Source organism: Pedobacter folensis (genome assembly GCF_056490665.1).
In genome coordinates this window covers 749730-807400 of sequence record NZ_JBWJIF010000002.1, presented here as the reverse complement: position 1 = coordinate 807400, position 57671 = coordinate 749730, and the positions used below count along the sequence as shown (strand labels likewise).

The following is a 57671-nucleotide window of genomic DNA, read 5'->3' as shown; positions in this document are numbered from 1 at the left end:
AGCCTGCCTCAACGCGGGATGTGGGGTTATGCAAAAGCCACCTGGCATGCCTTGTGGAACCACAGCAGAATGGAAGTGCAATTGAAGCTCAAAGATGAAAGCGTTACTTCTAAAGCAGCCATGGTGGCCATAGCCAATGCAACCATGTATGGTTCTGGCTTAAAAATAAACCCTGATGGAAAGTTAGACGATAATCTGTTTGAAGTGGTTTTGGTAAAAGATTACTCTTACCTCGAAATATTAAAAATATGGATCACCAAACTGCCTTTCAATCCTAAAAAAATAGAGGTTTTTCAAACTGCTGAAGTCAAAATTTCTTCGAAACACAAAGCACACTTCCAGGTTGATGGAGAATACATTGGCAGGGTGAATACGGTTGAAGCAGAAATTCTTCCTGCTGCCATAACCGTGGTTTTACCTGAGGTATCAGACCCGATAGCCACCAGGTAATGAACGGTGAATTCTAATGGTAAAATACAGCCTGAAGAATTCGGCAATAAAACAGATACGGAACAAAATATCAAACCAACGTTCACCGAGGTTTAATATTTCCGGCAGATAAGTAATAAAGCCGATAGAAAATACCCATACCACCAAACGGAATGGAAACTGAATGTAATAGGTGATAAAGCCGAATTTTTTAAACAAGATTAAACCTGTTGCTGATACGAAAAGTGATACAAATAAGGGCAGCAATAAAACAACCTTGGCCTGCGAAAGTATCTGATCGGGGATTTCGTTCAGGTGTGTTAAAATCTGCCAAAACTGTTTAGCCAATAATACGATGCTGAGCATATCCAATAAGGCAAAAAATCTGCTGGTGTTTTTCATTTACTTACAATACTTTGCTAAATAATCATCAGCCATTTTACTCCCCATATATTTAACAAATAAGAAATCCTCGCAGGCTCCTTGTTTATCGCCCTGTTTTATTTTTTTCAGACCCATTTTTATCCGGTCGTCCAGATAATCATCATCAATGCCCAGCTGGTTTTTAATGGCAATAATTTGAGCCTCTTGCCCGGGTTTTGCCTGATCGATATTTTTATAAAAATTAATGACAGAATTGGTCAAACCTTCTTCAGCCAGATAGGTACGGATGGCTTCTTGAATGTCTTCACTCGATTTTCCTTCGCAATTGTAGCCCGAAAGTTTAAAATTAACCGGAGCAACAATCGAAACTGTAGTATCGTAACCAGCCGGAACCTGCCATTTACCGCTGCTTAAACGCACCAATCGCAAGGCTTCTTCATCCAGCTCAGACAAAATTCCTTTACTAATTTTCGAAAAGTAAACCTTACCCTGGCCATCGAGCTTAAAACTCACATTTACTGTTCCCTGGATACAATTATCTTTCGAAAACTGGGGATAAATCGTATTCTCTCTTAAAAAGTTTGTAAAACCACTTTTACCTGATTTAAACTGAACCTGGCCCATGGCCAGCGAGCAGCAGAAAAGCAAACAAAGGGTGAACAGATTTTTCATCATACTAATTTACGGTTTATTCAGGTTTAACCGCAAAGAACACAAAGTTTTTCGCAGAGGAAGAAGGAGTTTTTTTGCCACGGAACTAATGCGGTCGTCATGCTGAATTTATTTCAGCATCTTTCCTGCTGCAAGCCCCTCAGATGAATCGAAAGGGACGACGCAAGGATTAAATATTTTAAGGATATTTCTCAAAGAGATATTATTAATTGAACTCTTATAATAAGTTCGTATCCTTTGCGGTTAAAAAAACGTAGCCTCCAAAATCAAATTCGGGTCGGGGCAGTTTGCCAGGTATTTTTCCCTTTCGCTAAATTTACAAACACCCGGGTAATCCCCTTTTAATCCTTCCATATTTTTGATCAATTGGAAATGAAGGTGTGGCGGCCAGTAACCATTCTCTTCTTTTGGGCCTAACGTTGCAATTTTAGCCCCGGCAGGAATAAATTCACCTTCTTTAAGTCCATTTAACGAAGCCAGGCTTAAATGCCCGTATAACGCATTAAACTTAAATCCATCTATTTCATAAACCAGGATAATGGTTGCGCCGTAATCGCCAAAGTTATCGTTATTGGCAAAGCTTTGAACGGTGGCGTCGTAAAAATTGTAGACTGGTGTTCCAACCGGACCCCAAATATCTATTCCTAAATGCAATCTCCGGGGCTCTTCGGCGGCATCAAAATGAGCACTTCGCGAATATATGGTACGGTGTTCATCATAGCCACCAATTCCGTAACGGGCATTATTATCAGCCAATTTTTCATTTACCCAGGCCGAAAACAAATCGGTATTATCCAAAATTTCATCCGTTAACTCGGTATTGGTTGCTGTAAAATCTAAAGCTAAAAGCTGATCACGTTTTACATCAAAATCAACCACCTTGTGGATCGACGAAGCATTTGACCGGATAAGCTGCTCGAAAGTTTGCATTAGTCACCTATTTAAATATATAAACGAGATTATAAATATAGTGAGATAAGGCTCCTCCGATTACAAACAAGTGCCAAAGCTCATGACTGTGCATCCACCTGAACAGCTGTTTATCCTTTGCGTAGTAATAAGTTCCGGCAATGTAAAAAATACCACCAAACAGCAACCAGAAAATTGCACCAACAGGTAGTGAACCGAGCATTTTTTGTAGCAAAGGCACAATCAAACAGCCCATTAAAATATAAATAGATAAAGAAATAGCGGTGCTCTTTAATCGGTTAAAGATTTTAAGCAGACAACCTACCATAGCGATAATCCATACGATAGCAAACAAACTCCACCTTAGCCAGCCATCAAAAACCAGCAAGGCTGTTGGCGTATACGATCCTGAGATCATTAAATAAATGCAGCAATGATCGAATTTTTGCCAAAAGCGTACACCATAATCAGTAGCCGGATAGCCATGATACATCGCACTTACGCCAAACAGGATAAAAGTGCCAATGCTATAAATCCAGGCAGCCGTATATTCAATAGGAGTATTGCATTTTTGAAGCAATATATAGCCTGCCGGAATTGCAATTAATGCCGGTATAAAATGAGTGAAGAAATTTACGGGTTCCCTTAGCTTCCTCACAAAGATTATTCGCTGTCTTCGTCTTTTTGTCGGGGTTCTTTTGCAATCTTATCGAATAGATGGTCCATACGCTCTACATATTCGTTGGTGTCATCTACGAAGAAAGTAAGTTCTGGCACAACCCTAACCTGGTGGCGGATTCTGCTGCCCAGTTTATATCTGATCTCGCCCGAATGCGCATTAACCGTATTGATAGAAAGTGTGGTGTTATTGGTATTAAAAAAGCTCAGGTAAACTTTAGCCACTGCCAAATCCGGCGAAACCCGAACACGGGTAATGGTTACCAATGTATTAGGCAAAAATGCAGCACCTTCACGCTGAAAAACCTGTGCTAACTCCTCTTGTAATACTCCTGCAAATTTCTGCTGACGTTTACTTTCCATAATGTATTTATCTATTGCCTTTATGATGAAACCTTCTAGGGCTTAAAAACCTTTAAGGTTTATTTGCGCATCGCAAAGACGGAATTTAATCTAATATAACAAATTACTATCATACGGATATCTTGCTACATGTGCAGCTTTAACCTTATCGTACAATAATGTTTTAAACTCTTCTAGGTTTTCTTTTTCTGTAGCCGATATAAACAATACAGGTACTTTATCATGGCTCATCCAGCTTTTCTTAAAGTCTTCTAAAGTCAGCTTGCCATCATCCTCTTCATCATCAACTTCTGGCGAAACATAAGCGTCAATTTTATTAAAAACTAAAATCATGTCCTTATCAATTGCGCCAATATCTTTCAACGTCTCGTTAACCGTATTAATCTGATCTTCGAAGTTAGGATGCGAAACATCAACCACATGGATCAGTAAATCGGCTTCACGCACTTCATCTAAGGTAGATTTAAAACATTCTACCAAATGGTGAGGCAATTTGCGGATAAACCCTACCGTATCAGAAAGCAAAAAAGGCAAATTTTCAATCACCACCTTACGCACCGTCGTATCCAGAGTTGCAAACAATTTATTTTCTGCAAACACTTCCGATTTCGATAGCATATTCATGATGGTCGATTTACCCACGTTGGTGTAGCCTACCAAAGCTACGCGAATCAACTGGCCACGGTTTTTACGCTGCGTTTCGTTCTGCCGGTCTATATTTCTTAAACGCTCTTTTAGCAAAGAGATTTTATTTAAAATAATACGCCTGTCACTTTCTATCTGCGTTTCACCCGGACCACGCATCCCGATACCACCTTTCTGGCGTTCCAAGTGCGTCCACATACCCGTTAAGCGGGGTAAAACATATTGCAATTGTGCCAGTTCTACCTGTGTTTTTGCCTGTGCAGTTTGGGCCCTGTTGGCAAAAATATCGAGGATCAGATTGCTTCGATCTAAAACTTTAACGCCAAGCTCACGATCGATGTTACGCAGTTGCGATGGCGACAATTCATCATCGAAAACCACCACATCAATTTCTTCCGATTTCACATAAGCTTTTATCTCTTCCAGTTTTCCGGTACCCACAAATGTAGCACGCTCTGGTTTCAGCATTTTCTGTGTAAAAACCTTCTCTACCTTCCCCCCAGCTGTATCTACCAAAAAGGCCAGCTCATCTAAATATTCTTTTGTTTGGGCTTCTTTTTCGCCGGGTGTAACCACTCCAACTAAAATTGCCCGCTCCTGCACAATGGCAGTATCATAAAATTTTTGTTTTCCCATGTAATTAAGGCAAATATACGAATTTGCCAACGTGTAAATCCATTAACAAACCATGTGGATGCAATAAAAGTTTTTATCGAATTTTCTAGAATAGGATGATCGTCATTGCGAGGCACGAAGCAATCTCACAGCAATCGCTAACTAATTCAGCGCATTGAGATTGCTTCGTCGTTCCTCCTCGCAATGACGACTAATCGAAGATACGAGCCTATATCTGCGCTACAAATTCCTTTATTGCAACACCGGGATCATCAGTCTTCATAAAATTCTCGCCAATTAAAAACCCGTTAAAACCTGCTGCCTTTAGATCTTTAATCGTTTGTGTATTGCTAATCGCACTTTCCGAAATCTTTAAAAATTCATTTGGGATTTTATTCACCAGGTCAAAGGAGGTCTGAATATCTACCGTAAAATCGCCCAGGTTTCTGTTGTTCACACCAATAGCATCCAAATTTGGGCAGATGCTTCGCTCCAGCTCTTCCAGGTTATGCACTTCTAACAGCACATTTAATCCTAAATCTTTTGCAAACTTCCCGAAATCATTAATCTGTTGAGGGGTTAATATGGAAGCAATCAACAGAATGATATCAGCACCCCAGGCTTTCGCTTCCAGGATTTGATACGTGTCAATCATAAAATCCTTTCTTAAGATTGGAATATGGTTGGCAGCCCTGGCCGCCAGAATATCGTCGGTTTTACCCCCAAAAAAATCCACATCGGTTAAAACCGAAAGCGCAGATGCACCCGCTGCGTTATAAGCCTGTGTTACCTCGGCAACATCAGCAACACCATTAATTAAACCTTTGGATGGTGAGCGGCGCTTAAACTCGGCAATAATCCCGGTGCGGTCTGCTGCCAATAAAAATTCTTTAAAAGAATATGGCGTTCTTTTAAAATGCACTGAATTTTCTAAATCCTGAACAGAAACCAAAGCTTTAGCAGCTGCAACTTCTTCCTTTTTACGTAATACGATTTTATCTAATATGTTCATTTTACTAATCCGTCATGCTGAACTTGTTTCAGCATCTAATCATTAACTAATCCCAGTAAGATCCTGAATCAAGTTCAGGATGACGACCGGATGAATTTATTTTATACAGTTGTACTACTACTTAACCAGTTTTCCATCATCTGCTTTCCGTACTCCGTTAATACACTTTCAGGGTGAAACTGTACACCACGAACATCTAAAGTTTCGTGTCTTAATGCCATAATTTCACTTTTATGATCTCTTGCTGTAATTTTTAAACACGATGGGAAGTTATCCTTACTCACCACCCAACTGTGATAGCGGCCAACATTTATGGTTTGCGGACATTCCCAGAACAAAGGTTCATCACCATCTACAACAGTTACTGGTGTCGCAATGCCGTGCATGGGCCTGCCTAAGTTTAATAAAGTACCGCCAAAAACTTCAGCAATGGCCTGCTGGCCTAAGCATACCCCAAAAATGCTCTTCGTTGGTGCATATGTTCTGATTACATCCAATAACAATCCGGCCTCTTCCGGAATACCCGGACCTGGAGAAAGTAAAATTTTATCATACTTTTCTACATCAGCCAGGTCGAATTTATCGTTTCTCCAAACTTCCGCTTCGTAGCCTACCTCGTTAATTAAATGCACCAAATTATAGGTAAAACTATCGTAGTTATCAATTACCAGGACAGTTTTCTTATTTATATCTTCCATTATATCTTTATTTACATTTTCCATCTCACATCATCCATTTTATACCTCACCTAAATCCCCTCTGCCATTTGCACCGCTTTACGCAACGCTGCAATTTTATTGTTCACCTCTTGCATTTCGGTTTCAGGAACAGAATCGGCCACAATACCCGCACCTGCACGATAATGCAGTTCGTTATTCTTGCTCATAAAAGTCCTGATCATAATGGCATGGTTAAAATCTTCGTTGAAACCCATAAAACCAATTGCACCGGCATAAAAATTCCTGCCCAGTTTTTCGTTTTCATCAATCAGCTGCATGGCCTTGTATTTTGGCGCACCACTTAGGGTACCTGCCGGATAAGTATCGGCAACAACTTTAAAAGCACTTACGTTTTCCTGCAAATGACCGCTCACTTTACTTACCAGGTGGATTAGGTGCGAATAGTATTGTACCTCTTTAAAAGACTTTACCTCTACGCGGTTACAGTGTCTGCTTAAATCGTTTCTGGCCAAATCAACCAGCATAACGTGTTCAGCACTTTCTTTAGGATCTTGTTCTAATTTACGGGCCTGTTCTGCATCTTCAATGTCGTTTCCGCTGCGTTTAAAGGTTCCAGCAATTGGGAAAATATTGGCTGAATTATTTTTGATGGTAATTTGCGCTTCGGGTGAAGAACCGAACAGTTTAAAATTGCCATAATCAAAATAAAAGAGATAAGGTGATGGGTTTATCGAACGCAGGCAACGGTAAACATTAAATTCATCACCAGAAAAGGCTTGCTTAAATGCTCTGGAAGGTACAATCTGAAAAACATCACCCCGGTAAATATGCTTTTGCAGTTTCTCTACCAAATCCATAAAACCCTGATCGGTTAGGTTCGAACTTTCCTCCCCACGCAGTTGAAACTTATATTCAGGGTAATTTTTATTCTGGATCAGGTATTCCATTTTTTCCAGGCCTCCCTCTTCTTCTCCTTCGAAAGTATTTTTGAAAAGCGTAATTTCATTCTTGAAGTGATCGATGGCAATAATATAACGATACAGGTGGTACTGCATTTCCGGAATTTCTTCACCTTCGGGCGTTTCGGAAGTAAATTTGATATCTTCAAAATGCTGTACAGCATTCCAGGTAAAATAGCCAAACAGACCACTCGAAATAAATTTGATCTCCGGCAATTCCGTTTCGCTGAATTTATCTTTAAAATCGGCAATTTCTTCAATCAGGTTTTTACTTTCAGTAATCTCTACAGCGCCATCGGGGAAATAAGTCTCCAGTCGCGATCCTTTTAAAATAATTCCGGCAACAGGATCGGCACAAACAAAACTCATTGAGTTTTCTCTACTGTGGTAATCAGAACTTTCTAACAGGATGCTGTTAGGATACACATCACGTAAGCGTAAATAAATGCTCACTGGCGTTGTGGTATCGGCAAGCATTTTTTTGTAAGTCGTATTAATTTTATACATGATAAAGGTAAATGGTGTAAGCTACAAGGCTTAAGGTTTTCATTTCGTATTTTTTAACAATAAAAAGCCCGGCGTGTGGTTCTACGCCGGGCTTTAATGGTTCTTTAATAAGGTTTAGGTTGATAAACTATATTTTGTTCATACGCAGCCAGCGCAATTCATTCGAATTACTTTGCCAAAGCCATGTATGTATATTGTTGATCATGAGCAACAAAAATATAAAGAATTTTGAAAAATGGAAATAATAATGAAAATAAATTCAGTCGGAATTCGCTAATCGGCAGTTCAAAGTCGATTATCGCATAAAATTATCCTCATTTACTACACTTTTGCGCCATACCCCTGGCGCTCTGCCTATGATACCCCAAAAAACGATCTTCCCGGCACAGCTTTAACCATCAACAGAATGGCAACAATGATCAGGATCAACGCCAATCCAAAGAAAACGGCAATGGTGCGGTGCTTTGCAACAGCATCAGCCACTTTTTTCGATTTAGCATTACCAACCGTAATTAAAATAATTGCAATAATCATCATAGCGGTATGTTCAGCCTTAAAGTAGCGACCAATAGCATCGCTCATTGGCAATTTGGTTAAGGGGCTCAAGAAATACAATACCAGACCAATCAACAACTGAATGTGTGCACTGATCAGTGTAAATACATTCAGCTTGCGGTTACCTTCCGTGTAAGTTTTATTACCAAACCAGCCCGACAAAGCATTGATTACAGCAATAACCAGTAGAATTAATACGATGTAGCGCCATCCGGAGTGCGCAGATTTTAAGATGTTGTACATTTTTATCAAATATGTTTAGTCAAAAATAGACATTAATTGTAAAAAATAGGATATTCAGCAGAATGAACGCTTATTTATATTAGTTTTAAACAAATTAAACACTAAACTTATTATGAAGAAAATTTTACTCGCCATTGGGCTGGTATTTTCTACTACATTTCTGTTTGCACAGCAAACCTCCTTTCCTGTTAACGGTTCTTTTGATACCAGACCCGGAATGTTTGCTTTTACCAATGCAACCATAGTAGTTAATGCCAACCAAACCCTTACAAATGCCACACTCTTAATCAAAGGACAAACCATTCAAGGTGTTGGTGCTGGTTTAGCCGTACCTAAAGGCTATGTTGTAATCGATCTTAAAGGAAAATTTGTTTACCCATCTTTAATTGATGCCTTTAGCAGTTATGGCCTTAGCGAAGTGCCTGCACAACAGCGTGGTTTCGGAGGTCAGCGACAATCTATTTTCGTATCGACCAAAAAAGGCGCTTATGGATGGAACGAATCTATCCGGCCAGAAACTTATGTAAAAAACATTTTTTCTACCGACAGTAAAAAAGCAGATGAACTACGTAAGGTAGGCTTCGGTAGTGTAAACGTAATTAACCGCGATGGTATAGCGCGTGGTGTTTCGGCAGCTGTAACTTTAAATGAAGGCGCAGATAACAGCGTATTTTTAAAGGACCAGACCGCAGCAAATTATTCGTTCAATAAAGGAACATCGTCAAACGATTACCCGACTTCGTTAATGGGTTCGATTGCTTTATTACGCCAAACCTATTATGATGCACAATGGTATGGCAAACAAAAAGACGAGTATAATATCTCGTTAGATGAATTTGGCAAGCAACAAACCATTCCACAAATTTTCGAAGTAGATGGATGGCAGAATATCCTCCGTGCGGATAAAATCGGTAAAGAATTTGGCAAGAAATACATCATTAAATCGACCGGCGATGAATACCAGCGGATAAATGAGGTTAAAGCCACAGGTGCAAGTTTAATTATTCCTTTAACTTTCCCTAAGGCATATGATGTGGAAGATCCTGCAGAAGCCAGAAACGTAAGTTTATCGCAAATGAAGGGCTGGGAACTGGCACCAACCAATCCGGCAAGTTTAGAAAAGGCAGGAATCAAATTTGCCCTAACGGCATTTGGCTTAGAAAACAGCCGCGATTTTTGGGCAAATATCCGCACAGCGATAGAAAATGGCCTGACCGAAAAACAAGCTTTACAATCGGTTACCGAAATCCCTGCCTCACTTTTGGGCATTGGCGATAAGGTAGGCTCATTGGAAAAAGGAAAAGTAGCCAACTTTTTAATCTCTTCTGATAACCTGTTCAAAAACGGAAACATTATTTTCGAAAACTGGGTACAGGGCAAACGTTTCATTGTAAACAAAATGGATGTGGGTGATATACGTGGCACCTACAACCTAAATATTGATGGTGTTGGCGCCTTGACCCTAAAAATTACGGGTACAGGTGGCGGTTCGACCGCTGCAATTGAAAGAACTGGTGTAGATAGTGTAAAAACTACGGCGACTTTTACCAGAAACGGCGATTGGGTAAGTATTAATTTCAATTTAAAGAAGAACCCAAAAGGTGATGTTCGTTTAAGTGGTTACATCACTTCGGCAAACCCGGTTACGATTAAAGGCGAATCGGCGCTGGCCGATGGTACTAGCGGAAAGTTTACCGCAACCTATAAAGAAGCAGCGAAAGAAACACCTAAAAAAGAAGAACCAAAAACTACTTTGGCTTTAGGCCCCGTGATTTATCCTTTCTCAGCCTTCGGAAGCACGGAACTTCCAAAGCAAGAAACGGTTTTAATCAAAAACGGCACCGTTTGGACGAATGAAAAAGATGGAATACTCCAAAATGCGGATGTACTTTTAGAAAATGGAAAAATTAAAGCGGTTGGTAAAAACCTGTCGGCAAGCGGCGCAAAAGTGATCGATGCTACCGGCAAACATGTAACCGCTGGTATTATTGATGAGCACTCGCACATTGCAGGTGCTGGTGGTATTAATGAGGGTGCACAATCGGTTTCTGCTGAAGTACGCGTTGCTGATATCCTCAACTCCGAAGATGTAAACATTTACCGCCAGCTTGCTGGTGGTGTAACCACTTCACAAATTTTGCACGGCTCGGCCAATCCGATTGGTGGTCAATCGCAATTGATTAAACTGCGCTGGGGGAAATCGCCGGAGGAATTGAAATTTGCAGGCGCTGACGGCTTCATTAAATTTGCCCTGGGTGAAAACGTGAAACAAAGTAATTTCGGTACAGGTGCCCGTTTCCCGGTTACCCGTATGGGTGTTGAGCAAACTTTTGTAGATGAATTTACCCGCGCAAAAGAATACCAAAAAGCTTTATCGGTAAAAGGGAACAGTGTACGTAAAGATTTAGAATTGGATGCCATTGTGGAGATTCTGAACAACAAACGTTTCATTACCTGCCACTCTTATGTACAGAGCGAAATTAACATGTTAATCCATGTAGCCGATAGCTTAGGCTTCAAGATTAATACCTTTACGCACATTTTAGAAGGGTACAAAGTAGCCGATAAAATGAAAGCACACGGCATTGCGGGCTCAACCTTCTCTGATTGGTGGGCATATAAAAACGAAGTGGCCGAGGCGATTCCTTACAATGGAAAAATCATGCATAACGTTGGCGTAACTACCGCTTTCAACTCTGATGATGCAGAAATGGCCCGTCACTTAAACCAGGAAGCAGGTAAATCGGTATTATATGGTAATGTTCCTGAAGAAGATGCCTTTAAGTTTGTAACCTTAAATCCGGCAAAAATGCTGCACATCGACGATAAAGTGGGCAGTTTAAAAGCAGGAAAAGATGCCGATGTAGTGATCTGGACCGCTAATCCACTTTCTATTTATGCCAGGGCAGAGAAAACTTTTGTAGATGGTATTGCTTACTGGGATATCGAAAAAGATGCACAGGTAATTAAAACACAGCAGGCAGAAAAAGCACGTCTGATCCAAAAGATGTTAGAGAGTAAAAGCAAAGGTAGCCGTACACAACGCCCAATGGGTGATGCCCCACGCCTGTACAATTGCGAAACTTTAGAAAACTATTCAGCAGAATTAACCGAGAAAGAACATGCACACTAAACAATATTTATTCAGTCTGGCTTTATCGGCAACAAGCCTGATGTGTTTTGCGCAGGCAAACATTTCGCCAGCTAAAAAGCAAAGTAAAACCATCGCCATTACGGGTGCAACCGTACACGTAGGCAACGGAACTGTGATCGAAAACGGCACCATCCTTTTTGGGAACGGGAAAATTATTTCGGTTACCGCCAACGGACAGGTACCACAAGATGATGTTATGCGCATTGTAGCTACAGGTAAACACATTTACCCAGGCTTTATTGCTGCAACCACCAATCTGGGTTTAACAGAAATTGAAGCCGTTAAAGCAACTTTGGATTTTCAGGAAATCGGCGATTTTAATTCGCACATCCGTTCTATAGTCGCTTACAATACCGATTCGAAAGTTCCGGCAACATTACGCAGCAATGGCGTATTAATGGCACAACCAACCCCTCAGGGTGGCACAGTGTCGGGCAGCTCATCAGTGGTGCAGCTTGATGCCTGGAACTGGGAAGATGCAGCGCTTAAAACCGACGATGCCATGCACATGACCTGGCCGGTTACCCCACGTTTTAGGGGTGGCTTTGGTGGTTTCGGCCGTCCACAGCAATCGCCGGAAAGCTTAGCCGAAAGAACACAGGCAGCCATTGCACAGCTAACCTCCTTCTTTACCGAAGCCAATGCCTATTCGGAAATGGGTAAACCAGAAGTAATTAATACCCGTTTCGAAGCAATGAAAAAAGTATTCGCGGGTAACGAAAAATTGTTCATCGCGGCGGAGAGCCAGAAGGATATCGTTGCGGCAGTTAATTTTGCCAGGAAGTTTGGCATCACACCAGTAATCACCGGTGCAGATGAAGCTTATCTGATTATCGATTTCTTAAAAGAAAACAATATTACGCTGGTGGTGAAACAGCCTCATGCTTTACCCAATAACAATGACGATGATGTTAATATGCCTTACAAAAACGCGGCAGTATTAGCCAACGCTGGTTTAAATGTGGTATTGAGTATTGATGGTTACTGGCAACAGCGCAACCTGCCTTTTATGGCGGGTACGGTTACCGCCTGGGGCTTAGATAAAGAAAAAGCCTTATCAACCATTACCTTAAATGCGGCCAAAGCCATGGGTGTAGATAAAACCACAGGTAGTATTGAGACGGGCAAAGACGCCACTTTCTTTATTTCTGCTGGTGATGCTTTAGATATGCGCACCAACAAGGTGGAGCAGGCTTTTATTCAGGGGAGAGATATCAACCTGGATAATTTACATAAACAACTGGATAAAAAATTCAGCGATAAATATATCGCGGAGAAGAAATAAGTTAACACCAGTTTAACGCAAACGGCCAATATTAATTTATTGGCCGTTTTTTATTTTAACATCAGGCCTAAAAACCACCAAGGGCTAAACCTATTATTAATATTAAATCAGAATTCAGTTAACAGCACATTAACATCTTTGTCATCATAAAAAATCAGAAAACTATTCACGATGAAACCTGCCAGGGCATACAAAAAACCTCAGGCAAGCTTCATCATTCCTAAAAAACAAATGATGATGAAAAATTTACTTATTGTAGTATTGTTGCTCTTTTGCTTTGCCAACAATTCGGCAATGGCACAAACAACCCAGGCATCCATTTCGGGTGTAATTACCGATCAGCAAAAGAAACCCATCCCCGGGGTTTCGGTTCAAATCAGAAACAACTCAACAGGTTTCACCACTAAAACATCTACCAACGCCCAGGGCGAGTATACTTTTAAAGAGCTTCCATTGGGTGGCCCTTATTCGGTTAAAGCCCTTTATGTAGGCTTTGGCGAGCAAACCAGGAATGGTTATATGTTAAACCTTGGCGATGTGGTTAAGGTGGGTATCACCATGCAGGAAGCTTCGCAGGATTTAGACGCGGTACAGGTTGTGGCTTCAGGTTTGAGGAACAAAGTTCAAAACTTTGGTGCTTCTACAGAAATTTCGGCCAAAACCATGAACCAATTACCTGTAAACGGGCGTAATTTTTCTAACTTAATGGATTTATCTCCTTTAAGCCGTGGCGGAAATATTTCGGGGCAGTTAGGTTCATCAACCAATTATACCATTGATGGAATGAATGCTAAAAACCCAACATCAGCTGGTAGTACCACGAGTCGCAGTGGTGCGCCATATTCAATTTCTATTGAGGCTGTCCGCGAGTTTAAGGTCGTAACCAATCAATATGATGTTACTTTAGGCAGAGCCGGAGGCGGTACAGTAACCGCTGTAACTAAATCTGGTACAAACACAGTAAGCGGAAGCGCTTTTGGTTATGGCCGTGCAGATTGGTTAGCCAGCCGTTATGATATTAGAGGCGTAAAACGTGATAATGATTTCTCTACTTATCAATACGGTTTTACTTTAGGTGGGCCAATTATTAAAGATAAATTACATTATTTCGTTGGTTTAGATCATCAGAAAGATGCCCGCCCATTAATTATTGCCGATGTTAACGGCCCCGCTGATGAAGCACGTTTCAGAATCACCAATAGTACTTTAGCGCAGTTTTTGGATGTTGCCCGTACTAAATATGGAGTAGCAAATACCCCTCAATATGGTTCATTCGATAAAAAGCGTGGTTCGGATGCTGCATTTGCCCGTATAGATTGGCAAATTAATGACAGAAATTTATTAACCATTCGCGATAATTACACAAACGATAGAAACCCGCTAGGTTTAGCAGATAACACCACGATAAATTTCTACGAAAGTTACGGTAACGATAAAAATGTCGACAATAATTTATTGGCAACTTTACGTTCAACCATCAGCAGCAAAATCACTAACGAATTAAAAATACAACATTTATATACTTTCCAGGCGAGTACGCAAAATGATGAATTAACAGGTGCCATTCCAAGAGCAATTGTAGGAAATATAAAGTCTGACCTTGCCGATGGCACCAAGGGTATCTCTACGGCAATACAAATTGGTGGTCACCGTTTCGGACAAGAAGGTTTTACCAATAATGTCTTTCAATTGGTAGATAATTTTTATTATAATACGGATAAAGTTAAATATACATTTGGTGTTGATGTGATGTATACCAATGCAAAATCTCTTTATGGTAGTGAAGTTAATGGCCGTTTCGAATACTCAACTTCTCAGATTCAAGATCCTGCTTTTCCAAATGACCCTACAAAAAAGATCGAAGTTCCGGCGATTACAAACTTTAATAACCTTGCTCCAAACAGATTTTATCGTGAAGTACCTTTGGTTGCAGACCCAACTGTTAAAGCCGGTATATGGAACGCTGCTGTTTACGGCCAAATGCAAACTAAATTAGCAAGAGGTTTAGATTTTATAGGTGGTTTACGTATTGATTATAGCACTTATCCAAAATCGCCCCTTAATCAGCAACTATTTGATGCTATTGGTGTGCGAACAGACCATGAATTAAAACAATTTTTAATTCAACCAAGAATTCAATTTAACTGGGATATTAATGAAAACCGAACAGACTTTGTTCGTTTCGGAGCAGGTATTTTCGGCTCGGACGTGAACAACTATGTAACCATTAACAACTTAACCTTTGATGGTAAACATTTAGCAACAGTTGATGTTTTTGGTGCTGATGTACCAAAACCAAACTTTATTGGTTACCGAAACGGAAGCGAGCAAACGCCTTCTTTACCATTGTTACAAGTACCAACCATTAATACTTACGCAGAAGATGCCAAGATTCCGGTAGTTTACAAAGCCAACTTATCTTACAGTAAATTGATTACCGATAAGTTAAAGGTAGGAATAACCGGTTATGCTACCCTGGGTCGTAATAACTACATGTATGTAGATAGAAACATGGCTGCCAACCCATATTTTACACTACCTAATGAAGGTAACCGTGGTGTTTTCGTACCAATTGCAAGTGTTGCTCCAGGTAATGGTGTTGCCGATTGGAAAGGCGGCCGTTTAACCAATCAATTCGGTCGTGTGTTGGAATTAAATAGCAAAGGTAAAGTAAATCAATTCGCTGTAGTTTTAGATGCAACCTGGAACTACTTTAAAGATGGAGAGATCTCTGCAAGTTATACTTATAACGACACAAAAGATAATACATCATATAATGGCAACGTGGCAAACTCTGCTACTTTATCTCTACCTGTTAAAGATGATCCAAGAGATTTAAGCAAGATGTCGTATTCAGATAATCAATTCCGTAATAAGGTTGTTATTTATGGCACGTCGCCAAGTTTTTATGGCTTTAGATTAGGTGTTCGTTACTCTGGTATTGGTGGAACAAGATATAGCTTATTGGCTGGCGGTAATATTAATGGAGATTTTGTGGCAACAAATGATTTAGCTTTTGTATTCGATAGAAACAATCAAAATATTCCTGCAAACGTTCGTACAGGCTTACAGGCATTATTGGATAATCCGGACGCCAGCCAAAGTTTAAAAGATTATATTAACAAATATTCTGGTCAGATAGCTGAGCGAAATGGCGGCGTGAATGACTTTTTTGGCATTGTTGATTTAAAGTTAAGCTATCAACTACAATTGAATAAAAAGCATAGTATTGAATTCTCCGGAGATGTATTTAATTTTGCAAACCTACTTAACAAAAAATGGGGTGTAAATGAAACTTTGGGCAACCAGGCTTTATATGCGGTTAGCGCATTTGATGCGACAAACAAAGCTTATACTTACCGTGTAAATAACACTGGCATCGTTACTCCATCGGGTAACCCTTGGCAAATACAAATCGGTTTACGTTACGGATTTTAAACAAGATTTAGCTATTTTCTTAGCTTAAAGTCATAAAAGAGGGGAATGGATTTTTATCCGTTCCCTTTTTTTATGTTTGCATTAACAAACAGCAAAACTTAATGGGATTATTACTTAATTACCTGAAACACCACAAGTGGATTGTGGCCCTAGCGCTATTGCTGGCAGGCATAAATATTGGTTTTTCACTTTTAGATCCATATATCACCGGTCGCATTTTAGACCGCTTTATCAATAAAAAAGATTCGTTAACCTACAACCAGTACCTTTGGGGTTCTCTTGGTTTAATCGGGCTGGCTATTGGCGCAGCCATGGTTTCGCGTATTGCTAAAAACTTTCAAGATTATTTCACCAGTGTGATTGTTCAGAAAGTAGGTGCGAAAATGTATGCCGATGGCTTGCAGCATTCTTTAAAACTGCCTTATCAGGTTTTCGAAGATCAACGTAGTGGTGAAACCCTGGGTATTTTACAGAAAGTACGGTTAGATTCGGAAAAGTTTATTACCTCTTTTATTAGTATTCTTTTTGTCAGTTTAATCGGGATGATTTTCGTTATCGTGTATTCGGTTTCGGTAAGCTACAAAGTTACTTTAGTTTATTTTTCGGCTATCCCGATTATCAGTTTCGTAAGCTGGTTTTTAAGTCGTAAAATTAAAACCATCCAGCGCTCTATTGTTGGCGAAACCACAGCTTTGGCGGGCTCAACAACTGAATCTTTAAGAAACATTGAACTGGTTAAGAGTTTAGGTTTGGCCGATCAGGAAATTGACCGCTTGAACAAAACCACTTACAAAATTCTGGGCTTAGAACTTAAAAAAGTGAAATATGTGCGCAGTATGAGTTTTGTTCAGGGCACTACCGTTAACCTGGTTCGAAGTACAATGGTGCTGGTGCTGCTTTTGCTTATTTTCGACAATACGATTTCGGCCGGACAGTATTTTTCCTTCCTTTTTTACTCGTTTTTCCTTTTCGGACCGCTACAGGAGCTGGGCAATGTAATTTTAACCTGGCGCGAAGCAGAAGTTTCGTTGGGTAACTTTAAAAAGATTTTAAGTACGCCGGTTGATAAGAAGCCAGAGAATCCGACTTCAATTGCAAAAATTAAAGACCTCACCTTTAACAGTGTTGGTTTCAAACACCTAACCGCCAATAGAAATGCTTTAGATAATATTTCGTTTAAAACCCATCATGGGCAAACCATCGCTTTTGTTGGCCCATCGGGTTCTGGAAAAAGTACACTGGTAAAACTATTGGTTGGTTTATATCCGGCAAAAGATGGTGAGATTTTATATAATGGCATCCCAAGCAACGATATCGATTTGGATGCCTTACGCGAGAAAATTGGTTTCGTAACGCAAGACACCCAGTTATTTTCAGGTACGATAAGAGAAAACCTGTTGTTCGTTAACCCGAATGCTACGGATGAAGAATGTTATAAAGTGCTCAATCAAGCTGCCTGTCAGACACTTTTAGCCAGAGCTGATAAAGGTTTAGATTCGTTAATTGGCGAAGGTGGCGTTAAAGTTTCTGGTGGCGAAAAACAACGTTTATCAATTGCCAGGGCATTACTCCGTCAGCCAGATATTTTGGTTTTTGATGAGGCTACTTCATCGCTGGATTCGATTACGGAAGAAGAAATTACCAAAACCATCCGTTCGGTATCAGATTTAACCGATCACATTACCATTTTGATTGCCCACCGTTTATCGACCATAAAACATGCTGATAAAATTTATGTTCTGGAAAAAGGTAACATCATTGAAGAAGGAAGGCATGAAGAATTAATTGCACAAAACGGGTTGTACCAGGCCATGTGGCGCCAACAAATTGGCGAAAGAGTTGTTGAAGCTTAAGGAACAATATCTTTATTATGTTACTAGCACAAGCAGAAAGCAACCAGATCGCAATGATCATTATTATAGCAGCCATACTTTGGCTGGCGCTAATATTAGCCGCATTGTACCATATATCGAGAAACAGCAGCATGGGTTTCTCGGTAAAGGTGCTTTGGTTTATCATAATCCTTTTCGCTCCATTTCTAGGCTCGATTATCTATTTGATCTGGGGTAAGAATAAGAAGTTTTAATTTTCGCCATGGTCCGTGTCTCGCGGACCATTTTATTTCAAAAAAGCTAAAATGCTCTTAGCTGAATATTTTTTTTTGGAAAGCAAGACCAATAGTTCTTCGGTTTGGTTCCGTCCCGCTGTTCCTCCTGCCGATAATTGTTAATGAAAAGAATAATAATCTTTTATCGGCATCCGTGCCATCGGGTTTAGATGGCAAAGGAATTGATTTTGAGCGCCATGCTCTTTTCAATCATTAACAACAGCAGCGGCTCGATTAAACTAAACCTGACTGAACGAAAATCCTTTTTGTTACAGCTAATCAACAGGTACCTCAAACCATTAACAAAAAGATTGAAGGAAAGGCAGGGCTACCGAAAAACCTTGCACACCATTGCTTTTCTGTTCATGAAGAAGATTATAACATTTGCATTTTTTAGATTAACGACCCTAAACTATGCAACCTTAGTGGTCTGCTCATTAATATCCTGCAAACTCAACTTGGTTAAAGATTTCGTTTTTAACCAGGTGATGCCAGCAATGACCAATGTCATGCTTCCTCCAAATACCACTGATGGGATGGTACGCATTAACTTTGCGGTAAGGCCCGACTCAAAAGCGCCAATTTCATTTGACGATCCAATAAACATACTGTTTACAGCCGATACACGCCCACGCATTTCATCTGGTGTTAGCAATTGCATAATGGTTGATCTGATGATTACACTTACACTATCAAAAGAGCCTTCTAAAAAGAGGAAGAAGAGTGTTAAATAGAAATTTTTAGATAAACTCCAGCAGATGATGCTTAAGCCAAAACCAGTTACCGCAATCAATAAATTTCGCCAAGGTTTGTTCATTGGAGAAAAACGAGTCATCGCAAGCATGGTAAAAACAGATCCTGCAGAAACAGCGGCTCGCATAAAGCCTAAGCCCTCGGGCCCAACTTTTAGTATATCATTGGCAAACACGGGTAATATGGCTACCGCGCCGCCAAAAAATACAGAAAACAAATCTAGACTCATCGCCCAAACCATCATTTTGGTTTTAAACACAAAATTTATTCCTTTAAGCAAGCTCTCTTTAATATTTTCTTTAGGCACAAACTGTGGAGGATGAGCTTTTAAAAAGAAAATACAAATGAGGGCTATAAATACAAAAGAAATAATTACAATATATGTTACTGTAATACCGAAGAAACCGTAAGTCATCCCGCCTATTGCCGGCCCTAAAATAGAGGCCATCTGCCAGCTCGAACTGCTCCAGGTACTTGCATTTGGGTAAAGGTTTTTTGGCAAGATCTGAGCCATTAAAGAGAATGTGGCTGGTCCGAAAAACCCTCTTGATATACCCATTCCAAACACGAGTACATACATAATCAATGCGATCAAGTTAACCTTAAAATTAAACAGGGTAAAAATGATATCGATCTGCCGAAGGTTGAACTGCGGCAATGTTACCAGCAGCATAATGAGGGTACAAAGAAATACGCCTCCAAATATTTTGAGTAATAAACCTCTTTTTTCACTCTTATCTGCAACATAACCTCCATACAACGCAATTCCTATTGCAGGAATAGCCTCGCACAGGCCTACAAATCCTAAAGCCAATGGATCTTTGGTTACATGATAAATATAAATTCCAAGCACTACCGCCTGCATTTGATAGGCAAAAGTGAAGAAAAAACGCATGCCTAGGTAAGAGCGGAACTCCCTAAAGCGCAATGCGGCGTAAGGATCTGGTTTTGAAATAACCGAATTGGGGTCTGAATCTGCCACAGGAAAAAAATTATATGCAAAACTAAGCTTTGAAAATTAAATACAGGAATAGACAAAGGTTTAAGATTGCTTATTTCTCTATTAAAAAGTAAAAATATGTTATTGCATAAAAAACCCGATGAATATGATTGTACATATCCATCGGGTTATTAAGCGCATTTTTTAGTAACCCGGGTTTTGCTCGAGCAAATTATTCTTGTTTACTTCATCGCGGCTAAATGGCCTGAAATAAAGTTTATTGTCCCAGCTTCTGTTTTCCTGTGCATTTTCTACAACCGGACTATAAGTATAATCGTATACAGTAGGGTCATAATGGTAAGGCGCAGACATGGTTTTACCCGGCTTAAATTTACCGGTAACTTTAATATAGGTAACCTTTCTGCCTAATGTTTCGCCCGCAATTAACCACCTGCGTGTATCGTGATAACGTTGTTCCTCATAGGCCATTTCGATGCGGCGCTCGTGGCGGTAAACCTCCCGAAGTCCGGCCTGGTCGGTTGCGGTAACCGCTGGCATACCTGCTCTGAAACGGATTTTATTTAACCAGTTGGTCGCATTACCCAATTCGCCAAGCTCAATACTGGCTTCGATGTAATTGAATACCGCTTCTGTATACCTAAAGAAAGGCCAGGGCACATTTTGCGACATAGAGGCATCAACAATAGTTGGATCCGGATCAATAAATTTATGGTAGTAATAACCTGTCCAGCTACCGTTCCAATTCTCAATCGAACTTGCACGTGTATCTAAGCCTCTAAAGTCAATCCTCGTATTGTTATCCATTAAATCATATACGCCAGTTTGGATTTGACTGGCAGGATCAACATTACCTGATGCTTTATCGCGGGGTTTCCAACCGGCACCATCGTATAAAATTGTAGCGTAAAACCGTGGGTCTCTGTTTACATAAGGGTTTGCCTTTTGTACCGGATCATTCCAGCTAAACTTTGTCCCGTCCGCCATTTCGTAATCATCAACCAATAAACCTATTGGTGTATTACCTGCCCAGTTGTGGTAACCGTTCGGACCATTTTGCTGTGCATGTTTGATATTACTTTGAATGATAAAATAGCGGGCAAAAATAAGTTCAGCTGCAGCTGATGCATCTATATTTGGTGCTTTACTCGCTCCACCCATAGCTATACTCTTAAAATTTAACTGGCCATCTGTTACCGAAGCGGGAGCAGAAAGATTTAATTTGTAGCCTGTACCCAAATCCATAACGGCTTTAGCAGCAGTTTGTGCTAACTTATAACGGTCAGCCTGATTTCCACTCGCATAACTCAGGAAATCTAATTTTTGAGCAGCTATTCCTGGAATTTTAGCATTAAGCTTCGCTCTATCATGCAAATCGCTTGCAGCATAAATCAGTACCCTGGATTTTAGCGCCAAAGCAGCAAGTGCCGTAGTGCGACCTTTATCGAGTGTTTTACCTGTTAACAGCTTATTGGCTTCATCACAATCTTTAATAATGAAATTCACGCATTCTTCGTAAGTATTACGTTTTATTTTAAAATCATCAGTTAAAGCATATGTCTTAGTGATGATGGGTACGGCTCCATAATAACGCAACAACTGCTGATAAAAATAAGCACGTAAAAAATAGGCTTCACCAAGTAACTGATCTTTTAAAGATTGACTGGAGAGTGTATTATCGCCGCCAACAATTCTTTCAACAGTGGTATTGCAGGCTCTGATTCGATTATACATCTGTTTATAAGCCCAGGTATCGTTCACCCAACCCAATGTAGATGGATTAATGGTAGCGTTATTAACTAAATCGATCCCCCTTGTGGGGTGGGTAAACATAGCTTCATCTGAAACAGAAGCCAGCATTTCCTCAGAAAAACCACCATTTCCCAAACCATTATAGATATCATTTACGAAGGCCTGTGCAAGCGCAGGGTCTTTCCAAACCAGCTCCGAAGATATTTTATCGGGCGGGTTTACATCCATAAAATCTTTCTTACAAGAAGCTGCAAGAAAAGTTATAAAAACCAATAGATACAGATTTATATTTTTGTTTGTTGCTTTCATATTTTTCATCCTTTTAAATTTATTTTCAACTGCAATGAAGCCCCGCCTTTAGCAGGCAGCTATGATAATAATCTATATACCATGATGGTTTCATTATCGTTGATAAACTGTTATACATTTAAAAAACGGCCTTAATTCCCATATTAATTACCCTGGCCTGAGGATAGTACTGACCACTTGTATTGGTAGATTCAGGATCCCATATCTTGATTTTATCAAGTGTAGCGAGGTTGAGTCCGTTTGCATAAACCCTTACACTATTTAATCCGATTTTTTCAACCAGGGTGGTTGGCAAGGTATAACCCAATTCGACATTTTTTAGTCTGATGTAATTATTGCTGCGTAACCAATAGGTATTATTTAATGCATTATTACTATCGGTATAATATGTAGCCCCTCTATTGGATAAGCGCGGATTTACGGAACTTGGATTTTCAATACTCCAACGGTTCTGGTACGACCATTCCAGGAAATTGCCGATATCTCCAGATTCGGTTATCCCCACAATTTGCATCCCTCCTGTTGCCCCCTGAATAAGCACAGAAAGGTCAAATCCTTTATATTGTAAATTCAAGTTTAGCCCTCCTGTGAAGGTTGGCGTACCGTTTTTATCTAAACGAACTTTATCATCCGCGTTAATTTTACCATCACCATTAATATCTTTAAATTTCATGTCACCAGGACGAAGGTTACCGGTAAGTGCACTATAATTAAGCGTATTGGCATTAACCTCTGCCTGATCTTTAAAAACACCATCATAATCGTACACCAGCCACGAGCTGGTTACCCTACCGGTAGAACGTTGCCATTCTGGGGCACCTGGTGTTTCATCCCAAAATATGATTTTGTTTTTGGCGTAACCACCGTTAACACTCACACCATAATTCCAATCACCTACATGGTCATTATAACTTAATTTAAATTCGAAACCTTTGTTATTTACCTTACCCAGGTTAACAGGTGGCAAGCGATCTGTTATACCTGAACTTTCCGGAACAGAACTGCCCCTGCTGATCAGGATATTTGTACGTTTATTGTAGAAATAATCAAACTCAAGAGAGAGCTTGTTTTTCAAAAAGGATGCATCCAAACCAATGTTGGTATTGTTAGCAACTTCCCATCCGAAATCTAAATTGGGTACCTTGCCTTCGGTTAATGACTTTGTAATTAAATCATTAAAAACATAGGTACCAAAGTTCATCAAACTGAGGTACTGGTACTCCTGTAAGGCATCGCCAAAGTACGCTTCAGCACCCATTTGGCCCCACGAAGCTCTCAGTTTTAGATTATCTACGAACCTAACATTGTCTTTAAAAAAGGGTTCTTCAGATAAACGCCATCCTACCGATACGCCAGGGAAGAAACCAAAACGTCTGGCTGTTGGAAAGATATAGGAACCATCTACCCGCCAAAGAAATTCGGCCAGGTATTTTTCTTTATAATTATAACCTGCCCTTCCGAAATAACTTAAACGTGCGCGGTTAAATAAATTATTAGGGTCGCCAGGGTTATTCCCTAACGATTGCTCTTTCTCATCACCTGCCAATAATTGCTCAATTGCTGATGACAAGAAATATCTTCTGAACGCCGTAAAACCATCGTTGGTGATTTTTTCACGGGTTACACCCGCCATTAAACCGATGGTATGATCACCAATCTTTTTATCATAATTGATCATACCCGTTAAATTTAAGGCCAATTGACCGCCAGCAGTTTCTCTAAGCCGTGGGTCAGTATATTGAGATCTTATGGTACCCGTTAATACAGGCGTTACCCCATCTGCCTGAAAGGTCTTCTTGTCCCAATCGTAAAGCGTCCATGGTAATTGCCAGTTTTTCTGCCTTCCGGAATATTTATCGATAGCGGCAGTTCCCGTTACTTTTAAACCGTCTACACCTGGAATTTTAATCTCCACCTTACCTGTGGTTTGAAAGTAATCCCTAACATCTTTATTATAGCCTGTTAAGTCTGTAGTAGAAACCACCGGATTGTAACCATATTCAATATCCCTGCCCGGCAAACCATTAGGCCATATGGCTATTTCATTAGGCCGTCCCCTCATCAAAAACCTAAATATATCACCTGCACTAACGGTAGGAAAATTACGATTCTCCTCTCGTGCGGTTACTCCTAATGTGGTGGTAATATACTTACTCACTTTTGCTTCCACGTTAAAACGCATGTCGTACTGCTGATAACCCGTAGCAGAATTTTTATAATATGCATCCTGATCGAGATAACCTAGCGAGACCAGGTACTTCACATTTTCGCTGCCCCCATTAATCTGAACATTATGTCTTTGCTGAGGTGACCAGGTTTGAAAAACAGTTTTAAACCAATCCGTATTAGGATACCTTAAAGGATCTGAGCCATCACCAAATTTCCTGATTTCGTCTGGTTTATAGGCTGCATTAATCGTTTTACCCCCGGTAGATAAATAAGTACCTGTAGTTTTGAAGCTATTCCAGGCTGCCGACCATTCATTCGGATTAAGATCAGAACCGAAAATATTCAACTCATTCAAAATCTCAGCATATTGCACCGAATTTGACATTTTTGGTGTCCTTGTAGGTTGCTGCAAACCATAACTAAAATCGTAAGAAAATTGAGGTTTGCCCGATTTACCCAATTTAGTGGTAATGAGGATTACCCCATTCGCCGCTTGCGAACCGTAAATGGCCGCAGAAGCATCTTTTAAAACGGATACACTTTCGATATCGTTCGGATTTAACCTTTCAATTCCACCGGCACGGTTAGGAATTCCATCAATTACGATTAAAGCATTGTTATTTCCGAGTGAGTTTATACCCCTGATCCGAATGGTAGAACCATCGTAACCAGGCTCGCCACTTCCCTGTAATGCAGTTACGCCTGGTAGACGGCCGGCTAACGAATTGGTTAAGTTCACAGAAGAAGATTTGGCCAGCTCCGAGCCTTTAACCGCGGCAACCGCACCAGATACAACCGCTTTCTTTTGCGTTCCATAACCTACTACAACTACTTCAGTAAGGTTTTGGTTGTTTTCTACTAAACGTACATTAATGCTCGTTTGGTTTTTTACCTGAATCTCCTGATCAACGTAGCCTACATAAGTAAATACCAGAGTTGCATCTTCAGGTACCTTGATACTAAATTTACCTGAACCATCTGTTACTGTCGTTGCAGCCCCTCCTTTTAACTTCACACTTACGCCCGGAATAGGTCCCTTGGCGTCAGTAACCTGTCCTTTCACAATGATGTCCTGAAGTGGAGGTCTGTAAAAATCAAAAGGTTCTTTTTCATGCAATGATGCTTTGGCAGACATGCTGAAAGGTGGAGAAAAAACGAGACAACCACCGCAAACAAGAAACATGCTACTTCTGGCAAAAGTCCTCAATAGATTTTTTTTCATAGTTTTTCAATTTATTTTGGTTAGATAATAGTTGTATGATAATTTAATACACTTCAGTAATATTGAATTGTCTTTAAACAAATCATTTAAACATGACTTATTGATATAATCATTTACACCACATTAACATCAAAAAAATTAAGGCCCTTTCCGATTATATCAACAAATCATCATTAACCATATGAAATCCCTCATAGCTACTTAAAAACAATTTTCAGGGAATGAAAATCACTGCGTACGACATACCCAGTTTTGGACTTGCCGGCTCAACATTTCATATTTGGTTACACGCAAGATAGGAATATTAGAAAATTAAAAAAGGGGGTAGAATAATAATTATAAGGGGCTGAATCGTAAAAAAACAATTACACAACTACGCAAAGTAGTACAAATAATACACTACTAAATGTTATTGCAAATAAGGAGAAAATTTGTGGATTGGTGCTTTAACTGATCTTGTCGAAAGAAATACCTCTTTCTAATTTTTGCAGGTAGGCTTTTAAGATTGCGTTTTCGGGTTTTGCCAGCTGCGGATCGTCTTCAAAAAGTTCAATTACGGTGTTCCGTGCTTCGGATAAAATAATCTGGTCTTTGGCCAGGTCGGCAAGCTTCAGATCTAAAACACCGCTTTGTTGTGTTCCGGTAATATCGCCAGGACCACGGAGCTGTAAATCTATTTCTGATATTTCGAAACCATTGTTGGTCCTTACCATTGTTTCTAAGCGGATCTTGCCTTCTTTACTCAGTTTATTCCCACTCATTAATATACAGAAAGACTGTTCTGCCCCACGGCCTACTCTACCGCGCAGCTGATGGAGCTGTGAAAGTCCAAAACGCTCTGCATTTTCAATGACCATAACCGAAGCATTAGGCACATTTACGCCCACTTCTATTACGGTTGTAGCCACCATAATCTGGCTTTTACCATCAATAAACTGCTGCATTTCGAACTGTTTATCCGCATTGGGCATTTGTCCATGCACAATACTCATTTGGTAATCCGGTCTAGGAAACTGATAGCTCAGCTGCTCAATGCCAGCCTCGAGATGTAAAAGATCTAATTTCTCGCTTTCTTTAATTAAAGGATAAACAATATAAACCTGCCTTCCTTTGGCAATTTCCTGTTTCATAAAACCAAACATCCTGAGGCGTTGGCCTTCAAAAAGGTGTTTGGTTTCTATGGGTTTTCTACCCGCAGGTAATTCGTCGATGATCGAAACATCGAGATCACCATATAAGGTCATGGCCAAAGTACGCGGAATGGGTGTAGCGGTCATCACGAGAATATGTGGCGGAATGATATTTTTCCGCCAAAGTTTAGCGCGTTGCTCCACACCAAAACGGTGTTGTTCATCAATCACAACCAGCCCCAGATTCTTAAACTGAACCTTATCCTCAATCAGGGCATGTGTTCCGATCAGAATATCGATTTCTCCGCTCTCCAATTGCTCATGCAAAATCGTGCGCTCCTTCTTTTTAGTGTTTCCTGTAAGGATGGCAACACGCACCAGGTCGTCAGTTACCAGCGATGTGATAGATGCATAGTGCTGACGGGCTAAAATCTCCGTAGGCGCCATCATACAAGCCTGATAGCCGTTGTCATTTGCTAAAAGCATACTCATCAGTGCAACAGCAGTTTTGCCACTCCCTACATCGCCTTGAACAAGCCGGTTCATTTGTACGCCTCGTTGGGTATCAATTCTGATTTCCTTAACTACCCGTTTTTGGGCATTTGTTAATTCGAAAGGCAAAAACTCGTTATAAAAACGGTTTACTTTTTCGCCAACTTTTTCAAAAGTTACGCCTTTAAACTTTAACTGGCGCAAATGCTTATTATGTAAAAGCTGTAATTGGATGAAGAACAATTCCTCAAATTTAAGGCGTCTTTCCGCAGCGCTTAAATCCTGCTGATTTTTAGGAAAATGAATATTCAGCAAGGCCAGTCTTTTATCTGGCAGCTGATACTTATCAATGATGTATGGCGGTAAATTTTCTGGAACCTGGGGAATAATCTGATCCAACAGGCCGGCAATTAAACGTTGTAAGCCTTTTGAATCGAGATTAAACTTTTTAAGCTTCTCTGTTGAGTTATAAACCGGCTGCAAGGTTAAATTACCTCTTCCCACCTGTTTGCGCTGATACAGCTCCATTTCAGGATGTGAGATGCTGAATGTTCCGTTGAAGATGCTAGGTTTACCAAAAGCTACATAAGCAGTGCCAACGGTGATATTATCATCAACCCATTTTAAACTCTGGAACCAAACCAGCTCCATGATTCCGGTCTCATCTTTAAAAACAGCGATAATGCGCTTTGCTCTTTTATCGCCGATTACTTTTTTACTGATTACCCGCCCGATAATCTGGATATACTGCGAATCAGGATTGATCTGGTTAATTTTGAAATATTTTGTACGGTCGATATACCTGAACGGATAATGTGCCAGCATATCCTGATAAGTGAACAGGCCGAGATCCTTTTTTAAAACATCGGCACGACTTGGCCCAACGCCTTTCAAAAACTCAACAGGTGTATCTAATACCGAATTAAACAAAATATTTTACTGTTTCTTGTAAACAACACTCTTTAGCAAAGCCGCATTAAAAATAACGATCGATAACAGCAAAAGCAAATAGGCGAAAAGTTGGTGCAGATCTATTTTTTCCTTAAAGTAAAAAAATGCTACTGTAAAAGCAACTATAGGATTGAGATAAATTAAAATACCCAGGGCCGAGGAAGGCATACCCAACAGGGCATAAGAATTTAAGAAGAGCGGGATAATGGTAAATACAATGGCAATCAAAAATATATGTGCCCAAAAAAAGGTTTCAGTAGGAAAAGGTGCAGCGTTAAAAAAATACAAAGGCAGCATCATGAACCCTGATAAAATTAACTGAATGCCTAAAAAGTTAAACTTATCTACGTCTTTAATTACTTTTAGCACAATAACATATACCGCATAAAAAGAGGCGATGACAATGGCCCACATGACTTCATGTAAAGAGCCTGTTGCCAATAGGATGATGCTTATAAATGCAATAATCAGGGCAATAATTTTAGCCTTGGTTAATTGTTCTTTTAAAATGATAAATCCACAGAGTGCAGTTAATAGTGGGCATACCATATAAGCAAAGGCTGCGGCCTTTAAACTCACACTATTTACCGCATAAATGTAGGTGAACCAGTTTCCGGTTATCAGAAATGATGACACGATGGTTAGCAGCAATAGCCTGGTTTTCTTCCGGGTGTTTAATGATTTTAAGAAATTCAAATCATTTTTTAAGGCTTCCCTTCTGAATAAAAGAATGGTAGCCCAAACGACGATAATGGAAATAAATATCCTGTAGTATAAAATTTCGTGTGGCGGAAAACCTTTTATGTTACGCAAAGGTACAGACATTGTTCCCCAGATAATGTAAGGAACAATGCCCGCTATAAAATATTTGCTTTTACTTTCCGTCAAAATTAGCCTACAATGGCAATTACCGAGATTTCTACATTAACATTTTTAGGCAATACCGAAACCTGAACCGTTTCGCGGGCTGGAAAATCAGCTGTAAAGTATTGTCCGTAAACTTCGTTTACCTGCGCAAAGGTACCCATATCGCTTAAGAAGATGGTAGACTTTACCACGTTATCGAAAGTTAAGCCTGCCTCAAGCAAAACGGCTTTAAGGTTACGCATGACCTGATGTGTTTCTTCTTCAATATTACCAATGTTTAATTCTCCGCTTTCGGGATTAATGGCCACCTGGCCTGATACGAATAAAAAGTTTCCAGCTTGTACAGCCTGGCTATATGGTCCAATTGGAGCTGGAGCATTAGTTGTTTTAATAATTTGTTTCATACAATTTGGGTTATTTGGCAAGCCACTGAATAAGCTTATAGATGATACCTGCAAGAAAAATTAAGATAGCCAATGCATTAATAAAATGCATGATTCTCAGATTGATATTATTTGGCCTGTTAGGATCCTTTTTTCTAAAGAAGTACATCATGCAAACTTAGCTAAAAAGCTTAACACAGAAAATTAAAAGGCATAAAAAAAGTCCCGATTTTCATCGGGACTTTTCTAAATCTTATATTGAAATACTAGTTTCTAGCAGTTTCAACACGACGGTTTTGGATACGACCTTCTTCAGTATCGTTAGAAGCAATTGGATTAGCTTCACCATTACCTTTAGTAGCAACTTGACTAGCGTTAACGCCAGAGTTTACTAAGTAAGTTTTAACAGAGTTAGCTCTGTCTTTAGATAATTTCAAGTTATATGCAGCAGTACCTTCGCTTGAAGCGTAACCGTTTACAGTTACTTTACCACCGTTTTCACGTAACACTGAAGATAATTTATCTAAAGTAGGGTAAGACTCAGTTTTTAAAACTGAAGAGTTGAAATCGAAACCGATTTTTTCGAAACCAGTTACATTGCTTGTAGCAGCAGTAGGCTCTGGTGCTTTTGGAAGCGGACAACCTGAACCATCAACAGCAGTACCAGCAGGAGTTCCTGGGCATTTATCGAATTGATCAGCAACACCGTCACCGTCAGTATCTTTTTTCAAATCTTCAACAGATTTCTCAACAGCAGAAACACGGTTTTTCAATGCTTCAACTTCTTGACGTAAAGTTGGATCTTTTAACTCATCGTACATAGTAGCTAATGGGTTAGTCCACTCTAAACTTGGTTTAGCAGAAGAACCTAAAGAGAATTCTAAACCAGCATAACCGTAAGAGAATTTATCTTTAGTTTGACCTTTTGCATAAACTCCATCTAAGTTATCAGCGTCAACAAAGTTCATGGTGTAACCTAAGTTAAAGTTAACACGCTCAGAAACTTTGAATTTAACACCAGCACCAACTGGAATGTAGAAACCTTTTACGTAATCTTTAGCATCGTGTCTGTCATCAGCAGGACCTACAGCTTTACCTTTCCAGTCATATACTGTACCATTTGATAAAGTAACTTTTGGAGCATAAGCCAACATACCAGCACCAGCTGTTAAGAAGAAACCTACTGAATTCTCACGACGTAAGAAATCGATAGAACCTACGTTTACAACACCACGTAAATCTACAGCATATTGTAATTCAGTTTCGAAATCTTTTACACCTGAAGTGATTCCTTCATTAGTACCTGAAAGTTTACCACGAGTTCCGTTTAATTCTAAACCGAAAGAGTGACCTAATTGTTTACGGATGTTTAAACCGTAACCTAAGTTAGCATCCCATTTGTTGAAGTCGTTTGAACCACCGATAGCAACAACTGGCATTAAAACACCACCATGTACACCGATAGACCAAGTTCTGTACTGTCCTCTACCACCAAATACCTTGGTAGCAGAAGTTGTTGCAGGTGCATCCTGAGCGACAGCAAGAGAAGCAACTCCTGTTAATGCCACTAAAGAAAGCGCAACACTTTTCTTTAAAGTAGAATAATTCATAATCTTTTTCTTTTTTAAGGGTTAAACAATTTAATTGATTAATTTTTTAGTAATCGCAAAATTAAACAAAATTTTAAATTTTCAAACTTTTATACAAACTCCGTTCCAAACTTCACAGTAATTAATCATTTTATTACATTTGGCCATTACCCATATAAAAATACCATTTTCATGAAATATCCTACCATCAATCAGTCATTATTTATTTTAAATCGAAATAATTTCACTAAACATCTAAAAAACAACTCATTAGCCATATTCAATTCAAGTGATGAATTCCCTAGAAGTGGCGATCAGAACTTTATTTTTAAGCAAAATCCTGATTTATTTTATTTATCCGGAATTGATCAGGAACAAACAATTTTGCTATTATTCCCCGATTGTCCTAATCCATTGTACAGAGAAGTCCTGTTTTTAAGACAGACTAACGATTACATTAAAGTTTGGGAAGGATACAAGTATACCAAAGAGCAAGCAAAAGCAGCATCAGGTATTCAAGCGGTATACTGGTTAGAAGATTTTGACAACATACTCCATAGTATTGTAAACTATGCTGAACATATTTATTTAAATACGAATGAAAATGACCGGTATGCTCACGAAGTTCCTTATCGTGACATTCGTTTCATTGAGAAAATGAGGGCAAAATATCCCTTACATCATTATGAACGTTCGGCACCTATCATGCGCAACTTACGTGCAGTTAAATCAGAGGTTGAAATCGAATTAACAAAAAAGGCTTCGGCAATAACCCGTGATGCTTTTATCAGGGTATTAAAATTTACAAAACCCGGTGTTAAAGAATATGAGATTGAAGCGGAGATTATACACGAGTTTATCCGCCAGGGTGGAACAGGCCATGCCTATACCCCTATTATTGCGTCTGGTCACAATGCTAATATCCTCCATTACAACGATAATAACCAGGAATGTAAAGATGGCGACGTAATACTTTTCGATTTTGGCGCCGAATATGCCAATTACAATGCAGATATGAGTCGTTCTATCCCTGTTAATGGCCGGTTTACGCAAAGACAAAAGGAGGTATACAATGCCGTATTGCACGTGATGAAGGCGTCTATTAAATTAATTGGCGAAGGAACCATATGGAACACTTACCACGAGCAGGTTGGTGAAATTATGACGGAGCAACTGGTTAATCTTGGACTTATTTCTACAGCAGACGTGAAGAATCAAACCGCAGCCTGGCCAGCTTATAAAAAATATTTTATGCACGGCAATTCGCATCACCTGGGCATCGATGTACATGACTTTGCGGGACGATATACGCCATTTGCTAATGGTAACATCCTTACAGTTGAACCAGGCATTTATATTCCGGAGGAAGGTTTGGGTATCCGTTTAGAAAATAATATTCTGATCACCGCAAATGGAAATATAGATTTAATGGCCGATATCCCACTAGAAGCTGAAGAAATTGAAGATATCATGAACAGTTAGTCAGTTCTCAGTTGGTAGTTTACAATTAATTGATAATAACTAATCGATTAGCCTTTAAATTCATCAGCAAAACGATAAATATTAAAATCATCTTCTTTCAAGGCTGCCTGAACTTTTTCTAGCAGCCTTTTTTTATCTATACCCCTCATTTTCTCATGTTGAATGAGTCTCCAGGCTTTCTCTGCAAACAGAAAAGCCTTTCGGTTATGATCAGGAGTAAGCGGTTTGATTATCCATGCACATAGTTCATCAATACCGGTATTTTTATCGGCCACTGTTTTTAATATGGGGATAGTCTTCGTACCCTGGTGTACGATTTTCTTTAAATTATTGGCGAAAACAGCTGCACCTTCCCTATCAGCCTTATTTATCACAAAACAATCGGCAATCTCCATCAAACCAGATTTGATATTCTGCACCTCATCGCCAGATTCGGGCACCAAAACAACAACAGTTTTATCAGCCAGTCCGGCAATTTCGACTTCCGATTGTCCTACCCCAACAGTCTCTACAATAATCAGGTCAAAATTAGCTGCTTTTAAAACATCAACCATTTCGATAGTTTTTGCCGAAATGCCGCCTAAAGCACCACGCGTAGCCAGCGAGCGAATAAAAACATTTGGATTATTAAATTGCCCAGCCATACGAATACGGTCGCCTAACAATGACCCAAAATTAAATGGAGAGGTAGGATCTATTGCCAATATAGCAATGCGCATTCCTTTCGTAACAAAATGACTGGCTATTGCATTTACCAAAGTACTTTTACCTGCGCCTGGAGGCCCTGTAATACCCAAAACCGGAACATTAGCCCAACTATCTAAATCTCTTAAAATCGCATCAGCCGGTGTAATGTTATTTTCGACAAGGGTTAATGTCCTTGCCAAAACCCTGTAATTTCCAGCCTTTACTTCTCTTAAAATGGATAGATGCGTATTCATCAATAAAACTATCTTTGTACAAATAAACAAAATTATCAGCTACAAAGCACCTATAATGAAAGTTACCGGTTTTACCTTTTTAAGAAATGCAATTGTAAACGATTATCCGGCAAAAGAAGCCATACTTTCCATATTACCTTTATGTGATGATTTTATTGTTGCCCTGGGGAACTCTTCAGACGAAACTTCTGAAATGGTAAAAAGCATCGATCCTAAAATCAGGACTATTGATACCGTTTGGGATGACAGCATCAGAGAGGGCGGTCGGGTTTTTGCCGACGAAACCAATAAGGCTTTAGCAGAAATCAGTAAAGATACCGATTGGATGATCTATATTCAAGGGGATGAGGCCATACATGAAGATTATCTTTCCCTGATTAAAAAAGAAATGGAGCTAGAGCTTCACAACAATAATGTTGAGGCCTTACTTTTAAAATATAAACATTTTTATGCTTCTTATGACTATCTGGCTGAATCCAGGCGCTGGTATAGAAGAGAAGTTCGGGTGATAAAAAATTTACCCGGCGTAAAATCTTACCGTGATGCACAAGGCTTCAGAATTAACGACAGAAAACTTAAGGTTAAATTAATCGATGCTTACATTTATCATTATGGCTGGGTTAAACCACCAAAAGGATTACAAGGTAAAGTGCGAAACTTTAATCAGTTTTATCAAACAGAAGAATGGATTGAAGAGAATTATCCCGTGCAGGAAACTTATGATATGCACAATGCCGATCGTTTGGTTCATTTTAAAGGCACTCACCCAAAAGTAATGCAGGCAAGAATTGAGGCTGCAAACTGGAAATTTGATAAAGATTTAACCAAGGAAACCCCAAAAATGAATTTTCGCAGGCGGGTTTTGCAAAAAATTGAAGATTTAACTGGTATGCGCTTGTTCGAATACCGGAATTATAAAATTGTAAAGTAGATGCAGAAAAGTGTTTCGATCATCATCCCTAATTATAACGGCAAGCATCTGCTGGAACAATACCTACCTTCAGTTTTTGCCGCTGCTCAAAATGCGGGTACAGAATTTGAAATTATTGTTATAGATGATGGCTCAAAGGACGACAGCATCTCTTTTGTCAAAGAAAATTACAAGCAGGTAAAACTGCTGATCAATGATCAGAACCGAGGTTTTTCTTATACCTGTAATCATGGTATCCGGGAAGCCAAACATGAATTAATCTTACTCTTAAACTCTGATGTAAAGCTTACACCAGATTATTTTGAGCACCAGTGGAAATATTTTAACAAACCTGATACTTTTGGCGTGATGGCCCGCATCATGAGTTTCGACGAAAGCAGGATTGAGGATGCTGCCCGTTTTTTATACTATGGTGGTTGCCGGATTAAAGCAAATAAATTTTATTACAGCGAAAATTCAGCAGATGAAAATGTTTATACAGCCTATCTATCTGGCGCCAATGCTTTGGTTGACGCAAAAAAGCTCAAGGAACTAGGTGGTTTTGATGAAATCTACTCTCCTTTCTCATCAGAAGATTTCGATCTGAGCTTGCGTGCCTGGCAATTGGGCTGGAAATGTTATTACGAACACCAATCGTTTTGTTTTCACCATGTAAGTGGCAGTACCAAAACGCAGATTAAATCTAATTTTATTAAAAAGATTTATTATCGAAACCGTTACATCCTCCAGGGTATCCATCTACACGGGCTAAGAAAGGTTCTTTACCCACTTCAACAGGTTTTTACCGAACTGATTCCAAAATTGCTTACCGGCAAAACCTGGGTACTGGAAAGCTACCAAGACTATTTAGCTCATCAGATCCGCATTAATGCCAGTAGAACAAGGCTTGATACGCTGAAACAGAAATATCATTCAAACCTAAACGTTTCGGATATAATGACCATTATCAATCAATCAGTTAGCACCAAGAAAATTAACCGATTGTAATTTTAAACCCACTGGGTTTTGAAAACCGGCAAGGTATATTTGAAAACCGTACATTTGCCAAGTTTTAATTAGATTTTTTTGGAGCTGTTTCATTACATTTCTCCATTTTACTTATTCCATTTTATATCAAAATGAAAACATATTTTCGTTTATTATCATTTGCCAAGCCCATCGAAAAATTTGCCATACCTTATATTATTGCAACGTTATTCGCCATAATTTTTAACACTTTTCTATTCACCTTGCTGGGCCCTTTGATGCAGGCTTTATTTCTCGGCAAAACGGTTACCGACATTAAACCTGATAAAGCTACGGGTTCATTAAATTTTCTGGGTAAATTTAATGATTACATGGATGCCATCATTGCGCACGACAAAATACATGCATTGCAAATTATCTGTGTAGTGATTATTGTAACGGTATTCTTATCCAATTTATTCCGTTATTTCTCCCAGCGTTTTATGGAAGATTTACGCGTGCATACTTTATTAAATTTAAGAAAAACTGTTTTTAATAATGTAATGAACTTACACGTGGGCTACTTTAATAATGAGCGCAAAGGCGACATCATTTCAAAAGTAGCGTCAGATGTGCAGGTGGTTCAGTTTACTGTAACCAATACCCTGCAGGTGGTTTTTAAGGAACCGTTACAACTGATGTTTTTTGTGGGAGTTTTAATCTCCATTTCATTGAAATTAACCCTGTTTTCATTATTAGTTATCCCAATATCTGGCTTTATTATCAGCAAAATAGTAAAAAGATTAAAGCAGCAGGCAACGCAATCGCATGAATCTTTTGCAAAGATGATTGGATTTTTAGATGAATCGCTCAGTGGAATAAAGATTATTAAAGCCTTTAATTCTACAGAAAGAATGAAGCAAAAGTTCGATGACGAAAACAAGTTTTATTCTTACCTGAACAGAAAGATGGCAAGAAGGCAACAACTAGCCTCACCCGTATCACAAACACTCGGGGTTTTGGTTGTCGTATTTATCTTATTATATGGCGGTACTTTGATTTTAAGCGGAAAGGGAGATCTTGAAGCGGCAGATTTTGTGGTTTACCTGGCAACATTCTCTCAGGTAATGCAGCCTATTAAAGCTTTAACCGATTCATTTAGCGGAATCCATTCTGGAATTTCTGCCGGAGAACGTGTTTTAGACTTAATCGATACCAAACCATCACTTGTTAATCAACCCGATGCGAAAGTTCTTGATGGTTTTAACAACGTCATCAGTCTGCAGGATGTATCATTTAACTATGGGGAAAAACAAATTCTAAAATCCATCTCTTTTGATATTGAGAAAGGAAAAACACTGGCCTTGGTTGGCCCATCTGGAGGAGGTAAAAGCACATTGATGGATCTGCTTCCGCGTTTTCATGATCCAAAGTCTGGAGCGATTAAAATTGATGGCCACGATTATAAAGAACTTACTGTAGAGAGCATCAGGGCGCAAATGGGAACCGTTAACCAGGAGTCTTTTCTGTTTAACGATACTATTTTTAACAACATTGCCTTTGCAAAACCAGATGCAAGCATGGAAGAAGTAGTGGCAGCAGCAAAAATTGCCAATGCACACGATTTTATCGAGAATACAGAGAATGGTTATCAATCTTTGGTTGGCGATAGAGGCAATAAACTTTCTGGCGGACAAAAACAACGCGTTTGCATTGCGCGGGCAGTATTGGCAAATCCGCCGATTATGCTTTTAGATGAGGCGACATCTGCACTGGACACTGAATCAGAAAAATTAGTGCAGGATGCTTTAAATAATTTAATGAAAAATCGCACATCAATAGTAATTGCACACCGTTTAAGTACAATACAACATGCGGATAAAATTGTTGTGATTGATAAAGGTAGTGTGGTAGAAACCGGAAGCCATAGCGAATTAATGGCAAAAAATGGCTTGTACAAGCGTTTAATTGATATGCAGGCTTTTACAGATTAAATTTTATGAGTACAGCTTTAAATTTAGCCAGATCAATTTCTTTACCTGTTTATGAGTACGAATATTCGATATGTACACTCGTAACCAGAAAAGCAGAATACGAAGAAATGTTAAACTCATTTCTTAACAAAGGATTTGATGAAAAAAGCTGTGAATATTTATATGCAGATAATACCAAGGCTAATGAGTTCGATGCATTTTCTGCAATTAATTTATTTTTAAAACAGGCAAAGGGCAAATATATTATCATCTGCCATCAGGACATATTAATAAACAAAGATGGTATAGAAGAGCTGAATAAATGTTTAAAGCAGCTTGATATCAAAGATCCAAACTGGGGTATTTGTGGAAATGCAGGCGCGGCAGGCCCAAACCATATTGTTTATCATATCTCATATCCCGATGGCACTTTCATGAATAAGGGGAATTTCCCTTTAAAGGTTTCAGCAATTGATGAAAATTTTATTTTAGTTAAGAACTCAGCTCATTTAAAGGTTTCCAATAACTTAAAGGGATTTCACTTGTATGCTACAGATCTGGTACTGCAAGGCGAATTAAATGGCTACACGACGTATGTTATTCCGTTTAATCTGATCCATAAAAGCAGGGGGAATAGGGATGAGCATTTTTTCTTTATACGAAAGTCATTAATTCAAAAATACAATCACTTTTTCAGGTCGAGGTGGATCCAAACCAACTCTACCGTATTTCACTTGTCGGGTTCAATTTTAGGCAGATTATTGGGCAACCCTATTTCCTTATTTTTTGTAAGAATGTGGAATGGGCTAAAGAAGAGAGCAAAATGATAAAAGCAGAGCTCCCACTTGTATCAATTGCTTTATGCACCTATAATGGAGAAAAATATCTGGCCAAACAGTTAGATTCTATTTTTAACCAAAATTATCCAAACCTGGAAGTTATTGTGGTGGATGATTGTTCAACAGACAAGACCTTAAATATCCTCAGTACATACCAAAAACGCTACAGTAACTTACAGTTAGTTTTAAACGATCAAAATTTAGGCTTTAATCAAAACTTTAAAAAAGCATTATCATTATGCACAGCCGATTATATTGCCATTGCTGATCAAGATGATATCTGGCTTAAAGATAAAATTTCATTGTCCGTACAACATATAGGCGATAACCTGCTATTATACCACGACTCGGAATATATCGACCAAAATGATCAGTCTCTTCACAAGCGTACGACTTCGCACCATCGGTTCGTTTCAGGCCACTGTGCTCAAAATTTAATTTATTACAATTGTATCTCTGGTCATGCCTGTCTGATCAAACGCGATTTGTTAAAACTAAGCCCTCCTTTTGATCGTTCTTTGTATTACGATTGGTGGCTGGCCTATACTGCAGCATGCACCGGAAAAATAAATTTCATTACCGACAAGTTGGTTAAACATCGCAAGCATGATGAAAGCTCAACGAAAAATGACAAAACAGATCCAAAAGCTTTAAGGATCATACACCTGAATTTATTTAAAAGTCACCCGTTAATACCTGATCCTTTAGCAAAATTGATCGATCAATTATTAGCTGGATATGAAGAACTTAAACATAAAAACTTCTCTACAAAGCTATTCAGCACCTTGCTAATGCATGCCAGGCAACTATTTTTCATACGGAAAAGATCATTTTATAGCCACTTTAAAATGATCTTAAAAGAGAGTTCCAGGTCATAATGGTACATTCCAGAAATTAAAATTATATTTTTGCCAGGAGATAGCTTAACTGGTAAGCAAAAAGCAATTTAATATGTTGAACACAATAAGATCATGGTTTACTGCAGCAGAAAAGACGGCAACAGCAGATCATGAACAGCTGGATCCATCAAAAAAAACAATATTGGTTATTGACGATGATATTCCTCAATATGATAAATCGTCTGGCTCAAAAAGGCTGTTTGAACTCATCAGGATTTTCAGGGAAATGAATCTTAATGTGGTTTTTCTCCCTAATGATGGCCTTTCAACTGAACCTTATGCCAGCAAGCTCGCTGAACTTGGTGTGCTGGTGCTTCAGCTCAGTCCCGATCGGAAAGGGATGTTAAAAAAGCTTAAAGCACTGCTTTTTAGCATAGATTATGCCTGGATTTCGAGACCTATGCTGAATCTTGAATTTCAAAAAATTATAAAGTCGAATAAGCAAATCAGCATAATATTCGATACTGTGGATTTGCATTATGTACGGATGCAACGGCAGGCTAAAAATGAAGGAAATGAAAAATTATTTCGGAAGGCCTTAAAATTCAAAAAACTAGAACTGAAGTTAGCCAATCATGCAGATGCTACACTCACCGTTACCGATACCGAAAAATTATTATTGGAGCAGGAGGGCATTAAAAATGTTTACGTTATTCCAAATATTCACGAAATAAAGTCGCCATCAACAAAAACTTTTGCTGAACGGAGCGGCATAGTATTTATAGGCGGCTATAAGCACGAACCAAATGTTGATGCTGTTAAGTGGCTTATTAAAGATATTATGCCTTTGGTTTGGAAATCATTAGGCGATGTCCCTGTTTACTTATTGGGCAGCTATCCTTCAGCAGAAGTAAATGCACTCGCCAGCGAAAAGGTATTTGTTCCTGGTTTTTTAGAAGAGGTAGACCCGTATTTTTTAAATGCCAGGGTATTTGTTGCACCGTTAAGATATGGCGCAGGCATGAAAGGAAAAATTGGTCAGAGTTTAGAATTTGGATTGCCTATAATTTCTACCAGTATTGGCGTTGAGGGAATGGATTTAATACATGAAGAAACCGCGTTAATTGCCGATGAAGCTTCTGATTTTGCTAATCAGATTATTCAACTGTATCAAAATGAGCAATTATGGAGAAAAATTCAGGAAAATGCAGTAAAATCGATTGAGCAATATACACCCCCAGTTGTTTCAGAAAAGATACAACACCTTTTGGATAAACTAGATTTATCTTAATATTTCTACAAAATGAGTAAGAAAATATCCATCATAACGATAAACTTCAACAACAAATATGGTTTAGAAAAAACCATATTGAGTGTTGTAAATCAAACCTGGAAAGATTTTGAATTTATAGTTATTGATGGTGCCAGTACCGATGGAAGTACAGCAATTGCAGATCAGTATCAACATCAGTTAAGCCATTATTTATCTGAATCAGATCATGGTGTTTACCATGCCATGAATAAAGCAATTAAAAGAGCCAGTGGAGAATATCTTCTTTTTTTAAACAGTGGAGATGTGCTGGCAGAACCAAACACCTTAGCAATAGTAGAAAAACATTTAGATGGCCAGTTTGGATTTTATTATGGTGATGCAATATACCTGGAGCCTGAGGGTGAAATTAAAAGAACTTATCCTGATCAACTTTCCTTTAGTTTTTTCTTAGCGCACAACCTATCCCATCAGGCAACATTTATAAAAAGAACATTATTTGATGAACTGTTTCTCTATAACGAGAACTATAAAATTGTTTCTGATTGGGAATTTTTTATTTATGCGATATGCAAAATGAATATTCCCTATCTGCACCTTGATCAGGTAATCTGCAAATACGATGTGTCAGGCATTTCATCTGTATTAACCAATCACAAATTGATGCACGAAGAAAGAGATCAAACTATTGCTAAATATTTCCCGTTATTTATTGATGATTATAAAGACATTACAGCGTTAAAATCGAAAAGATTTCAGCAGTTTCTGCATATCAAAAAATATAAATCAGGGTATAAAATATTAAAAGCTTTGATGAGCATTATCCTTATTTTTTTACCGAAGAACAAAAATCAAGTTTAATTCATGAATAAGGTTTTATTTGACCATCAAATTTTTTCACTTCAACGTTTTGGTGGTATTTCCCGCTACTTTGCAAATATTTACCATACTTTAAAACGTGATAACAAGGATGCCTCCTCCATCAGTATTTTATACAGTCCAAATCATTATATACAGAACGATCCTGGCATTTTAGGTGAAAAACTTGGAAAACTATTACTTCCAACACAAAAGAAAGTTTATAAATGGAATAAAAAATATTCTAAGTACATCCTCCGGAAAAATAATTTCGATGTTTTTCATCCCACCTATTATGAGCCGTATTTTTTAAAGTACCTGAAGAAACCTTTTGTACTTACTGTTCATGATATGATCCATGAAAAATTCCCGCATTACTTCGGTACAGATGATGTATTAGCTACTCATAAACGGATTTGCATCGAAAAAGCAGCACATATTATTGCCATATCACAATCTACGAAGAACGATATTCAACAATATTTTAATATTCCAGACGAAAGAATTTCCGTAATCCATCACGGCTTTCAACCGTTTTCTGTAGAAAAAAGTGAAATCGTTAATATTCCGCAAAAATATTTATTGTTTGTCGGCGAGCGGGGGCTATACAAGAATTTTTTTGGCTTTATCGAAGCTGTTGTGCCATTGCTTAAACAAGATGCAACATTAAATATTGTATGTGCCGGAGGTGGCACTTTCGAACCAGAAGAAACAGCGTTTTTAGCCAAGCATGACATATCTGCACAGGTTAGCCAGGAAAGTGTAACAGATGCCAAATTATTGTCGTTATACCAACAGGCAATTGCATTTGTATTTCCATCTCTTTACGAAGGCTTTGGTTTACCCTTACTGGAAGCATTTCATTATAACTGTCCGGTGATCGCGAGCAATACCAGTTGTTTTAAGGAAGTATGCGGAGAGGCTGCTGTTTATTTCGATCCTTATAGCATCGATTCCATGCGCAATCAGATCGAAAAAGTAGTAAGCGATCAATCACTTTGCGCTACGTTACGTTTGAAAGGTAAAGAGCGGTTAACTCATTTTTCGATAGAAAAATCTATAGAACAGACCATAAATATTTATCGTAAGTTTGGATAATCATGAATTTATATCAAGTTAAATCACCCATACTATTTCTAATTTTTAACCGGCCTGATATTACGGCAAAAGTTTTTGAACAGATCAGAAAGGTAAGACCTTCAAAATTATATGTTGCCGCAGATGGCCCCAGAGCAGCAAATGAAAACGATATTAGTTTATGTAAAGAAACAAGAGATCAGATTAAGATCGATTGGCCTTGTGAGCTGATTACACTTTACCGTACAGAAAATAAAGGCTGTAAAGAAGCGGTATCATCTGCTATCACCTGGTTTTTTGAGCAGGAAGAAGAGGGAATAATTTTAGAGGATGACTGCCTTCCGAACACTGATTTTTTTAGCTATTGCGATGAATTACTTGAAAAATATCGTTTCGACACCAGAATCAGACATATTGCGGGCAGCGATCACCAATTGGGAAAAAAATGGGGAAATAACAGTTATTACTTTGCCAATCAAACACATGTTTGGGGCTGGGCAAGCTGGAGAAGGGTATGGAAAGATTATGATAAAGAACTTTCACTTTATAACGAAGAGGAAGCCAATCAGCACTTAGATCAGATTTTTACAGATAGGTTTATCAACGAAGACTGGAAGCGAATTTTTCATAACCTAAAAAATGGAAAAATTGATACCTGGGATTATCAGCTGGCTTTAATAAATTATTTTAATAATGGCCTTAGCATTAATCCCAACGCAAACCTGATTAGTAATATCGGCTTTAGAAATGATGGTACACACACCACCAACTTAACAAGTCCTTATGCCAATCTTCCTTTAGAAAATATAGGAAAATTAAGTCACCCACTATATATTTTGCCAGAAAAAGAGGCTGACTATGCCGTATTCAACAGAGATTTTAGCTTAGAATTAAGGTGGAGGAAACACAATCTCTTAAGGCGAAGATTTAAGCGCTGGTTAAAAAGCAAGGTATTGGGCCGCTAGTTTATTAGCTGCTAAATACCTTTTCGCCATAGGCACCCTGAAATGCTTTTACGCCAAGTCTGTTAAGCAGGTAGTTCCGTTCTTTGTCCTTTAAAAAAGCTTTTACTCCCCATTCAATAGGATCGAGGTTTGTTTTAGAAAACTCTAACGAATTAATCGTTTGTAAAAAACGATCTTTCTTCATGGCATACAGAAAAGTATGGTAGCCCTTACCTTCATAAATATCACTGTCATCCTTAAAAATGCTGTCAAAAAAATCGCTTAGTAAGCGTACTTTATTAAAAAAGGTGCTATCTTCTAATAAGTACCGCCCTGTGAGTTTAATAATGGTATCGTTAGGCTGAAAAGACGATTGCGCTATGAAGTCTTTTAAATGCTGCATTTCGTTAAGTCCTTTTTCTGGAAATACATTTTTTACTTTACTGTAATAGGTATTGTAATTATCGAGATAATCTTCATGCGCAGAAACACATTCCAGAATTGTACAGCTATCTAATAAATAACTGAATTTCAATGCCTGATTGATAGAGCTAAGATATTGCTCTTTTCTTTCTGAATAGTGCTCCTGGATGTTAGCAGTTGTAATGATTAGGTGAATCATTTTTTTTGAATTAAGATACGCCGATTGACCATTTAAACTTAGTACGCCTAATGAGCAGAACAATCAGCATACTTAAGGCATAAGTAATAATAAACCTTAATATGGTATATCCGGTGGCCTGTAAAAGCGTAATGTTGTTTATATCGATTTTAAAAGGTCTAAAAATTTCTGTCAATACATGGAAAATAATAATCTGATGTAATAAATAAATGCCAAAAGTAGTATTTCTTGGATCTAGATATTTATTGACAAAATTGATCGAACCAACCTTGAGTAGTATGAGGAAAAAGCTAAGGGAGTATAAAATATTTGAAATACGCAAGGTATTGTAAATATCATCAATGGCAAGCGATTTTAAATATAACGACTCTATATCTCCCAAAAGGAAGAAAAAAAAGGTAATTCCGATAAACCACCACATTGATATTCTTTTAATAAACGCAAGAAGCTGCTCATAATATCTGTTTGCATACGCCCCAAGCCACAAGTAGAAAACGAAACCGAACAGGGCCGTTGTGTGGCTGGTAATAATCCATCCATGATATAGGTTGAAACTGTAAAACAAAGAAATGCATCCCAATATTACGCCAAACCATATTTTATAGATATACCGTTTAAAAAGCAATAAAATGGAGATGCAGATTAAAAAATTCAGGATAAACCAGAAGCTGGAAAAGAAAATAACCTGGTAATACTGGTCGCCGATGTAGGATAAGAAACTACCGGGCATTTCATAATCGCCACGGTATTTCACATATTTAAATAAAAGTTCTCCGATATTCCACAACAACAAAACATGTAACCAAAAGGCCCATGGTTTAATTGTATTTCTAAATCTGTTTTTTAAATATTGCCCGGGCGTATATTCTGTAAATTTGTGATTGATCAAAAAACCTGCAATTAAAAAAAAAGCAATTGTGGCAAACTTGAAGAACTGCATTACAGACACGTGCAGCATGCCCAAATATAAATTTGAGGTTTTAGGATCGCCAACAACGGCACAATGCTCAAATACAATTCCGATCATTGAGATACATCTTATGGTATCAACGAAATCGAAATTTTTCTTTTTAACTACTCCACTTACGTTATTTTCTATTTCACTCATTACAGGACAAAAAACAAAACTCTGGAAAAAGAATGGTTTAGAATGACTTTTTACCCATAAAAAATGTTAAAACAACATAACTTTTTCTTTACAAGGATACATTCCGTTTTTTTCGTAAATTAAATAGATTTCTTTTTGTATAGATAGAAAACACCAGAATCGCCTCTTTGTTCTCGATTCAGATCCTCTGCCATCTTATCAAATTCCTGTATCTGTTCAGGGTTGAATATTTTGTCAAAAGGATATAAATTGTAATCATCACTCTCCGAAAACAATGGGATACCACGCTCATAAAGCTCGCTACCCAGAAACTGAAAATTGGTTGAATCGAACATCGTTTTCCTGATTTCGAATCCAGTTTTCTGTGCCAGAATATTAATGCTTTTTAAAGTATGCAGAAAGAAATGCCTTGGCGCATCTAATTGTACCCAATTTCCGCTATAACGTTCCCATGCCTCACCAAGTAAAGGAATTCTGACCATCAAACAGCCATCATCCTTGAGCAGCTTATAACATGCGGCCAAAGACTCCTCCTGTTCAGCCATATGCTCTAAAACATGGTTCATCATAATCAGATTATAATAATTTGGACTAAGTTCTTCGAGTTCCTTCTTTTGAACTTTTACGCCATATTTATAATTTATTGCCTGGGGTAAAAATTTATCAACTCCTTCTACTTTCTCAAATCCCTGGTTAAACAATTCACAGATGAGCAAGCCCTTGCCGCAGCCCACATCGAGTATACGATCTGTTATTTTGGCATCAATTTCCTTTAGATATTTAAGGACATCCAGATTTCTTTTATAACGTTTTCTCAATCGCCGGGCGCCGAAAATCCGCTTGATTAACGGAAGTCTTTTCAGTGCGGGAATTTCCTGTGTGAAAGAATAATAATATGGCGGGTAGTATTTTTCGATATTTGCAGGAAATGCTGCAATCTGCAAGCATCCGCAGGAGGCACACTTATTATATTTGAATTCATCATTAAATCCAAACATCTTTTCGGTAAAAACGTATGTTTTATCAAAAGTCCCTTCACAAATATGGCAAGTGGTGGCAAGGGAAAATTTTTTGTATTATTCAAGGTAGATTGTAATTACATACCAGGAAATTGTTCCTGGCTATTTGGTAAAAATAAATTAATGATTAGTAAATGCAGTGCAGCAACATAAAATGGTAAGTGCTGGCCCAAGATACAAAAGCTGATTGCGTTATGCTAATGTTTTTAACAAAGAATAGGCCTTATGAATTATATAGTTTCAGCTTAAAACCGAATATTTTTAACCGTGCCTATTTAAGTTTAAATATTGAGGCACAAAAAAAGTGGCCTCAAGAGGCCACTTTAATTATATAATATCCTGTAGAATTACAGTTTTCTAGCTACTTCTACCTGTTCGTAAGCTTCTACGATATCGCCAACTTCGATGTTGTTGAAGTTCTGAATGTTTAAACCACACTCGTAACCTTTATTTACTTCTTTCACATCATCTTTAAAGCGTTTTAACGATGCCAGTTCACCTGTGTACACGACAACACCATCTCTAACGATACGGATTTTGCTGTTACGGGTAATCTTACCATCTAATACCATACAACCTGCAATGGTACCCACTTTAGTAATTTTGAAAGTCTCGCGAATCTCAACATTCGCCACAATTTTCTCTTCAAATTCCGGATCCAACATACCTTCCATCGCCGATTTAATCTCGTTGATTGCATCGTAGATGATAGAATATAAACGGATATCGATCTGCTCAGCTTCTGCAAGTTTACGTGCACCTGTTGATGGACGAACCTGGAAACCAATAATAATCGCATCTGAAGCTGAAGCTAACAATACATCAGATTCTGAAATCTGACCAACACCTTTACTGATGATATTGATCTGGATCTGCTCAGTTGATAGTTTCAATAATGAATCGGCTAATGCCTCGATTGAACCATCCACATCACCTTTAACGATAATATTAAGCTCTTTAAAGTTACCGATAGCCAAACGACGACCGATCTCATCTAAAGTAATATGTTTCTGTGTACGTAATCCCTGTTCACGTTGTAACTGCATCCGTTTGTTTGCAATATCACGTGCTTCGGTTTCACTTTCTAAAGCATTAAATCGATCACCTGCTGTAGGCGCACCCTGCATACCCAAAACCTGTACCGGTTGTGATGGTCCTGCAGAATCTACTTTAGCACCACGCTCGTTGGTTAATGCTTTTACACGTCCGCTGTAACTACCTGCTAAGATTGGATCTCCAACTCTTAATGTACCTGCCTGAACCAATACTGTAGTTACTATACCACGTCCTTTATCTAATGCCGACTCAATTACAGTACCTGTAGCTCTCTTATTCGGATTCGCTTTCAGTTCTAATAATTCAGCTTCTAGTAATACTTTATCTAAAAGTAAATCAACATTTAAGCCGCTTTTGCTTGAGATTTCCTGTGATTGATATTTACCACCCCAATCTTCAACCAAAATATTCATTACCGATAATTGCTCACGTACTTTATCTGCATTTGCACCTGGTTTATCTACTTTAGTGAAAGCAAATACCAATGGTACGCCCGCTGCTTGTGCGTGGTTAATCGCCTCTTTTGTTTGAGGCATCACTGCATCGTCTGCAGCAATAACAATAATGGCAATATCTGCTGCCTTAGCACCACGTGCACGCATCGCTGTAAAGGCTTCGTGACCTGGCGTATCTAAGAAAGTTACTTTTTTACCGGTTGGCGTAGTTACCATATAAGCACCAATGTGCTGGGTAATACCCCCTGCCTCACCAGCTACCACATTGGCTTTACGGATATAATCCAGCAATGAGGTTTTACCGTGATCGACGTGACCCATAATCGTCACAACCGGAGCTCTTTCGATTAAATCTGCCTCGTTATCTTCTTCCTCAATTACATTTTCTTCATCCTCATCTGGTTTAACGAATTGAATTTCATAACCAAACTCGTCTGCAACGATGGTTAAGGTTTCAGCATCTAAACGTTGGTTAATGGAAACGAACATACCAAGGCTCATACAAGTACCAATAATTTTGGTAACTGGTACATCCATCATGCTCGCTAATTCATTAGCCGTAACAAATTCTGTTACTTTTAATATTTTCGATTGCGATTCAAGCTCATTTGCAGCCTCTTCTGCATTCGATGCTACATCATCACGTTTCTGACGACGCAATTTAGCACGTTGTGCAAATTTACCTGATTTACCAGCTCCACTTAAACGGGCAAGTGTTGCTTTGATCTGATCTTGAATTTCTTTCTCAGTAGGTTCTTCTTTAGGTCCGCTTGGTGTAGCATTTCTATTTTGGAAACCTGGTCTGTTATTGTTGTTATTTCTATTTCCCTGATAAGGTGTGCCACCTTGTCCGGCTGGTCTGTTACCCTGGTATGGTGTACCGCCACCTGGTCTGTTACCTTGATAAGGTTGACGAGGTTGTCCTGGCGCACCACCCTGGCCTTGACCTTGACCTGCAGGATTATTCTGTCCTTGCTGGCCCTGACCACCGTGTTGGCCTGGTTGACCTGGAGCTCCTGGAGTTTTTTTGCGTTTACGCTTACGTTTAGCGGCTTCACTATCGCTAGATGATGCTACAGGGCCGTTTCTTCTATCCGGTGTTGTTGGTAAAACAATTTTACCAATAATATTCGGACCGGTTAATTTAACGGTACGTGCTTTAATTACCTCAGGCTCGTTGCTTACCGGTTTTGCTTCAGCTGGTTTTTCTTCCACTTTAGGTTGTTCCACTGGTTTTACAGGCTCAGGTGCTTTAACCACTGGCGGTTCTGCAGCTGGTGCTGGTGCAGCAGGCGCTTCTTCCTTTTTAACCTCAACCGGTTTTTCTTCCGCTTTAGGTTGCTCAACTGGTTTTACAGGTTCTGGTGCTTTAACCACTGGTGGCTCTGCAACAGGTGCTGGTGCAGCAGGTGTTTCTTCTTTTTTAGCCGGGCGTGTTTTTGAGTTAAGATCGTTTAAATCGATCTTTCCTACAATTTTAACTCCTGGTAATCCAGTTTCTTCAACCTTATCTTCTGCCTTAGTTTCTTTTACTGGCTCTACTGCTGCCGCAGGTGCTGGTGTTGGCGTTTCTACCTTAGGTGTTTCTACAACCTTTGGTTTTTCTACCGGAGGGGTAAATGATTGAGCATTTTTAATTAAAATCTCTTCATTTTTCTCAAAATCGGTATTCTTCTTCGGCGCTTCTACTGGCTTTTCAGTCTCAGGCTCGTCACGACGTATTTTACCAATCACTATTTGTTTGGCTTCTTCTCTTACGATCTTATCTCCCTGATACTCTTTCAATAAGGCATTATACATGTCTCCCGTAAGTTTAAACATAGGGCTTTTCTCGGCAGAGAATCCCTTTTTGTTTAAAAACTCAACGGCCGTACCCATGCCTATATTAAGTTCTTTAATAGCTTTAATTAAAATGATTGGTTTGTCGTCTGACATTTAGCTCCTGTTATTGTTTTTTATTTAATACAAAAGTAGTGTTTATTTGGCAATTACACCACTTATTCAAATTCTGACTTCAAAATTTGAACCACTTCTTTAATGGTTTCCTCTTCAAGGTCGGTGCGTTTTACCAAATCTTCTACTGTAAGTGCTAATACACTCTTAGCAGTATCGCAACCGATAGCCTTTAATTCATCAATGATCCAGCTATCAATCTCATCTGAGAATTCTTCTAAATCAACATCCTCGTCGCTTTCTTCTCCAGCTTCACGATACACATCAATTTCATAACCAGTTAATTTACCAGCTAACTTAATATTGTGTCCGCCACGTCCGATTGCCAATGAAACCTGATCTGGTTTTAAGTAAACCGATGCATGTTTGGTCTCATCATCCAATTTAATAGAGGTGATTTTTGCCGGGCTTAAAGCACGGGTAATGTATAATGAAATATTATTGGTGAAGTTAATCACATCAATGTTTTCGTTTTTCAACTCGCGAACGATACCGTGGATACGTGATCCTTTCATACCCACACATGCGCCAACCGGATCGATACGATCGTCGTATGATTCAACGGCAACTTTAGCACGTTCTCCTGGTTCGCGAACAATTTTCTTAACGGTAATTAAACCATCGAAAATTTCAGGAACTTCCTGTTCGAACAGGCGTTGCAAAAATTCTGGTGCTGTTCTCGAAATGATAATTTTCGGATTGGCATTAATCATTTCTACTTTAGAGATTACTGCTCTCACCGAATCGCCTTTTTTGAAATAATCAGCAGGAATTTGCTCTGTTTTAGGCATTAAAAGTTCGTTACCTTCATCATCTAAAACCAAAGTTTCTTTTTTCCAAACCTGATAAACCTCACCCGTTACAATTTCACCTACTCTATCTTTATATTTTTTGAAGATTTCGTCTTTCTCTAATTCCAATACTTTAGATACCAAAGTTTGGCGTGCAGCTAAAATTGCTCTACGGCCAAAGCTTTCTAAAGTAATCTGCTCGATATAATCATCGCCAACTTCTAAAGTGCTGTCTAATTTAGAAACTTCAGCAAGCTCGATCTCTAAATCATCATCCTCAGAAAATCCGTCTTCCATTACTTTTCTCGTTCTCCAGATCTCCAAATCCCCGTTATCCGGATTTACGATAACATCACAGTTTTCGTCTGTTCCGTATTTTTTACGCAACATGCTACGAAAAACTTCTTCCAGCACACTGATCACTGTTGGGCGATCTATATTTTTGAAATCTTTAAACTCTTGAAAAGAGTCGATCAAATTAATTGTTGTAGTACTCATTTTTACTTAAATGAAATTAACACACTTGTTTCTAATATATCATTAAACGGAATAGCTGTTTCAATTGCTACTGCCTTTTTCCCTTTTTCTTTAACCGATTCTTCAATCAGCAGGTTATTTTCTGTAACTGCAAGCAGTTTTCCTTCCTTTTTTAATCCTTCTTTCAGCTTAACGCTTACCGTACGGCCAATATTTTTATTGTATTGACGGATTAATTTTAAAGGTTCACCAACACCCGGTGAAGAAACTTCTAAATTATAAGCCTGTTCAATTGCGTTTTCTTCTTCAAGATGAAAACCAACATGCCTGCTTATGGCCACACAATCCTGAATGCTAATGCCTTCGTCGCCATCAACATGAATAATTAATTTATTGTTTGGCAACATTTTTACTTCAACCAAAAACAGTTCTGGCCGATCTGCTATTTTTTCCTCAACGAGGGCTGCAACTCTCTTTTCTACCTGCATATTTTAACCTGATTTCATAGAAAAAGGGGACACTGTCCCCTTCTCTTTTCTTCGATTACGATGCAAATGTAGTAATTTTTTAGAAAAAATCAAACACCTGCGCTAATTATTATGCTGATTATTACCGCTTAAGTGTTTGTCGCTGCGCTTTTAAGTTCTGCTTACCCTTCCCCATAATCAGATCGCCGGCAGTTGCAAATTTTATTCCGATGTAACTTTCAACCAGGTATTCTTTACCCTTAAGAAAAGGCTGATCGGGATTAAATACGAGCGAATCGCCAAGTACTTTAACCTTACCGGGCACTCCCAGCTCATCCTGAATACTGTCCAGATCGCCTGGTTTTATCAAAACAGAAACCAGATTAAGTGTATCTGCATTAGCCTGATAGGCATTTTTAACCTGTAACAGACTCGCCTCATCAATATTTTTAATTATTATTGATGAACTATCCTCAGAAAACTTAATTATTGGCCTGTTGTTTGTATTCGAACATGAAAGTGCAAATAGGGCAATAACAATTGCGGCCTGGTATTTAAAAAAGCATTTAAACATTTACAAAAATAAACAATTATGAGATTTATTATCGAAATCCTTTTAACAGGACTGGCGTTTTTTATAGGCGCAAGATTCTTAGTGCCCGGTGTACATATTGATAGCTATGGCAGTGCGATTATCGCCTCTGTTTTAATTGCCCTGGCCAACGCTACAATTGGCTTTATTTTAAGGTTACTAACCTTCCCCATTAATTTCCTTACCCTGGGTTTGGTTTCATTTATCATCACCGTTTTAATGGTATTATTGGTTGATAACATGATGACCTCTTTTAGTACTTCAGGCTTTATTTCTGCGGCATTTTTAGCAATTGTTGTAGCCCTGATTAAAGCGGTATTTAGCGCTGTAGCTGGAGAGAAAGAATAAGTCTGGAGTCCAGAGTCTATAGTCTTGAGTCGTATCAGACTAAGGACTACCGACTCTGGACTAATCGACTACCTTATCACTTCTCTTGAGATCACCATTTTCTGAATCTCAGAAGTTCCTTCGTAAATCTGGGTGATTTTAGCGTCGCGCATTAAGCGTTCTACGTGATATTCTTTCACAAAACCATAACCACCATGTACCTGTACCGCTTCGATGGTTACATCCATTGCCACTTTCGAGGCATACAGCTTGGCCATAGAACCCGCTTGTGTATAAGGCAAACCCTGGTCTTTTAACCAGGCGGCTTTATAAACCAATAACCTGGCGGCTTCAATCTGTGTAGCCATATCGGCCAGTTTAAAAGCGATGGCCTGATGTTCTGAAATTGGTTTCCCGAATGATTTACGTTCTTTGGCATACTGTGTGGCTAACTCGAAAGCACCCTGCGCAATACCTAAAGCCTGGGCCGCAATACCGATCCTTCCACCCTCCAAAGTTTTCATGGCAAATTTAAAACCGAAGCCATCTTCGCCAATCCTATTTTCTTTTGGTACTTTAACATCGTTAAACATTAAAGAATGGGTATCAGATCCGCGGATACCGAGTTTATTTTCTTTTGGTCCAACCGTAAAACCTTCCATTCCCTTTTCTACAATAAAAGCATTGATACCTTTATGCCTTAACTCAGGATGGGTTTGTGCAATAACCAGATAAGTTGATGCGGTACTTCCGTTGGTGATCCAGTTTTTTGTACCATTTAACAGATAATAATCACCTTTATCCTCAGCAGTGGTGCGTTGCGAGGTAGCATCAGATCCCGCTTCGGGCTCTGATAAACAAAAAGCCCCTATTTTTTCTCCAGCCGCCAATGGCTTTAAATATTTTTCTTTTTGAGCTTCGCTACCGTAGGCTTCTAATCCGTAGCAAACCAATGAGTTATTTACCGAAACTACTACTGAAGCAGAGGCATCTATTTTAGAAAGCTCTTCCATTACCAGCACATAAGAAATGGCATCGAGTCCGCTCCCGCTATATTTTTCGCTCACCATCATCCCCAAAAAACCAAGTTCTCCCAGTTTTTTTACCTGCTCGGCCGGAAATTTCTGATGTTCATCTCTTTCGATTACGCCAGGTTTTAGTTCTTGCTGCGCAAAATCGCGGGCAGCCTGCCGGATCATTAATTGTTCTTCACTTAATTCAAAATGCATAACATTTATGTATAAAAGGTTAGTAAATCAAATGTAGCATTTATGATCCGAATTACTATGGCTGCATAGTAATTTATTTTTACGAAGGTATATGATTGCTAGCGTTTAACTTGCGGTACCGTTTCATTGGTCTCTACAGTTGCATCAAAATAGGCAACTCCCGCCTTAATTGAAGTAATTATAATATATAACTTAGTGCCACAGGCTTCAAATAATAATGTTCGTTTATTAATCCCAGTAATCCTTCGATCTCCAGATATTGGCCCTGTGCATAAATCATTTCTTATTTCGTAATGGAAATTTACATTCAAGGCATTCGTTGTAGGTTCCGAGTTAAGGGTTAACGTAATATTATGTTTTAAAAGTGGGATGTTTTGATATTTGCGCCCAGTTATTTTATTTTTAAAGCCTAAATATGTATTTTCTATCTTATAGCTACTGTCTTTAGGTTGGGTTGATTCATTATTAATAGAAAGAGGTGAATCAACCGAACTAACTTTAGCCTGCTCTTCTTTAACAACAATAACAACCTTATTTCCACATTTTTCATCACTTCCGTTTATATCTTTACCATATCCCGCTGCATTAATCCTCTTAGTATCAACTCCTCCACTAACTAAAGAACTCTTAACACTATTTGCTAATGTTTCTGACAGTTTTAAATTGGCATCATTTGTAGATGCGATGTTGACAAATCCAGAGACACTAACAGTGGCTTTAGGTTGATCAAGTAATCTTTTCAATAAACTAGTCAGTAATCGAGTTCCTTCATCGTTTATTGAAAAAGCATTATTATCATTTTCATAATATATATTATAGTTATTACCTGAGAGAAAAGAACTACAGGCTTTTGGCTTTTTTAAGTCCTTCAGCCAAATTTTTATGATGTTTTTATTTCTTTCCGGCAGGCTCAATTGCAATTGATGAGTTGTCATGCTACCAAGTGTAGAATTTCTGACGATTTTCAATAATGCAGTTGCTTTATCTTTATTGCTCTCCTGATAAAATCTCACCTCATTGCCCCAATCGAATGCTCCCATTACATTTTGCTGAACGTAATAACCCACTGCTTCTAAATCTTTTTTCAATTTATCCGCAATCGCTTTTTGGTCAGCAGCATTATATTGTATCTGTACGGTATCAACAGTTCCTTTTATCCAAACCTCTATTTGATTATTCAAAGTAGCATTAACTTTTTCGATCTTAATATCCTGATGAAAAAAGATTGTGGCCTGCATTGCTACCATATCTGCTCTATCGGCATCATAATTAGCAGAATATCTTACTACGCTTACGTTCGTTTGCTCCCGGTCCAGATTAGGATTGACAAAATAATTTTCTTTTATCAACTTATCCTGGAAAATTTTCATGCTATCGCGCAACCGCTCGGGATAATAGCGGAGGTAAACTGCATGATTAATAGGGTCATCTCCAAAACAATCCGGTCTAAAAATTTGAAGATGATTTTGTAAACTGTCTATCTTAAAACTTCCGGTAACTGTACCTTTCTCTTTCGATATCAGTTTAAACTCTACCTGTTCTCCCTTTACCTTTTCAAAACCGGTTAAGTTAAGGGTATCGATCTTTGTTTTAGAGGTATCTACAGAAACAGCTGTATCGAGTAACACTGTTCCATTTTTGGACAGGACTAACCTTGAAGGATTAAGCTTTAAATAACAATCATTTTTATCTAATAGGATTTTCCAATTGTTCACAATATCAGTTGCAAATTCCGTTTTAACAAGTTGCGGCAAATCTGGCTTGGTAAACCCGATAAAAGCTCCCGAGAACAATAAAACACTTAAAAAAATTAGTGCCATTAGGAGGGCATTCCTTAATTTCTTTTTAACATTGTCATCTTTTGGCAGCACGACCTGGTTATTATAGTAGCGCAACAGTTTATCTCCATTATTTGAATCTGTTGGCAACAGATTACCCCAACTTTCGGTATTCTTTTTGGGATGAACACCCTGTAGGTAAATCTTTAATGGAATATCACCGATTTTCCCATTCTGGTAAAACTTTAAAAACTCCTTTTCTTCTTTTTGATATGCAGGATACTTTGATGGTTTATGGCTATATAAAACAAACTTATTTACAATAAGCTGCATTATTTTTTCGTTGTTTGCAAAAGACTCTTGGTCATTTTCAGAATCTTCTTCTAGTAACCTGATTAACTCCTCCCTCGTTTTAATTTCATTTTCAAGCGTTAGCTTTTTTAACAGCTCCAAACGGATTTTTGTAGGAAAAGCACCTTGCCGTACCCAATCAATCCTGCAGATTTTTAACAGGTTCTGGTACGTTACCAAACCATTATCCAAACAGTTACCTATGGCAACAATAACCTCCCAATTAATTTTGGGATAAACGGCAATTGCAGCAATCCATTGAAAAATCCGCTCATCATTTATATAGGCACTTAATTCTTCTATTTCTTCGAATTCGATAAATTTGGAAGAATAGGTTTGATATAAAGATGTGCCTATAATTTTCTGATTATATACCTCGTTAAGTAAAACCTCAAAAGCATTTAGCAAGCCTATATTATCAGCAGGCAATACATTAAAAAATGAAGCCAGAATTTTCTCGTTAAGCGACCAATCGGCTGCCGCAATAGGTGTAATAAGCAATCGACTAGACCAGTAAGAGAATTCATTTCTGACCGGAATATATACCTCAGGAAATTGATCATCCAAAAAGTTATACCCATCACCAAAAACAATCAACACAGATTGATAATGGCGGTTTTTCAAATAATTAATGCTTACTGTATCGTGAGCCTGCTTTTGGAAAAGGTTTAAGGGGCTTTTTATATAATAATACACATTCAATTCAACTTGGCTCCCGAGTAGCATAGAAGCCAAATATTGAAAAAGTTTTACCTGGGGACTGCCAACATAACTTTTATCAATTATGACAAGATAACTTCTTTGTATATTTTTATTTTGTAGAACCGGTGAGAATAAACCAAAATTTTGAATGGTTGCCTTACTTGTTTTTCTCAAATTTAAGATAAATACTTCCGATTCTATCTTTTTCCTTAAATCAAAAGCCAATTTTACAATTGCATCTTTACCACGGATAAATATATCCTTATTAAAAAACTGGATATCGACGGGCATTTTAGCGCCCAAAAAAGTCGGTAATTCAGTCGCCTCTAAATATTCTGGTTGTTTATTCGGAAAGATTTTTTCGTATAGCTTAAGTTGAGCATTTTCATACACCCTATATAAGAACGGTATAAAATAGCAAAGCGAAACACATAAAAACAGAATCCCAATTATCCAGAACAATGTATAAAACAGCGAGGTTAGCTCCTTAAATGTTAATGCCTTTAACTGATCTGTTTGTGTATTAATTATTGAAAACTTATCTAAATCCTTTACATCAATACTTTTTTGATTTAGGCCATGGGGGCAGATCTGATTTAAGTATTTTCCACCAATGAGATATGTTTTTGCAGAATCGAAATGGTATCGAAGTACATTGTTTTTGGTAATGGTATCACGGCCTCCGATAGTCCATTTAACGGATTTATACTGATCGTCTCCAGCTTTTAATGTAACCGTATCACCTTTATTAACAATTTTCTTACCCGAAAAACTTATTTCTGGTAGCGAATCGCAAATCAACAGACTGCTACTCTTTTTTATAACACCATTCGGGGTAGAAAACCAGACCTCGATTTTTTTGGTCCCTGGCTTCGCAAACCGGTATTCAATTACGTTTCTATTATTAAAGGTGGTATCCTGTAAATTCCAAGTAGTTTTTAAATCTGTAGAATCGAATTTAGGCTTAAATAGTTTTTCCACTAATGTTTGCCTGGCTGCAAATTGTTTGTCATTTAAGAAATTATCGGCAACCGAAATTTTTAACGGCATGCCAACCGTGTGATGATCAGAAATGGAATCAAGCTTAAAATCACCTGTGGATAAGCTTTCGGTTTTAAAAACCGGAGCAAATGTCAGAAATAGAAAGATAGCAATAAGTGTAGCAGAAATACCATAGTAAATAAATCGTTTTTTCTTTTTATATAGCCTTTCCTTCTCCAATTTTTGCTTTCTCGAAAAAAGTGCTTCATTTTCACTGAAAAAAGAATCGAATAAGGTATAAAAGTGCCTTTGTTCCTCGGCATTCCGGCATACTATTGCCGCCAAAGCAACTTTAATCTCATCCAGTGATTCTTTAACATCATCAACTCCCCGAAGTATTTGAGCAGCTACAACATAATCATCAATATCAATAGAAAATCCCTTACCCTTTAAT

The 57671-nt window shown here is 38.5% G+C and carries 45 protein-coding genes (1 of these 45 only partly in view); 17 read left to right on the top strand and 28 right to left on the bottom strand.

The window, feature by feature from the left end; genetic code table 11:
- Nucleotides 1–450 carry the 3' portion of a diacylglycerol/lipid kinase family protein gene (locus tag AC04QZ_RS12070; protein WP_478357964.1) on the top strand. 435 nt of this gene lie to the left of the window's left edge, so only the last 450 of its 885 coding nucleotides appear in the window; its start codon lies off the left edge, out of view; its stop codon occupies nucleotides 448–450.
- Here AC04QZ_RS12070 and AC04QZ_RS12065 read toward each other — a convergent pair.
- The 10 genes from AC04QZ_RS12065 to AC04QZ_RS12020 all read right to left on the bottom strand — a co-directional run bounded on the left by AC04QZ_RS12065 (nucleotide 427) and on the right by AC04QZ_RS12020 (nucleotide 8651).
- Nucleotides 427–831: a hypothetical protein gene (locus AC04QZ_RS12065; RefSeq protein ID WP_478357963.1), complete on the bottom strand. Its 405-nt coding sequence runs from the start codon at nucleotides 829–831 to the stop codon at nucleotides 427–429. The two genes, AC04QZ_RS12070 and AC04QZ_RS12065, sit on opposite strands and share 24 nt — an antisense overlap.
- Nucleotides 832–1488 carry a TonB family protein gene (locus tag AC04QZ_RS12060; protein ID WP_478357962.1) on the bottom strand — a complete coding sequence of 219 codons (657 nt, stop codon included), beginning with the start codon at nucleotides 1486–1488 and terminating at the stop codon, nucleotides 832–834.
- A gap of 240 nt (nucleotides 1489–1728) precedes the next feature.
- A complete protein-coding gene (locus AC04QZ_RS12055; RefSeq protein WP_478357961.1) occupies nucleotides 1729–2415 on the bottom strand; it encodes a peptidoglycan DD-metalloendopeptidase family protein in 687 nt (228 codons plus the stop codon).
- 7 nt (nucleotides 2416–2422) lie between these two features.
- Nucleotides 2423–3052: a PAQR family membrane homeostasis protein TrhA gene (gene trhA, locus AC04QZ_RS12050; RefSeq protein WP_478357960.1), complete on the bottom strand. Its 630-nt coding sequence runs from the start codon at nucleotides 3050–3052 to the stop codon at nucleotides 2423–2425.
- A 5-nt stretch (nucleotides 3053–3057) separates the two neighbouring features.
- Complete coding sequence (gene rbfA / locus AC04QZ_RS12045) at nucleotides 3058–3435, bottom strand: 30S ribosome-binding factor RbfA (RefSeq protein WP_029274533.1); 378 nt, start codon at nucleotides 3433–3435, stop codon at nucleotides 3058–3060.
- A gap of 90 nt (nucleotides 3436–3525) precedes the next feature.
- Entirely contained in the window at nucleotides 3526–4716 is a 1191-nt protein-coding gene (gene hflX, locus AC04QZ_RS12040) for a GTPase HflX (protein WP_086548764.1), read from the bottom strand.
- Nucleotides 4717–4924: 208 nt separating this feature from the next.
- Complete coding sequence (gene trpC, locus AC04QZ_RS12035) at nucleotides 4925–5707, bottom strand: indole-3-glycerol phosphate synthase TrpC (RefSeq protein ID WP_478357959.1); 783 nt, start codon at nucleotides 5705–5707, stop codon at nucleotides 4925–4927.
- A 101-nt stretch (nucleotides 5708–5808) separates the two neighbouring features.
- On the bottom strand, nucleotides 5809–6405 hold the full coding sequence (locus tag AC04QZ_RS12030; protein WP_086549485.1) for an anthranilate synthase component II: 597 nt from the start codon (nucleotides 6403–6405) through the stop codon (nucleotides 5809–5811).
- A 50-nt stretch (nucleotides 6406–6455) separates the two neighbouring features.
- On the bottom strand, nucleotides 6456–7853 hold the full coding sequence (locus AC04QZ_RS12025) for an anthranilate synthase component I family protein (protein WP_230142427.1): 1398 nt from the start codon (nucleotides 7851–7853) through the stop codon (nucleotides 6456–6458).
- Between the two features lie 354 nt (nucleotides 7854–8207).
- Nucleotides 8208–8651 carry a cytochrome B gene (locus AC04QZ_RS12020; RefSeq protein ID WP_478357958.1) on the bottom strand — a complete coding sequence of 148 codons (444 nt, stop codon included), beginning with the start codon at nucleotides 8649–8651 and terminating at the stop codon, nucleotides 8208–8210.
- A 112-nt stretch (nucleotides 8652–8763) separates the two neighbouring features.
- On the opposite strand from AC04QZ_RS12020, the gene AC04QZ_RS12015 reads away from it, so the two are divergent.
- The 5 genes from AC04QZ_RS12015 (at nucleotide 8764) to AC04QZ_RS11995 (ending at nucleotide 18614) form a co-directional block, all read left to right on the top strand.
- Nucleotides 8764–11784, top strand: coding sequence for an amidohydrolase family protein (locus AC04QZ_RS12015; protein WP_478357957.1), 3021 nt, complete (start codon nucleotides 8764–8766; stop codon nucleotides 11782–11784).
- Nucleotides 11774–13090, top strand: coding sequence for an amidohydrolase family protein (locus AC04QZ_RS12010; RefSeq protein ID WP_478357956.1), 1317 nt, complete (start codon nucleotides 11774–11776; stop codon nucleotides 13088–13090). Before AC04QZ_RS12015 ends, AC04QZ_RS12010 begins: the two co-directional genes overlap by 11 nt.
- Nucleotides 13091–13261: 171 nt before the next feature.
- Nucleotides 13262–16528 carry a TonB-dependent receptor gene (locus AC04QZ_RS12005; protein ID WP_478357955.1) on the top strand — a complete coding sequence of 1089 codons (3267 nt, stop codon included), beginning with the start codon at nucleotides 13262–13264 and terminating at the stop codon, nucleotides 16526–16528.
- A 101-nt stretch (nucleotides 16529–16629) separates the two neighbouring features.
- Entirely contained in the window at nucleotides 16630–18381 is a 1752-nt protein-coding gene (locus tag AC04QZ_RS12000; protein WP_478357954.1) for an ABC transporter ATP-binding protein, read from the top strand.
- A 17-nt stretch (nucleotides 18382–18398) separates the two neighbouring features.
- On the top strand, nucleotides 18399–18614 hold the full coding sequence (locus tag AC04QZ_RS11995) for a PLDc N-terminal domain-containing protein (RefSeq protein ID WP_478357953.1): 216 nt from the start codon (nucleotides 18399–18401) through the stop codon (nucleotides 18612–18614).
- 433 nt (nucleotides 18615–19047) lie between these two features.
- Here the strand turns inward: AC04QZ_RS11995 and AC04QZ_RS11990 are convergent, their stop codons facing one another.
- From AC04QZ_RS11990 to AC04QZ_RS11955, 8 genes are all read right to left on the bottom strand, one after another.
- Nucleotides 19048–20370 (bottom strand): MFS transporter, encoded by a 1323-nt coding sequence (locus AC04QZ_RS11990; RefSeq protein ID WP_478357952.1) that lies wholly within the window; start codon nucleotides 20368–20370, stop codon nucleotides 19048–19050.
- 162 nt (nucleotides 20371–20532) lie between these two features.
- Nucleotides 20533–22407, bottom strand: coding sequence for a RagB/SusD family nutrient uptake outer membrane protein (locus AC04QZ_RS11985; protein ID WP_478357951.1), 1875 nt, complete (start codon nucleotides 22405–22407; stop codon nucleotides 20533–20535).
- A 118-nt stretch (nucleotides 22408–22525) separates the two neighbouring features.
- On the bottom strand, nucleotides 22526–25798 hold the full coding sequence (locus AC04QZ_RS11980) for a SusC/RagA family TonB-linked outer membrane protein (RefSeq protein WP_478357950.1): 3273 nt from the start codon (nucleotides 25796–25798) through the stop codon (nucleotides 22526–22528).
- Between the two features lie 446 nt (nucleotides 25799–26244).
- Entirely contained in the window at nucleotides 26245–28350 is a 2106-nt protein-coding gene (recG, locus tag AC04QZ_RS11975) for an ATP-dependent DNA helicase RecG (protein ID WP_478357949.1), read from the bottom strand.
- Between the two features lie 6 nt (nucleotides 28351–28356).
- On the bottom strand, nucleotides 28357–29259 hold the full coding sequence (locus AC04QZ_RS11970) for an EamA family transporter (RefSeq protein ID WP_478357948.1): 903 nt from the start codon (nucleotides 29257–29259) through the stop codon (nucleotides 28357–28359).
- Between the two features lie 2 nt (nucleotides 29260–29261).
- Complete coding sequence (locus AC04QZ_RS11965; protein ID WP_086548751.1) at nucleotides 29262–29642, bottom strand: RidA family protein; 381 nt, start codon at nucleotides 29640–29642, stop codon at nucleotides 29262–29264.
- Nucleotides 29643–29652: 10 nt separating this feature from the next.
- Nucleotides 29653–29790, bottom strand: a complete 138-nt coding sequence (locus tag AC04QZ_RS11960; RefSeq protein WP_317039670.1) for a DUF6728 family protein — start codon at nucleotides 29788–29790, stop codon at nucleotides 29653–29655.
- 97 nt (nucleotides 29791–29887) lie between these two features.
- Nucleotides 29888–31231, bottom strand: coding sequence for an OmpA family protein (locus AC04QZ_RS11955; protein WP_478357947.1), 1344 nt, complete (start codon nucleotides 31229–31231; stop codon nucleotides 29888–29890).
- A 171-nt stretch (nucleotides 31232–31402) separates the two neighbouring features.
- Here AC04QZ_RS11955 and AC04QZ_RS11950 point away from each other — a divergent pair, with 171 nt between their 5' ends.
- Nucleotides 31403–32692 carry an aminopeptidase P family protein gene (locus AC04QZ_RS11950; protein WP_478357946.1) on the top strand — a complete coding sequence of 430 codons (1290 nt, stop codon included), beginning with the start codon at nucleotides 31403–31405 and terminating at the stop codon, nucleotides 32690–32692.
- Nucleotides 32693–32739: 47 nt separating this feature from the next.
- Here the strand turns inward: AC04QZ_RS11950 and meaB are convergent, their stop codons facing one another.
- The gene (gene meaB, locus AC04QZ_RS11945; protein WP_478357945.1) at nucleotides 32740–33633 is read right to left on the bottom strand and encodes a methylmalonyl Co-A mutase-associated GTPase MeaB; all 894 of its coding nucleotides are present in this window, start codon (nucleotides 33631–33633) and stop codon (nucleotides 32740–32742) included.
- A gap of 55 nt (nucleotides 33634–33688) precedes the next feature.
- On the opposite strand from meaB, the gene AC04QZ_RS11940 reads away from it, so the two are divergent.
- From AC04QZ_RS11940 to AC04QZ_RS11900, 9 genes are all read left to right on the top strand, one after another.
- Nucleotides 33689–34564 (top strand): glycosyl transferase, encoded by an 876-nt coding sequence (locus AC04QZ_RS11940; RefSeq protein ID WP_086548747.1) that lies wholly within the window; start codon nucleotides 33689–33691, stop codon nucleotides 34562–34564.
- Nucleotides 34565–35551 (top strand): glycosyltransferase family 2 protein, encoded by a 987-nt coding sequence (locus AC04QZ_RS11935; protein WP_478357944.1) that lies wholly within the window; start codon nucleotides 34565–34567, stop codon nucleotides 35549–35551.
- Nucleotides 35552–35682: 131 nt separating this feature from the next.
- Nucleotides 35683–37503, top strand: coding sequence for an ABC transporter ATP-binding protein (locus AC04QZ_RS11930; protein ID WP_478357943.1), 1821 nt, complete (start codon nucleotides 35683–35685; stop codon nucleotides 37501–37503).
- Between the two features lie 5 nt (nucleotides 37504–37508).
- Nucleotides 37509–38309, top strand: a complete 801-nt coding sequence (locus AC04QZ_RS11925) for a hypothetical protein (protein WP_478357942.1) — start codon at nucleotides 37509–37511, stop codon at nucleotides 38307–38309.
- Nucleotides 38306–39199: a glycosyltransferase family 2 protein gene (locus tag AC04QZ_RS11920; protein WP_478357941.1), complete on the top strand. Its 894-nt coding sequence runs from the start codon at nucleotides 38306–38308 to the stop codon at nucleotides 39197–39199. Before AC04QZ_RS11925 ends, AC04QZ_RS11920 begins: the two co-directional genes overlap by 4 nt.
- A 73-nt stretch (nucleotides 39200–39272) precedes the next feature.
- Nucleotides 39273–40451 (top strand): glycosyltransferase, encoded by a 1179-nt coding sequence (locus AC04QZ_RS11915; RefSeq protein ID WP_478357940.1) that lies wholly within the window; start codon nucleotides 39273–39275, stop codon nucleotides 40449–40451.
- Nucleotides 40452–40463: 12 nt separating this feature from the next.
- Complete coding sequence (locus tag AC04QZ_RS11910) at nucleotides 40464–41291, top strand: glycosyltransferase family 2 protein (protein ID WP_478357939.1); 828 nt, start codon at nucleotides 40464–40466, stop codon at nucleotides 41289–41291.
- Nucleotides 41292–41294: 3 nt separating this feature from the next.
- Nucleotides 41295–42386, top strand: coding sequence for a glycosyltransferase family 4 protein (locus tag AC04QZ_RS11905; protein WP_478357938.1), 1092 nt, complete (start codon nucleotides 41295–41297; stop codon nucleotides 42384–42386).
- A gap of 2 nt (nucleotides 42387–42388) precedes the next feature.
- Nucleotides 42389–43330: a nucleotide-diphospho-sugar transferase gene (locus AC04QZ_RS11900; protein WP_478357937.1), complete on the top strand. Its 942-nt coding sequence runs from the start codon at nucleotides 42389–42391 to the stop codon at nucleotides 43328–43330.
- 4 nt (nucleotides 43331–43334) lie between these two features.
- Here AC04QZ_RS11900 and AC04QZ_RS11895 read toward each other — a convergent pair whose 3' ends face one another.
- From AC04QZ_RS11895 to AC04QZ_RS11865, 7 genes are all read right to left on the bottom strand, one after another.
- A complete protein-coding gene (locus AC04QZ_RS11895; protein WP_478357936.1) occupies nucleotides 43335–43931 on the bottom strand; it encodes a hypothetical protein in 597 nt (198 codons plus the stop codon).
- Nucleotides 43932–43941: 10 nt separating this feature from the next.
- Nucleotides 43942–45039 carry an acyltransferase family protein gene (locus tag AC04QZ_RS11890; RefSeq protein ID WP_478357935.1) on the bottom strand — a complete coding sequence of 366 codons (1098 nt, stop codon included), beginning with the start codon at nucleotides 45037–45039 and terminating at the stop codon, nucleotides 43942–43944.
- A gap of 119 nt (nucleotides 45040–45158) precedes the next feature.
- On the bottom strand, nucleotides 45159–46037 hold the full coding sequence (locus AC04QZ_RS11885) for a class I SAM-dependent methyltransferase (protein ID WP_478357934.1): 879 nt from the start codon (nucleotides 46035–46037) through the stop codon (nucleotides 45159–45161).
- 368 nt (nucleotides 46038–46405) lie between these two features.
- Nucleotides 46406–49504 (bottom strand): translation initiation factor IF-2, encoded by a 3099-nt coding sequence (gene infB / locus AC04QZ_RS11880; protein ID WP_478357933.1) that lies wholly within the window; start codon nucleotides 49502–49504, stop codon nucleotides 46406–46408.
- A gap of 62 nt (nucleotides 49505–49566) precedes the next feature.
- Nucleotides 49567–50811, bottom strand: coding sequence for a transcription termination factor NusA (gene nusA, locus AC04QZ_RS11875; protein ID WP_025143392.1), 1245 nt, complete (start codon nucleotides 50809–50811; stop codon nucleotides 49567–49569).
- Between the two features lie 2 nt (nucleotides 50812–50813).
- Nucleotides 50814–51278: a ribosome assembly cofactor RimP gene (rimP, locus tag AC04QZ_RS11870; protein ID WP_086548733.1), complete on the bottom strand. Its 465-nt coding sequence runs from the start codon at nucleotides 51276–51278 to the stop codon at nucleotides 50814–50816.
- Nucleotides 51279–51399: 121 nt separating this feature from the next.
- A complete protein-coding gene (locus AC04QZ_RS11865) occupies nucleotides 51400–51831 on the bottom strand; it encodes a hypothetical protein (RefSeq protein WP_478357932.1) in 432 nt (143 codons plus the stop codon).
- 18 nt (nucleotides 51832–51849) lie between these two features.
- Here AC04QZ_RS11865 and AC04QZ_RS11860 point away from each other — a divergent pair, with 18 nt between their 5' ends.
- The gene (locus AC04QZ_RS11860; RefSeq protein WP_478357931.1) at nucleotides 51850–52197 is read left to right on the top strand and encodes a phage holin family protein; all 348 of its coding nucleotides are present in this window, start codon (nucleotides 51850–51852) and stop codon (nucleotides 52195–52197) included.
- A gap of 68 nt (nucleotides 52198–52265) precedes the next feature.
- On the opposite strand, the gene AC04QZ_RS11855 is transcribed toward AC04QZ_RS11860, so the two are convergent.
- Both AC04QZ_RS11855 and AC04QZ_RS11850 read right to left on the bottom strand, forming a co-directional pair.
- On the bottom strand, nucleotides 52266–53405 hold the full coding sequence (locus AC04QZ_RS11855) for an acyl-CoA dehydrogenase (protein ID WP_478357930.1): 1140 nt from the start codon (nucleotides 53403–53405) through the stop codon (nucleotides 52266–52268).
- A 98-nt stretch (nucleotides 53406–53503) separates the two neighbouring features.
- Nucleotides 53504–56629 (bottom strand): OmpA family protein, encoded by a 3126-nt coding sequence (locus AC04QZ_RS11850; RefSeq protein WP_478357929.1) that lies wholly within the window; start codon nucleotides 56627–56629, stop codon nucleotides 53504–53506.
- Nucleotides 56630–57671: the final 1042 nt, after the last annotated feature.

Bases quoted from the DNA above. Each gene is read 5' to 3' on its own strand.
- AC04QZ_RS12055 (WP_478357961.1), bottom strand. From the start codon at position 2,415: ATGCAAACTTTCGAGCAGCTTATCCGGTCAAATGCTTCGTCGATCCAC.
- AC04QZ_RS11935 (WP_478357944.1), top strand. From the start codon at position 34,565: ATGCAGAAAAGTGTTTCGATCATCATCCCTAATTATAACGGCAAGCAT.
- nusA (WP_025143392.1), bottom strand. From the start codon at position 50,811: ATGAGTACTACAACAATTAATTTGATCGACTCTTTTCAAGAGTTTAAA.
- AC04QZ_RS11920 (WP_478357941.1), top strand. From the start codon at position 38,306: ATGATAAAAGCAGAGCTCCCACTTGTATCAATTGCTTTATGCACCTAT.
- AC04QZ_RS12005 (WP_478357955.1), top strand. From the start codon at position 13,262: ATGAAACCTGCCAGGGCATACAAAAAACCTCAGGCAAGCTTCATCATT.
- AC04QZ_RS11960 (WP_317039670.1), bottom strand. From the start codon at position 29,790: ATGTACTTCTTTAGAAAAAAGGATCCTAACAGGCCAAATAATATCAAT.
- AC04QZ_RS12065 (WP_478357963.1), bottom strand. From the start codon at position 831: ATGAAAAACACCAGCAGATTTTTTGCCTTATTGGATATGCTCAGCATC.
- AC04QZ_RS11930 (WP_478357943.1), top strand. From the start codon at position 35,683: ATGAAAACATATTTTCGTTTATTATCATTTGCCAAGCCCATCGAAAAA.
- AC04QZ_RS11865 (WP_478357932.1), bottom strand. From the start codon at position 51,831: ATGTTTAAATGCTTTTTTAAATACCAGGCCGCAATTGTTATTGCCCTA.
- AC04QZ_RS11910 (WP_478357939.1), top strand. From the start codon at position 40,464: ATGAGTAAGAAAATATCCATCATAACGATAAACTTCAACAACAAATAT.
- rimP (WP_086548733.1), bottom strand. From the start codon at position 51,278: ATGCAGGTAGAAAAGAGAGTTGCAGCCCTCGTTGAGGAAAAAATAGCA.
- AC04QZ_RS11855 (WP_478357930.1), bottom strand. From the start codon at position 53,405: ATGCATTTTGAATTAAGTGAAGAACAATTAATGATCCGGCAGGCTGCC.
- AC04QZ_RS12060 (WP_478357962.1), bottom strand. From the start codon at position 1,488: ATGATGAAAAATCTGTTCACCCTTTGTTTGCTTTTCTGCTGCTCGCTG.
- AC04QZ_RS12030 (WP_086549485.1), bottom strand. From the start codon at position 6,405: ATGGAAGATATAAATAAGAAAACTGTCCTGGTAATTGATAACTACGAT.
- AC04QZ_RS11950 (WP_478357946.1), top strand. From the start codon at position 31,403: ATGAAATATCCTACCATCAATCAGTCATTATTTATTTTAAATCGAAAT.
- AC04QZ_RS11905 (WP_478357938.1), top strand. From the start codon at position 41,295: ATGAATAAGGTTTTATTTGACCATCAAATTTTTTCACTTCAACGTTTT.
- AC04QZ_RS12010 (WP_478357956.1), top strand. From the start codon at position 11,774: ATGCACACTAAACAATATTTATTCAGTCTGGCTTTATCGGCAACAAGC.
- AC04QZ_RS12025 (WP_230142427.1), bottom strand. From the start codon at position 7,853: ATGTATAAAATTAATACGACTTACAAAAAAATGCTTGCCGATACCACA.
- AC04QZ_RS12000 (WP_478357954.1), top strand. From the start codon at position 16,630: ATGGGATTATTACTTAATTACCTGAAACACCACAAGTGGATTGTGGCC.
- AC04QZ_RS11895 (WP_478357936.1), bottom strand. From the start codon at position 43,931: ATGATTCACCTAATCATTACAACTGCTAACATCCAGGAGCACTATTCA.
- hflX (WP_086548764.1), bottom strand. From the start codon at position 4,716: ATGGGAAAACAAAAATTTTATGATACTGCCATTGTGCAGGAGCGGGCA.
- AC04QZ_RS11965 (WP_086548751.1), bottom strand. From the start codon at position 29,642: ATGAAACAAATTATTAAAACAACTAATGCTCCAGCTCCAATTGGACCA.
- rbfA (WP_029274533.1), bottom strand. From the start codon at position 3,435: ATGGAAAGTAAACGTCAGCAGAAATTTGCAGGAGTATTACAAGAGGAG.
- AC04QZ_RS12015 (WP_478357957.1), top strand. From the start codon at position 8,764: ATGAAGAAAATTTTACTCGCCATTGGGCTGGTATTTTCTACTACATTT.
- AC04QZ_RS11985 (WP_478357951.1), bottom strand. From the start codon at position 22,407: ATGAAAGCAACAAACAAAAATATAAATCTGTATCTATTGGTTTTTATA.
- AC04QZ_RS11860 (WP_478357931.1), top strand. From the start codon at position 51,850: ATGAGATTTATTATCGAAATCCTTTTAACAGGACTGGCGTTTTTTATA.
- AC04QZ_RS11915 (WP_478357940.1), top strand. From the start codon at position 39,273: ATGTTGAACACAATAAGATCATGGTTTACTGCAGCAGAAAAGACGGCA.
- trpC (WP_478357959.1), bottom strand. From the start codon at position 5,707: ATGAACATATTAGATAAAATCGTATTACGTAAAAAGGAAGAAGTTGCA.
- AC04QZ_RS11885 (WP_478357934.1), bottom strand. From the start codon at position 46,037: ATGTTTGGATTTAATGATGAATTCAAATATAATAAGTGTGCCTCCTGC.
- AC04QZ_RS11995 (WP_478357953.1), top strand. From the start codon at position 18,399: ATGTTACTAGCACAAGCAGAAAGCAACCAGATCGCAATGATCATTATT.
- AC04QZ_RS11900 (WP_478357937.1), top strand. From the start codon at position 42,389: ATGAATTTATATCAAGTTAAATCACCCATACTATTTCTAATTTTTAAC.
- AC04QZ_RS12020 (WP_478357958.1), bottom strand. From the start codon at position 8,651: ATGTACAACATCTTAAAATCTGCGCACTCCGGATGGCGCTACATCGTA.
- AC04QZ_RS11925 (WP_478357942.1), top strand. From the start codon at position 37,509: ATGAGTACAGCTTTAAATTTAGCCAGATCAATTTCTTTACCTGTTTAT.
- AC04QZ_RS11940 (WP_086548747.1), top strand. From the start codon at position 33,689: ATGAAAGTTACCGGTTTTACCTTTTTAAGAAATGCAATTGTAAACGAT.
- AC04QZ_RS11890 (WP_478357935.1), bottom strand. From the start codon at position 45,039: ATGAGTGAAATAGAAAATAACGTAAGTGGAGTAGTTAAAAAGAAAAAT.
- AC04QZ_RS11955 (WP_478357947.1), bottom strand. From the start codon at position 31,231: ATGAATTATTCTACTTTAAAGAAAAGTGTTGCGCTTTCTTTAGTGGCA.
- AC04QZ_RS11980 (WP_478357950.1), bottom strand. From the start codon at position 25,798: ATGAAAAAAAATCTATTGAGGACTTTTGCCAGAAGTAGCATGTTTCTT.
- meaB (WP_478357945.1), bottom strand. From the start codon at position 33,633: ATGAATACGCATCTATCCATTTTAAGAGAAGTAAAGGCTGGAAATTAC.
- infB (WP_478357933.1), bottom strand. From the start codon at position 49,504: ATGTCAGACGACAAACCAATCATTTTAATTAAAGCTATTAAAGAACTT.